The following is a 56,697-nucleotide window of genomic DNA, read 5'->3' on the forward strand; positions in this document are numbered from 1 at the left end:
TCTATTTCGACGCCAACGATCCGTATTCGCTGCCTGGCGACTTCATCCAGACCCTGCACGTGGATGCTCAAGGCCGGCTATGGGTGGGCACCAGCATCGACGGCCTGGCCCGGTATGACAAGCACAGCGAGCGTTTCGTGCGGGTGGCTGCCGGTGCGCTGTCCAGCCCGGCTGTGTATGCGATCGCCAGCGACAGGGACGGCGGCCTGTGGGTGGGCACGGCCGCCGGCCTCGATTACGTGGACGCCGCCGGCCAGGTGCGCCACCACCGGCGCGCGGACGCGGCGCCCGGCGGCCAGCGCGCCAACCAGGTCCGCGCCCTGCTGCTCGACCGCGACGGCGTGTTATGGATCGGATCCGACGCCGGCCTGGCCCGGCGCGACGCAGCCAGCGGCCGGATCGCGGACATCGCCGGCGTGGGTGACGCGGTGCTGTCGCTGAGCCAGAATCCGCAAGGCGGCGTGGTATTCGGCACCCTGCGCAGCGGCGTGGGTTTCGCCGGCGCCGACGCAGCCACCGCCGGCGCGCGCCTGCTGGCGCTGGCGGACCAGGGCCGGCGCCAGGCGATGGTGCTGTCGCTGACCGAAACCGTGCCCGGCCAGTGGTGGGCCGGCACCTATGGCGACGGCGTGATCGAATTCGATGCCGCCGGCATCCACCGCCGCATCACGCACCGGCCGGCGGTGGCGGTCAGCCTGGCCAGCGACCGGGTGGCGGCGTTGTGGCGCGACCGCAGCGGCCTGGTATGGGTCGCCAACGAGCGCGGTGTCGATACCCACGATCCGCGCAACCGCACCTTCAGCACCATCTTCGATGGCGTCGGCTTGCCGGAGATTTCCGCCTCGGCCTTCATGACCGACCAGGGCGGCCGCTTGTGGGTGGCGCTGGCCGACCAGGGCATCGACCTGATCGCGCCGGACGCCACCCGCCGCGCCGGCCTGCGGCCCGACCCGCTGCGGCCGGACACCGCCCTGCCCGGCAGCCTGATCCTGGCCATGACCGAAGCCGAACCGAACGAGGCGTGGATCGGCACCCTTGCCGGGCTGTACCACACCAGCGGCCAGGGCAGCCAGGTGCGGCGGGTACCGTTGCCGCACCACGAGCCGTTGCCGCGCATTGGCAGCATCCTGCGGCGTGGCGGCGAGTTATGGCTGGGCACGCCAAGCGGCCTGTTGCGTTACGATCCGCGCGCCGCCACGGTCCAGGCTTTCCACCAGGGGCCGGCCGCTGCCGGCGGCCTCTCTGACAGCCGCGTCACCACCCTGCTGGAAGCACCAGACGGCATGCTGTGGGTGGGCACCCGCAACGGCCTCAATCGTTTCGATCCGGCCACCGGCCGCGCCGAGCAGATCCTGGCCGAGCCGGTCCGCAGCGACGGCCTGCCGCCGGGCCTGATCAACACCCTGGCTTTCGATCGCCGCGGTCGGCTCTGGGTGGGCACCAACAGCGGCGGCATCGCCATCCTCGACGGCCAGACCGCCGACGGCAAGCCGCGCTTCCTGCGGCTTGCCGTCGGTACCGGCCTGTCGGGCAAGAACGCCAGCGGCCTGCGGCTCGACGCCAGCGGCCGCATGTGGGCAGCGGCCGGTAACGGCATTGCCGTGATCGACCCCGAGACCCTGGGTATCGAGTTGTTCGGCCGGGCCGACGGCCTGGTGTTCCAGGCCTATTTCGGCGGGGCCGGCGCCCGGACCGCCCACGGCGAGCCGGTGTTCGGCACCTCGGGCGGCTACGTGGTGGTGCGGCAGACGCCGGTGCAGCGCTGGAACTACCAGCCGCAACTGGTGGTCAGCAATGTCCAGCTCGACACACGCCAGGTGGCGCCCGCGCCCTTGCTGGCGGCAGACGGCCCCGGCCTGGAAATTCCGGCCGGCACCCGCAACGTCAATATCGAAATCGCTTCGCTCGACTATTCCGCCAGCGCCCGCAACCGCTACGCGTTCCGCCTCGAGGGCTACGACAAGGACTGGGTGGAGGCAGATGCCAGCCACCGCATCGCCACCTACGCCAACGTGGCGCCCGGCACCTACCGCCTGCACATGCGCGGCAGCAATCGCGACGGCGCCTGGAGTCCGCACGAGCTGACCATGGCGCTGCGCTTCCTGCCGGCCTGGTACCAGACCTGGTGGGCGCGCTCCGGCGCGGCGCTCGGCATACTGCTGCTGGGCTGGGGCCTGTACCGCTGGCGCATCCGGCAGCTCGAGCATGCCAAGCTGCAGTTGCAGCAGGAGGTGTACGCCCGCACCCGCCACCTGGCGCGGGTCCACGCCATCGTCAAGTCGATCAACGACCAGCTCGATTTCGATGCGCTGCTGCAGGCGATCCTGCTCGAGTCGAGCGCGATTGGCGACGTCTGCGGCGCCTGCGCGCTGATCCGCGAACCGGGCGCCGGACAACTGAAGGTGCACGCCAGCTGGCAGACCAGCGTGGTGCCGCCGTGTGCGGCCATGACGCTGGAGGAGGCCCACACCCTGCTGGTTGCTGGCGCCGAACTGATCATGCCGGAGATGTACCTCAGCCGCAACAGCGCCGGCGCCGTGCTGGCGGTGCGCATCTGCAGCGGCGAAGAAGTGCAGGGCTACCTGGTGTTCGAGCAGCAGCAGGCCTTCGCCGGCGCCGACCTGGACATGTTCAAGGCGCTCAAGGAGCCGTTCATCTCGGCCTTCCAGAAAGCCGACGCGATCCGCGCCATCCAGCAGGCGCGCGCCGACGCCGAAGCCTCCACCCGCGCCAAGAGCGACTTCCTGGCCAATATCAGCCACGAGATCCGCACGCCGATGAACGCCATCCTCGGCTTTGCCGGCCTCGGCGCGCACCTCGACCTGCCCTCGAAGCCGCGCGATTACTTCCACAAGATCGACCGCGCCGGCAAGAACCTGCTGGGCATCATCGACGACGTGCTCGATTTTTCCAAGATCGAGTCGGGCAAGCTGGCGCTGGAAAGCGTGCCGTTCGACCTGGCGGACGTGCTCGACCAGGTGGTGGACTTGTTCTCGTGGCGCGCGGCGGAAAAAGGCCTGGAGCTGGTGGCCTGGGCCGACCCGGACGTGCCGGCGCGCCTGGCCGGCGATCCGCTGCGCCTGGGCCAGGTGCTGATCAACCTGGTGGGCAATGCCCTCAAGTTCACCGCGCGCGGCGAGATCGTGGTGCAGGTAACGCGGGAAACCGGGCCGGACGGGGACCGCCTGCGGTTCGCCGTCAGCGACAGCGGCGTGGGCATCAGCGCCGAGCAGCAGCAGCGCCTGTTCCACGCCTTCAGCCAGGCCGACAGCAGCACCACGCGCCTGTACGGCGGCACCGGGCTGGGCCTGGCGATCTCGCAGCAGCTGGTGCGTGCCATGGGCGGCGTGATCGGTGTTGACAGCATGCCGGGACAAGGCAGCCGCTTCCATTTCAGCGTCGCCCTGCCCAGCCTGCCGGCGCGCCACGACGATGCGCCCGGTTTGCTGGCGCTGCTCGCTGGCACGCGGGTGCTGGTGGTGGACGACAGCGCGGTGGTGCGCACCATGTTCGCCCAGCAGCTGGGCGACGCCGGCCTGCCGGTGACCACCGCCGGGTCTGCTGATGCGGCGGCGGCGGCCGTGGACACCTACCTGGCGCCGGAGCCGGTGGACGTGGTGGTGCTGGACTGGGACATGCCGGGCGCGCACGGCGCCGACACGGTCCGGCGCCTGCGCCAGGCAGCCGCGCCCGGTGCGCCCGCGATCGTGATCATGGCCACCGAGTACGGCCGCGAGGCGGCCATGCGCGCGGCCGGCCAGCTCGGCATCCGTCATTGCCTGGCCAAGCCGGTCAACCGCGCGCGCATGCTGCTGACCATCGCGCAGGCGCTGGGCCTGGCCGCCGACGAACCGGCAGTGGCGCCGCTGTCGCCGCGCGTGCTGTCGGCGGCGGCGCAGCGCCTGGCCGGCGCCCGCGTGCTGGTGGTCGATGACAACCAGATCAACCAGCAGGTCGCGCGCGAGGTGTTGCTCGGCGGCGGCCTGCAGGTGGACCTGGCCGCCACCGGCATGGAGGCGGTGCGCATGGTCGAGGCCTGCCGTTACGACGCCGTGCTGATGGATATCCAGATGCCGGAGATGGACGGTTACGAGGCGACCGCACTGATCCGCGCGCGCCATTCGACCGCGCAGTTGCCGGTGATCGCCATGACCGCGCACGCGGTGCCGGGCTTCCGCGAAAACAGCCTGGCCATGGGCATGAACGACTACATCACCAAGCCGATCGAGCCGGAACGGCTGTTCGAGGTGCTGGCCGGCTGGATCATCGGCCGCGCCGCGCCGGCGCTGCCGGCACCGGCACCGGAGGCTGGCGTTGCTGACGGTGACGGCAGCGCTGACGGCCAGGCCGGCGAGTCCGCCATCGACGCAGGCATGGACACCGGCGCCGCGCTGGTGCGGCTGGGCGGCAACCGCCGCCTGCTCACGGTCCTGCTCGAGAAATTCGTGGAGGAATTCGCCGCCACGCCGGCGCAACTGGCGGCCGCCATCGACGCCGGCAATACCGAGCAGGCCGCGCTGCTGGTCCACAAGGTCAAGGGGGCGGCCGGCAACCTGTCGATGGGGCAGTTGCACCGCTGCAGCGACGCCCTCGAGCAGCAACTGCGCAGCGCGCCGGAGCATGCTGCGCCAGCGCTGGCGGCGTTCGACGCGGCCCTGGAAACAGTGCTCGAGGCAGCACGCGAGGCGGACCCTGGTGACGGTTAAACTCGTTGTAAATTCACCAAGTTCGGCGTAGGATGGCCTGGCAGTGCACTGTTTTTATCCACCTTGAGGGAGTACACGATGATTAAACAGACTTTCGATCAGCTCAGCGCCATGCTCGCCAAACTGGCCACCGACGATGGTTTCCGCGACCGCATGCAAAGCGACCCGGTACGCGCCCTGAGCGCACTCGGCATCGAACTCGATCCGGCCAAGGTGCCGGCCGTGCGCAGCCTGCCGTCCAAGCAGGTGAGCGCCGCCGACCATGCCACGTTCGAAAGCAAGGAAGCCGGCGAACGGACCATGGTGCTGTTCATGCTCTCGGGCGTGTCGGCATCGCGCCTGGCCACCTGATCGCCTGATCACTTGACCGGCTAACCGGCTATCCGGCCACCTGGCCGAGGCCGGTTTCGCCGTAGCGCAGTTCCACCATCTCGCGCGCGCCGGTCGCAGCCACGCCGCAGCCGCACACGGCAATCACCGCGTGGCGCAGATGGTCCAGCCCCAGCATGGTTTCGATATCGATGTCGTTGATGGCGGCGGTGATAAACGCCGGCAAGCCCGCTTCCGACGCCAGCAGATAAAACGTCTGCGACAGGTGGCCGGCATCGAGCGACATCGCGCGGTACGCCTTCTGGTGGTTGCGGTATTTCCAGAACGAGCGCTCCACCCGTCCCACCATTACCACCTGCATCGCCGCGCCGGCCAGCCAGTACTGGTCCGCCACCATTTGCAGCGCCAGCGCCGCCGCTTCGTCCTGCGTGGTTGCGCGCAGCGGCACCAGCGTGTTGTCGAGCGGATGGTAGTGGTACAAGCCCGGCGCCAGGCCGTCCACCCGTTGCACCAGCACGAACGCTTCGACCGGATGCAGGCCGCCGCCCGACGGGCTGGTCTTTTTCAGGACGTTGGCGTGCGGGCCGATGTGGCGCAGTTCCTGGGCGCCGAACGTGCGTTGCAGCAGGCGCGCCGCCACCGCCAGCGGCAGGCTGGCGCTGGTATCGTAGTTGCGGCCCGTGTAGCGGCGCAGCAGTACCTCGTCGAGCATGCCGGCGGGCGCCGGCAGCGGCACCGCCGCGCCGATGCTGGCCACCTGCTGCACCGGCGGCGGCGGATTGCCGTGGCGTTCGAGCAGTTCCTCGAAGCTGGGCGCCTCCATGCCGGTGTCGCTGCGCACGTCGTGCCAGCGCGAGAACGTGTGCGCCAGCGCCGCCAGCGGCCGCCAGTGCAGCGTGCGCAAGGTGTCGTCGCGCTCGCGCAGGGCGTCCTGCGCGGTGGCCTGCTCTGGCTGCTGGCCCCGGGCCTCGGCCAGCAGCAGGCCGTGCGCGAGCAGCCGGTCCACGACCGCCGCGCCATGGCGTTCGGCGACCTCATCGCGCGCGGTCCAGACCGATGAACCGACTGCGGCCAGTGCCGCCAGGTCGGCCGCATCGACCTCGATCTCGCGGTCCAGGTGCGGCGCCAGCGCCAGCCAGCGGGTGCTGGCCGCCAGGGTGCTGGTGCCGGCAAACAGCGCGGCCCAGTCGATGTCCAGTTCTTCGCGGGGTTCGAGGTACAACACGGCGCAGCGGCGTAGATTCATGGTCTTTATCTCTCCTGCTCAAGTTGAGAAATCGGCAATAACGAAGACCAGTCTAGCGCATCCTTCGCCAGCGGGAAAGTGGCGGCGGACGGAATTTTCAGCGGCCATTACTTGTACAATGAAAGTAAAAAGCGCGTTGCAATACCTGATGGTGGCAGTGCGGCATCGCACCATTCTGGCGCATGATGGTCTACACTAGCGGACATGATCAAAGACCTGCCATCGCTGGTGCTGCCCGGCGCCACAATCGACATCCTCAAAGCCAGCTGCGCCACGTGCAGCATGCACCAGCTGTGTTTGCCCATGGGACTGGGCAACGAAGACATGGACCGGCTCGACCAGATCATCGGCCGCCGTCGCAAGGTCGCGCGCGGCAATACCTTGTTCCGCATTGGCGATTCGTTCCAGAACCTGTACGCGATCCGCCTCGGCCACTTCAAGACCTACCAGGTCAACCGCGAAGGCGCGGAGCAGATCACCGGCTTCCAGATGGCCGGCGAGCTGCTCGGCATGGACGCCATCAGCACCGACCTGCACCATTGCACGGCGGTGGCGCTGGAAGACAGCGAGGTGTGCGAAATTCCGTTCGCCACCTTGCAGCAACTGCTGGCCGAAATGCCGACCCTGCTGCGCCACTTCCACCGCATGATGAGCCAGGAAATCACGCGCGAGCAAAGCGTGATGCTCTTGCTCGGCAATATGCAGGCCACCCAGCGCTTCGCCGCCTTCCTGGTCAACCTGTCGTCGCGCTACGAAGCGCGCGGCTACTCGCCCAACGCCTTCCAGCTGCGCATGTCGCGCGAAGAGATCGGCAACTACCTGGGCCTGACCATCGAAAGCATCAGCCGCCTGCTGTCGAAGTTCAAGAAAGAAGGACTGGTCCGGGTGAGCAACCGCGAAATCGAACTGCTCAAGCCGCTGACACTCAAGGCGATTACGGCCGGTACCGAAACCTGCGGTTAATGCGGCTAATTGGATGCCCGCCTGCGCGGGCATGACGGAGTAAAAGTTAACGGTATGAACGCATAACCATCCGGGCCGTCATTGCGCACCGGCGATAGACGCCGCCGGCGCCACATCCGCTACCAACGTCACACCGCGCTCCTTCGGCCACGTCCACGCGCCGGCCAGGCGCCAGTCGCGTTTTTCGCCTTCCACCAGCACCACCCAGCGGCTGCGTTCGAGCATGGCCAGTGGCAGTTCGAAGCGGCCGGCCGCATCGGGTTGCACGGTCGCTTCGATATCCTTGTCGGGCAAGGTCGCGTGCGCGAGGCGCAGCCGCAGCCGCTCGGTGATGCCGTCGCCGCTGGCGCGCTGCACCTGGCCCGTCAGCGCGCCGCGATTGGCGTCGTACCCGATCGTCATCGACAGGCCCATGGCGCTGGCCACGCGGTCGCGGCTCAGGTCCTGGTTGATGGCCTTGCCCTGCTTGTAGTAGTCGCCGACCACCACCGGGTCGGGCGTCGAAAACGCCAGCCAGGCGGTAAACACGCTGCCGGCCACCACGATGGCCGGGCCCAGCATCAGGAACCACGGCCAGCGCTGCTTGTACCACGGTGTGACCGTGCTGTGTAAATGGTGCATGGTGATCTCCTAGCGCGGCACGATGAAGACCGCAGTTTCTTTCACATGCAGCGCCGGATCATCCACCGATGTCAGCGCCACTTCGATCTTGTTCGAGCCCTTGTGTGCGGCGCCGTGCGCGGTGCGCAGGCGGATCGGCACGCCGCGCGTTTCGGTCGCCTCCAACTGCACGGTAGCGGGCGTGACCAGGGCCAGCGTGTCGATGCCGGACACGCTGATGCGATACGTGTGGGCGCGCTCGGTCGTGTTCATGATCTGCAGCCGATAGACGTTTTCGATCATGCCGTCTTCGACCTCGCGACCCATGGCGCCACGGTCGCGGATCACGTCCATTTTCAGTGGCACGCGCAGGTACAGGGCGGCGCCGGCGCCGGCCACGATCAGGCACAGCACGGCGGTGTAGATGCGCACCCGGGGACGCCAGGTGCGGCGGCGGATTTCGCTGGGCGTTAAATGCTCGTCGAGCGCGCGCTCGGTGGCGTAGCGGATCAGGCCGCGCGGCGCATCGATCTTGTCCATCACGCCGTTGCAGGCATCCACGCACGCGGCGCAGCCGATGCACTCGTATTGCAGGCCGTTGCGAATGTCGATGCCGGTGGGGCACACCTGCACGCACATCGAGCAGTCGATGCAGGCGCCGCCGGTGTTGGCTGTTTGCTTGTGGCGTGGAACCAGTGGACCACGCGGTTCGCCGCGCCTGGCATCGTAGGTGATGATCAGGGTGTCGCGGTCGAACATCGAGCTCTGGAAGCGGGCGTACGGGCACATGTACTTGCACACCTGCTCGCGCATCCAGCCGGCATTGCCGTAGGTGGCAAAGGCGTAGAACAGCACCCAGAACCATTCCCACGGGCCGAAGTCGAAGGTCTGCACCTCGACCATCAGCTCGCGGATCGGCGTGAAGTAGCCAACAAAGGTAAAGCCGGTCCACAGGGCCACCGCGCCCCAGGCCAGGTGCTTGGCGGTTTTTTTACCGAGCTTGCCGGCGGACCAGGGCTGGCGGTCGAGCAGCATGCGCGCGCTGCGCTTGCCTTCGATGCGGCGTTCGATCCACAGGAAAATTTCGGTATAAACAGTTTGCGGGCAGGTGAAGCCGCACCAGACGCGCCCGGCCACGGCGGTGGCCAGGAACAGCAAATACGCGCTGATGATCAGCAGTACCGCCAGGTAAATGAAATCCTGAGGCCACAAGACCATGCCGAAGATGTAGAACTTGCGCGTGGTCAGGTCGAACAGCAAGGCCTGGCGGTCGTTCCAGAGCAGCCACGGGGTGCCGTAAAACGCCAGCTGCGTCAGCCACACGAACAGCCAGCGCAGGCGGGCGTAGCGGCCCGAGGTTTCGCGCGGGTAGATTTCCTCGCGCGCCGCATACATCTTGATGACTTGTGTCTCGGGGGCACTCATTTTGCTGGTTCCGGTTCCGGATTGGCAGCCGGCGCTGGCGCCGGCTGCGTCACATCATTGGACAAGCTCCAGATGTAGGCAGCCAGCACGTGCACCTTGGCGTCGCCGAGGAAGTCGCCAAACGCCGGCATGGTGGCAGCGCGGCCGTTGCGGATGGTTTCCATGATGGTGTCGGCGCTGCCGCCGAACAGCCAGACCTTGTCGGTCAGGTTCGGTGCGCCGAGCGCGGCGTTGCCCTTGGCGTCGGCGCCGTGGCAGGCCATGCAGGCGCCGAATTTCGCTTTGCCGAACACCGCCTTGATCGGATCGGATGTCGAACCGGACAGGCTCAGCACGTAATGGGCGACGTTCTCGATATCCTTCTCGCTGCCCACGGCCGCGCCCATCGGCGGCATCACGCCGGTACGCCCGTGCAGGATGGTCTGCTTGATGATCTCGGGCGTGCCGCCGAACAGCCAGTCCTTGTCGGCCAAGTTTGGAAAGCCCTTGTTGCCGCGCGCGTCGGACCCGTGGCACTGGGCGCAATAGGTGAGGAACAGCCGCTCGCCGATGGCGCGCGCCTTCGGATCGGCCGCCACCGCTTTCAAATCCTGCTGCTGGTACTGGGCGAACAGCGGACCATATTCCGCCTCGGCCTGTTTCAGTTCGGTCTGGTAGTTGCCGGTGGAGCTCCAGCCCAGCTTGCCTGCATAACTGCCCAGGCCCGGGTACAGCACCAGGTACACCAGCGCGAAGACGATGGTGATGTAGAACAGCCACATCCACCAGCGCGGCATCGGCGTGTTCAGCTCGGTCAAATCCTGGTCCCAGATGTGGCCGGTCGTATCGACATTGATGTCGCTGCGCTTGCCCACCCGCGCCTTCGATTGCGCCCACAGCAGGATGCCGCAACCGATGATGCCGAGCAGAGTGATGGCGGCGATGTAGTAATCCCAGAAGCCGCTGGTAAAGTCAGCCATGATGCACCTCGCGCTCGCTTTTCAGCGGCTCGTCGGCAAACGGGGCAAGTGCTGCCTGGGTAAAATCGGTTTCCTTGTGGTGGATATACGCCCACCACACGATGCCGATGAACGTGACAAACGACACCACCGTCATCACGCTGCTGGCCTGGTCAAACAGGTTCTCGATAGCCATGTCAGTTCCTTGCTTTGATTAACGTGCCCAGGCCTTGCAGATAGGCGATCAGGGCGTCTTCCTCGGTCTTGTCCTTCAGTTCTTCCGGCGCGGCGGCGATCTCGGCATCGGTGTACGGGTCGCCCAGGCGCTGCAGCGCGCGCAGCTTCGGCACCACGTCCTGCGGCACCAGTTTGGTCTTGGCCAGCCACGGGTAGTTGGGCATATTCGATTCCGGCACCACGTCGCGCGGGTTGGCCAGGTGGGTGCGGTGCCATTCGTCGCTGTAGCGGCCGCCTACGCGCGCCAGATCGGGGCCGGTGCGCTTGGAGCCCCACTGGAACGGCCGGTCATAGACGAACTCGCCGGCAACGGAATAGTGGCCGTAGCGCTCGGTCTCGGCGCGCAGCGGCCGCACCATCTGCGAGTGGCAGTTGTAGCAGCCTTCGCGTACATAGATGTCGCGGCCGGTCAGCCGCAGCGGGCTGTACGGTTTAAGGCCGGCCACCGGTTCGGTGGTGGACTTCTGGAAGAACAGCGGCACGATTTCCACGGCGCCGCCTACGCTGATCACCAGGGTGACCAGGGCGATCAGCAGCCAGGGATTTTTTTCGATCCATTCATGTGAGAATTTCATGGGCACTCCGGGTTCAATGGGCCGCAGCCAGGGCAGGGATGGGGGCGATGACGGTGGCGCGGCGGCGCAAGGTCATCCAGGTGTTGTAGCCCATCACGCACATGCCGCTGAAATACATGAAGCCGCCCAGCACCCGTACCGCATAGTACGGATACGTGGCCTTCACGCCTTCGACAAAGGTGTAGGTGAGGGTGCCGTCGGGGTTGACCGCGCGCCACATCAGGCCCTGCATCACGCCGGCGATCCACATCGCGGCGATGTACAGCACCACGCCGATGGTGGCCACCCAGAAGTGCAGGTCGATCAGCTTGACGCTGTACATTTTCTGTTCGCCCACCAGGCGCGGAATCAGGTAATAGATCGAGCCCATGGTGATGAAGCCGACCCAGCCGAGCGCGCCGCCGTGCACGTGGGCCACGGTCCAGTCGGTGTAGTGGGAGAGGGCGTTGATGGTCTTGATCGACATCATCGGGCCCTCGAAGGTGGCGATGCCGTAGAACGACAGCGAGACGATCATGAATTTCAGGATCGGGTCGGTGCGCAGCTTGTGCCAGGCGCCCGATAACGTCATCATGCCGTTGATCATGCCGCCCCACGACGGCGCCAGCAGCACCAGCGAGAACACCATGCCCACCGACTGGGTCCAGTCGGGCAGCGCCGTGTAGTGCAGGTGGTGCGGGCCGGCCCACATGTACGTGAAGATCAGCGCCCAGAAGTGGACGATCGACAGCCGGTACGAGTACACGGGGCGTTCGGCCTGCTTGGGGATGAAGTAATACACCATGCCCAGGTAGCCGGCGGTGAGGATGAAGCCCACCGCGTTATGGCCGTACCACCACTGGATCATGGCGTCCTGCACGCCGGTGTAGGCGGAATAGGACTTGGTCAGGCTGGCCGGCATGCTGGCGCCCTGCACCACGTGCAGGATGGTCACGGCCAGGATGTAGGCGCCGAAGAACCAGTTGGCCACATAGATGTGCTTGACCTTGCGGGTGATGAGCGTGCCGAAGAACACGACCGCGTAGGCGATCCACACCAGCGCGATCAGGATCGTGATCGGCCATTCGAGTTCGGCGTATTCCTTGCCGCGCGTATAACCCATCGGCAGCGTGACCACTGCCAGCAGGATCACGGCCTGCCAGCCCCAGAACGTAAATGATGCCAGCTTGTCGGAAAACAGCCGTACCTGGCAGGTGCGCTGCACCACGTAGTACGACGTGGCGAACAGGCCGCAGATGCCGAATGCGAAAATCACCGCGTTGGTATGCAGTGGGCGCAGGCGGCCATAGGTCAGCCATGGAATGTCGAGGTTCAGCGCCGGCCATGCCAGTTGGGCGGCGATGATCACCCCCACCAGCATGCCGACGATGCCCCAGATCACGGTGGCGATCGCGAACTGCTTCACGACCTTGTAGTTGTAATTCGATGCTAGCTCCACACAAGCTCTCCCCGGGTAATGTCAAGTTGATAGCCCGAAGGGTAAGCGTCTGAAACTCAAAAATCCTTGATGTGAATCAAAATTGCCCGGATGAATTAAGTACAGTGGCGAGCGCGTCACACCGCGCTGGGCATGAATATTGCAAACAATTGGCGGCCCCTATTGCCGATCACTGGATGCACCATGCACACGCTCGTCGAATCGCTGAACTTGTCCAAACTGTACCAAGGCTGCGTGTTTCACTCCGATGAGAAGGTGGCCACGCACCAGCATGTGGCAAGCGCGCTGGCCGACCACGACCTGCAATGGCGGCGCGGCACCGTCAATACCGCGCTTTACCAGGCGCGCATCAACCGCCTGCAGATGATGGCGCTGCGCTACGGCGCCGAGGTGGAGGTGACGCCGCGCCCGTTCGAGGATTTCGCGCTGGTGCACACGTCGCTCAAGGGCTGTACCGAGTTCGACTGCGATGGTCACCGGGTGGCCGTACCGCAGGGACGCACCGCGATCATTGCACCGAAAAAGCACATCCGCATGGTGTGGGGCGAGGGTTCCGAGCAGCTGATCGTCAAGCTGCCGCACGCGCTGCTGCGCGAGATGCAGGGACAGGCGACGCGCGGCGCCGGTGCCCCGGGCGCGCTGCGCGGCCTGGCGCCGGGCCTGCTGCTGGCGCCAGCCCTCGGGCAGCACTGGGAAATGATGTTGCATTCGCTGCTCAGCATCCTGGCGCTGCCGGCCACCGAATCCGGCCACACGGCGTGGATCGATCACTACGAGCGCAACGTGGCGCTGTTCCTGCTGGCGCAGCAGGGGCAGGGCGCGCCGAAGGTGGCTGCCGATGCGCAGGCGGCGGCAGCGGGCCAGGGCTTGACCGACGGCAGCGCCGGCAAGCGGCTCGATGCGCTCGAGCGCTATATGCGCAGCAAGCTGTGTGCACCGGTGGCGCTGGCCGACCTGGCGCTGGCAGCGGGCATGAGCGTGCGCAGCCTCAATCAGCTGTGCCAGCGCCACCATGGCGTCTCGCCGATGGAGCTGCTGCGCAATATGCGGCTCGACGCCGCCCACGCCCATTTGCAGATGCATGCCGAAGCCGGCGTGGCCGACACCGCGCTCGCATTCGGCTTCGGCCACGCGGGCCGGTTTGCCGCGTACTACCGCGCGCGCCATGGCCATTTGCCACGTAGCCAGAAACGGATGGCGCCTGCTTCATGATTGCCAGATCCGGCTAGCAGCGCAGGGGCCTCTTCCCTAGACTCGATTCATCGAGTCCACCACACGGAGAGGTCCCATGTCCCATCTAGACGAAGCAGCTGCCGCACCGGCCACGGTGCATCCCCTGGTGCAGTTCCCGCGCACCGACGGTTCGCGCACGCCGTATAAAGTGTTCAGTTCGCAGGAAGTATACGAGCGCGAACAGGAAAAGATTTTTCGCGGTCCGGTCTGGAATTTCCTGGCGCTGGAAGCGGAAATCGAGAAGCCAGGCGATTTCAAATCGACGTTTGTCGGCGACACCCCGGTGGTGGTCACCCGCACCGACGACGGCAGCCTGGCCGCGTGGGTCAACAAATGTTCGCACCGGGGCGCCACCGTGTGCCGCGAGCAGCGCGGCAACGCCAGTTCGCACAGCTGCGCCTACCACCAGTGGAGTTTCGACCAGCGCGGCAACCTGCTCGGTGTACCGTTCCGCCGCGGCCAGAATGGCATGGCCGGCATGCCCAAGGATTTCGATCCGAAGTGCCACGGCCTGCGCCAGCTGCGCGTGGACAGCTACAAGGGCCTGGTCTTTGCCACCTTCAGCGAGACGGTGGAACCGCTGGTCGATTACCTGGGCGCCGAGATGACGCCGTGGCTCGACCGCATTTTTCATAAGCCGATCGTGTACCTCGGCTGCACCCGCCAGTACTCGAAATCGAACTGGAAGCTGTACCTGGAAAACGTCAAGGATCCGTACCACGCCAGCCTGCTGCACCTGTTCCACACGACCTTTAATATCTTCCGGGTGGGCATGAAGGCGCGGTCGATTGCCGACAAGCGCCACGGCCTGCACAGCATCATCACCGCCACCAAGAACCAGGAAGAAACCTCGGACGCCTACAAGCAGCAGGCGATCCGCTCGTTCGACGAAGGTTTTCAACTGGAAGACCCGTCGGTGCTGGGCCAGATCCAGGAATTCGAAGAGAACACCACCAACCACATCCAGCCGATCTTCCCGCAACTGGTGGTGCAGCAGATCCACAACACCCTGGTGGCGCGCCAGCTGCTGACCAAGGGCCCGGACAATTTCGAGCTGATTTTCCACTTCTTCGGCTACGCCGACGACACGCCCGAACTGCGCGCGCTGCGCATCAAGCAGGCCAACCTGGTGGGGCCGGCCGGCTATATCTCGATGGAAGACACGGAAGCGACGGAAATGGTCCAGCGCGGCACCCGGCGCGACCCGGATGCGTGCTCGGTGATCGAAATGTCGAAGGACAAGCCCGACCAGGAAGACACGCTGATCACCGAAAGCCTGATCCGCAAGTTCTGGCAGGGCTACCAGAAGCTGATGGCGTTTTAAGGAGGAATGAACATGGAACAAATGATCTTGTGGTTCGAGTTGCACCAGTTGCAGCAACAATACATCAGCGCGCTCGACAACGACCGCCTCGAGCAGTGGGCCGACTTCTTCACCGAAGAGTGTGTCTATGAAATCGTCCCGCGCGAAAACGAAGACGCCGGCCTGCCGATCGGCATCATCTACTGCGACAGCAAGCGCATGCTGCGCGACCGCGTACTGTCGCTGCGCCACGCCAATATCTACGAGGTGCACAGCTACCGCCACATGACGTCGGGCATGCAGATCCGCGTGATCGATGCCGACACCGTGGAAACCGAATCGAGCTACGTGGTGGTGCAAACCTTGCAGGACGGCGAATCGTTCGTGTACCAGGCCGGCCGCTACCTGGACGTGGTGGTGCGCACGCCGGACGGCTGGCGCTACAAAGCCAAGCGCGTGATCTACGACACCTCGCGCGTGGCCACCCTGCTGGCCACGCCGATCTGAGGCCGCCATGACGACCTGGATCGATCTCGGCGCGGCCGACGAATTTTGCGAAGACACGCCGGTGGCGAAACAGGCCGGCGGCCAGCCGCTGGCCGTGTTCCGTCTCGGCGACGACGTGTACGCGCTGCGCGACAAGTGCAGCCACGGCAATGCGCGGCTGTCCGATGGCTACGTGGAAGACGGCTGCGTCGAATGCCCGCTGCACCAGGGACTGATCGACATCCGCAGCGGCGCCGCCCGCTCGGCGCCGATTACCACAGCGGTGCGCAGCTTCCCGGTGCGGGTGGTGGCGGGCAGGGTGGAGGTCGATGTGGCCGAGCCGGCTGGTGCCGATGCCGGTGCTGCCTGCAGTAGCGCGACAGAGTTTGCTGGCGCTGGTGCCAGTACTGGTGCGGCCGCTGCTGCCGTTGGCGCCCCGGCTGCGGCCGGCGGCTGTGGCGGTGCGTATTCGGGCGCGGCTCCCGCTGCATCACCGGCAGCACCCGCAGCGCTGCTACCGGAAAGCCGCACGTTCTCGGTACGCATCGCCAGCATCGAAAAAGCCGGCGCCGATGTCGCCATACTGCGCCTGCACCAGGACAGCGGCGCGCCGCTGGACTACCTGCCCGGGCAGTACCTCGACGTGCTGCTCGATGGCGGCGTGCGCCGCAGCTATTCGATGGCAAGCATGGGCGGCGGCGACACGCTGGAACTGCACATCCGCCACCTGCCGGGTGGGCATTTTACCGATCACGTCTTCGGCGCACTACAGGCAGGCGAACGGCTGGCGCTGGAAGGCCCTGCCGGCGATTTTTATCTGCGCAGTGGCGAGGCGCCGGTGATCCTGCTGGCCAGCGGCACCGGCTTCGCACCGGTCAAAGCCATCATGCAGCAGGCGATCGCGCAAGGTAATTCGCGCAAAGTAAAGTTGTACTGGGGCGGCAGAAAGGCAGCGGACCTGTACCAGCACACGCTGTGCCTGCAATGGGCGGCCGAACTCTCATGGTTCGAGTACATCCCGGTGATTTCGGAACCGGCCGAAAGTGATTGGCAAGGCCGCACCGGCTTCGTCCACCAGGCGGTGCTCGACGACCATGCCGACCTGGCCCTACACCAGGTCTATGCCTGCGGCGCCCCGCCCATGGTAGCCGCCGCCCGCACCAGCTTCAGCCTTGAACGCAGCCTGCCGGCAACGCAATTCTTTGCCGACGCCTTCCTCTCGCTGGCCGACCTCCCGGCCAAGCGCTAAAACAACTTCGGGGTCAGTGCCGACATTCGGACACAAACTCGACCGTAGCAGCTACTACAGTTGAGCTCGTGTCTAAATGTCGGCACTGACCCCGAAGCTTACTGACCCCGAAGCTTATTTCTGTTTGATCTTGTAGCAAATCGCCAGCACCGCCACCCACGCCGGCATCATGTACACCGCGATCCGCGTATCGGGCGTCAGGTACATGATCACCACGATGCCGGCCATGAAGGCCAGGCACAGGTAGTTGGTCCACGGCTGGCCCCAGCTGCGGAAGCTGGTCCGTTCGCCGGCAGCCGCCTTGCTCTTGCTGAACTTCAAATGCGTGATGCTGATCATGGCCCAGTTGATCATCAAGGCCGCCACCACCAGCATCATCAACATGCCGAACGCCTTGCCCGGCATGACGTAGTTGACCACCACGCACAAGGCGGTGGCGGCCGCCGAGACGCCCAGCGCGTGCACCGGAATCCCGCGATTATTCACATGCGCCAGCGTCTTCGGCGCATGGCCTTGCAGCGCCAGACCGAGCAGCATGCGGCTGTTGCTGTACACGCAGCTGTTGTACACCGACAGCGCGGCCGTCAGCACCACCACGTTCAGGGCCGAGGCCACCCAGCCGTTGTCGAGCGCCTGGAAGATCAGCACGAACGGGCTGCCGCCTTGCTGGACGTCGCTCCACGGGTACAGCGACAACAGCACCGCCAGCGCGCCCACGTAAAAAATCAGGATGCGATAGACGACCTGGTTGGTGGCCTTGGGAATGGTCTTTTCCGGCGACTCCGCTTCGGCCGCCGTGATACCGACCAGTTCCAGCCCGCCGAACGAAAACATGATGATCGCCATCGCCATCACCATGCCGCCCACGCCGTGCGGGAAGAAGCCGCCCAGCGCCCACAGGTTGGTGATGCTGGCCTGCGGACCGCCGCTGCCGCTGATCAGCAGGTAGCCGCCGAAGCCGATCATGCCGATGATGGCCGCGACCTTGATGATGGCGAACCAGAACTCCATCTCGCCGAACAGTTTGACGTGCAGCAGGTTGACCGCGTTAATCAGCAGGAAGAAGCCCAGCGCCGACGCCCACATCGGCACGCCCGGCCACCAGTACTGCACGTAGATGCCGACGGCAGTCAGCTCGGCCATGCTGACCAGCACGTACAGGATCCAGTAATTCCAGCCCGAGGCGAAACCGGCAAACGAGCCCCAGTAGCGGTTGGCGAAGTGGCTGAAGGATCCGGCCACCGGCTGGTCCACTACCATTTCGCTCAGCTGGCGCATGATGAAGAAGGCCATGATGCCGGCGATCGCGTAGCCGAGGATCACCGACGGGCCAGCCAGCTTGATGGTCTGGGCCACGCCGAGGAACAAGCCGGTGCCGACGGCGCCGCCCAGCGCGATCAGCTGGATGTGGCGGTTGCTCAAGCCGCGCTTGAGCGTGTTGTCATTTTTCATGAGAATTTTGATGGGTTGACAGGGCGGTTCAACGCGTCAGACGCTTGACCAGCTGGTACAGAAATTCACGTCCATCATACAGTTCCTTCACGCCGATGCGCTCGTTTAAACCATGGGCATTGACGGTGGCCGGATCGACAAACAAGCCGGACACGCCATACATCGGTATGCCCACCGCGCGGAACAGCCGGCTGTCGGTCGTCGATACGCCCATGGTCGGCACCACCGGCACGCCGGGCCACATTTGCGCGGTCAGCGCTTCCACCGCTGCCATCACGTCCGGACGCAACGGCGACGATGGCGCCTGCTCGCTCTCGGCGCGCACCGTCACCTTGACCTTGTCGCCGCCCAGGGCTTTCAATTGCGCCTCGACAAACGCGAATTGTTCGTCGGGCAGCAGGCGGCAGTTGACGATGGCCTTGGCGCTTTGCGCCAGCGCGTTCGGCGCGTGGCCGGCGTTGACCATGGTGGCCACGCACGTGGTGCGCAGCAGGCCCACCAGGTTTGGATCCTGCGACAGCCGCGCGAACACGGCCGCATCCTGCGTGCCCTGCGCTACCGCGCGCATGTCGGCGGCCACGGCACCCTGCTGCAACGGCGCGCTGCGCTCGAAGTACATGCGCGCCGCGTCGTTCAGGCGCACCGGGAACTGGTACTGTTGCAGCCGGCCCAGTGCAGCGGTCAAGTCGTAGATCACGTTGTCCGGGGTAGGACGGGCGCTGTGGCCGCCGGGACCGCTGGTCTCGAACTCGGCCTGCACAAAGCTTTTTTCACCGATCTGCAAGATCTGCACGAACGGCTTGCCGTTTTTCAGCTCGCCCCGGCCGCCTTCGTTGATGCCGAACTCGGCGTCCACCAGGTCGCGCCGGTTTTCCAGCAGCCAGCGCCCGCCATTGCTGGGCACGCCACCGCGTTCTTCGTCGCCGGTCAGCGCCACGATGATGTCGCGCTCGGGTTTGAAGCCTTCGGTCTTCAGCTGCGCCAGGATGGAAATGAACGCGGCTGCCATGGCTTTGTCATCGACCGCACCCCGGGCCGTGAAGTAACCGTCTTTTTCCTGCAGGATGAACGGGTCGGTGGTCCAGTCGCTGCGTTTGGCTTCCACCACGTCGATGTGCGCCAGCAGCAGCAACGGTTTCTTCTTGCCCGTGCCCTTGAAACGCGCCACCAGGTTGCCCTTGCGCTCGAACGGGGCGATCACTTGCACGTCGTCGGCGTTGAAGCCGGCCGCCAGCAGCCGCTCGCGCATCGCCTGTGCTGCCTTGGTGGTATCGCCTGCGGAGTGGGTGGTGTTGATTTCCACCAGTTGCTGGTAGATGGCGCGGAAGGTTTGCTGTTGCGCGGTGAGGGAGGCGGGAGCTGCTTGGGCGGCGGTGGCCAGCAGGCCGGCCAGCAGCAAGCTGGCGACGAGTTTTTTCTTCATCAATGATTCCTGTACGCTGACATGACAAAGCGCGTCCCCGGGGGACGCGCACTGGTGCGATTAAAACTTGGCGCGCAGGCCGAGGCTGAAGCTGCGGCCCAGTACGTCATAGTAGACGCCATTGGCCGGCAGCGGCGGCGCCCGGTCGAACACATTGTTGACGGCCACGAACACCTCGGGCGAACCTTTGCCGCCGAGCTCATAGCTGCCGCGCCAGTTGAAGTAGGTTACCGACGGCACGATGTTGTTGTCGATGCTGTTGGCCAGCGTGGCGGCGTAGTTGGCATCGTCCGGGCCGATCATGGCGTTGTTGTAGTGGCCCCGGCTGATGTAGCGCAGCTGGCCGGTGGTGGACAGCGGGCCCAGCTTATAGGTGGCGCTGACGTTCCACGACCATTCCGGGATGCCGCCGGTCACGCCGGTCTGGCCGGCGCGGTTGACGCCGTTGGGCGTGGCCGGGGTCACGTCGCCCGACGACCACAGCTCGAACACCTTGGTGCCCTGCACCGCGACGTTGACGGTGCCGTTCAGCTTGTCGCTGAGGTCGCGCAATGGCTGGGCATACGCCAGTTGCAGATCGACACCGTGGGTGCGCAGCTCGCCCACGTTGGCGTTCACGCCGGACACGGCCGCGATCGAGTTGTCGGCAGCGAAGGTGATGTACTGGCAGTCGCTGGTCTTGCCGTCGCGCAGGCAGTTGTTGATCAGGGTCTGGAACGCGACCGTGGTGATCGCGCTTTTGACGTCGATCTTGTAGTAGTCGGCCGACATGCTCAGGCGTTTCAGCCTGGCCGGCTCGAACACGATGCCCAGCGTGGTGGTGTCCGATTTTTCCGGTTGCAGCGCGGTGTTGCCGCCGGTGTAGGCCGTCATCACGTAGCTGCTGTTGAAGGCGGCGCGTGGATCGAACAGCGATTGCGTCGCCGAGTTGCGCGAGCTGAACAGTTCGGACAGGTTCGGTGCGCGGATATCGCGCGAGCGGGCGCCGCGCAGGCGGAAGTCGGCGGTCGGCGAATAGCTGAGGCCAGCCTTCCAGGTCGTGACGTCGCCGGACGTGGAATAACTAGTGCGGCGCACGGCGCCGTTGAAGTCGAGTGCGTGGATGCCGGGCAGTTTTGCCGCCAGCGGCACCAGCGTCTCCAGGTACACCTCTTTCACGCTGAGGTCGCCATTGATCGGCTGGACGTTGTTGATGTTGAAGGCGCCGGCGGACGACAGCGCATCGGCCGACGACGACAGTTTTTCCTTGCGATATTCAAAACCGCCGGCAATCGACACCGGACCGGCCCAGGTGGAAAACGGTTCGCCCTGGATATTAGCCGACGCCTCTTCCAGTTCCGATACCTGCTTGAAGCGCGCCTGGCCTAGGATGTAGGCGGCCGCTGCCGCTGATGGGGTGCTGCTGCCCAGCAGGTTGACCGGTGCGCAGCCATTGGTGGGCGCGGTGAGCGTGGAACGGCAGGCGATCGAACCGAGCGCCAGGCCCGACGTGCCGACGTTGGCGGCGGTCACCGTCACGGCATCGATGGCGCGCAGCATATTGGCGTTGATCACCACGTTGGACGTGGTTTTTTCAAAATTGCTGCGCGCCTTTTGCAGGTTGACGTCCCACTTCCAGGTGTCGCCAAACGATCCCTGCAAGCCGGTGGCCAGGCGCGCCGCTTCGTTGAGGTTTTCCAGTTGCGGCGCGCCGAGATTGTTGCCCGAGTAACCCACGCGCAGCGCCGTGCTGCCCATTTGCGCCGCCACCGCAGCGGGCAGGTAGGCGTTGTCGCGCGCGATCGAGACTGCGGGATTGAAATAGATCTGGCTGGTGCCGCCGCCCTTGCTGCGCGCATACGACGGTTCGACATAGAAGGTGATGTCGGGCGTGATGTCGTACGACAGCTTGCTCATGAACGATGCGCGCTCGACCGGCGTGCGCAGTGCGAACGGGCCGTAGATGCTGTTGCCGTAAGCGCCGCCGCCGATCATGGTGGTGCCGGTCGCGTACTGGCCGTAGGCGAACGGAGCAATGCCCACGGTGCCATCGGCGTTGGTGACGAACTGCTGGCCGCGCAGGGCGGCCGGGTTGGTGGCCACGTTCTGGATCAGGCCGCCGGAAGTCATGTTACCGATGCGCACGCCGCTGGCAATCAGGTTGGCCGGCACGCCCGCTGCACGGGTGCCGGGCACGGCAAAGGCGGACACTTCCTCGCGGCCCCAGTCGCGCTCGTAGTAATTGCGCACGCCGCTGTTGTCGTTGTACTCGCCGCCGGCAATGATGCGGCCGCGGCCGTCGGCAAACGTGGTGCCACCGGCCAGGCTGACGGTCTTGTCGCGGGCATCGCCCTGGCCGGTCTGGCCGTACTGGACCGAGCCCTGCACGCCGTCGATGCGATCCTTCAGGCGGATATTGACCACGCCTGCGACCGCGTCGGAGCCGTAGGCGGCGGAGGCGCCGCCGGTCACCACGTCCACGCTCTGGATCAGCGACGTCGGCACCATGTTCAGGTCCACCCCGGCGGCGCCGGCGATGTTGCCGTTGTAGGTCAGCGGCAGGCGGTTGCGGCCCAGCAGCACCAGGGTGCGGTTGGAGCCGAGGCCGCGCAGGTCGGTAAAGCTGACGCCGGTGCTGGTGGTGCCGCTGGTGGCGGAATTGGTGGCGCGGAACGCCGGCACTTCATTGAGCACATCGGCCACGTTGACCGCCGCGCGCTGGGCGATGGCCGCCCCGCCGATCACGGTGGTGGGGGTAGGGGCCTTGAAGCCGGCACGGTCGATGCGCGAGGCGCTCACCACCACGCTGGCGCCGGTGTCGATCACGGCGTCCACCGCGGCAGGTTCTGCCGTGGTCGCTGCTTCTGCCGCTGCCGCAGTGGTGGCGGGCACAGCCTGCGGCGCAGCCGCCTGGGCATAGCCGTAACCGCTGCCGGACAGCAGCAGCAGGCCGGTGGCCACGCGCAGGGAGCCGGACAGCTTCCTGGGCAGCGGTGCGGCTGGTGGCGTGGAGCGCGGTCGTGGCGCCTTGCGTTTTCCTGATTTGCTCATGAGGTTCCCCCGGTTAGTAACGTCTTTGATGCGAACGTGTGGTTTATTTCCGGATGGCACCTGGTCGTTGTGGCGATCGTTGTCCCTCACCCCGGGGCCCGCTGGTGGCGGATCGGGCGGATCGTTTGTTGCGGCTCGCGATATGGAAATACATGATATCGATATGCAAGCAATTTTTATTCTTTTAAGCCGGGAAAAATCAGAAATTTTGGAATATTGTTCTGATTTAGTTGTATATTTGGATCATCATCCCGTGCCGCATCAATGGCACAGGAAGCCTGCTTGTTTTTCAACATTTTGGAGAACCCTTGGACAAATACGACCTGGCCATCCTGGCTTCCCTTGAACGCGATGGAAGGCAATCGTTCGTTGACCTGGCCGAGGAGGTGGGCCTGTCGAAAACCCCGTGCTGGACCCGCGTGCAGGCGCTGGAAAAGAATGGCACCATCCGCGGCTACCACGCCGACATCGCACCCCAGCTGCTGCAACTGAAACTGACTGCCTATATCCAGGTGATGATCGATTTCGGCCGCCGCGCCGAGTTCGAAGCGGCCGCACTGGCCAACCCGGCCGTGATCGAGTGCCTGTCGATGGCGGGCGAGGCCGACTACCTGCTCAAGGTCGTGTGCGAGGGCGTCGATACGCTGGACGACCTGTTGCGCTACAACCTGTCGCTGCTGCCCGGCTTGCAGCGCTCCACCACCATGATCTGCCTCAAGACCATCAAGTCGCGTTCGTCACTGACGGCGGCGGCTCACTGGCGCGCCAAAGCGGTCTGACAGGTATAACTGTTCTGTCAACCGCGACGGATTCGGACCAATGTTCCGAATCTGCGCGCTTCGTCGGAAAAATAAGAACACTATTTTTCTGCTAGCCAAGTAAAATTTCTTACACCAGCGGAAGTCATCGCGTCGTGCAGCGTAAGCCGCCGTCACGCCGAAGCCGTCAACCGCAGAATTGTCATCCTTGCGCACGCGGGGATCCATAGACCGCGTGATCTGAGGCTCAGTATGGATCCCCGCTTTCGCGAGGATGACGGATTGTCGGCTAACGGCTGCGGTTGCAATCGGTACTTCCGCTACCAGGTTTTTCCAGTTCTTCCACTTAAGGACCCACCGATGAAATCGAAGTCGCTCCCTCTTACCGCCCTTGCTGCTGCCCTGTTGTGCTGGTCTTGCGCCGCTGCCGCGAAGGACGTGGTCATCCACGCCGGCCACCTGATCGACGCCGTCTCCGGCAAGGTGGCCGACAAGATGTCCATCCTGGTCACCGATGACCGCATCACCGCCGTGCAGAGCGGCTTCGTCACCCCGGCCGGCGCCGAGATCGTCGATCTGTCGCAGGCGACCGTGCTGCCGGGGCTGATCGACTGCCATGTGCACATGAGCTTTGGCGTGATCGGCGAAGGCGGCGGACTGGCGCAGCGCTTCACCACCACGTCCAGCGACACCGCGTTCCGCACTGCGGCGGCCGCGACGCGCATGCTGGACCTGGGCTTCACGTCGTTGCGCGACCTGGGCACGGAAACCGAGGTGATCGTGGGCCTCAAGCGCGCCATCAACAGCGGCGTGATCCCGGGACCACGGATGTATGTGTCCGGCATGTACCTTGGCCCCACGGGTGGGCACAGCGACAAGCGCAACGGCCTCGATCCCGAGCTCGACCATGCGCATTGGGACGCGTCGGTGATCGACGGCCCGGACGAGGCGGTCAAGGCCGTGCGCCGCCTGCACCGCGAAGGCGCCGACCTGGTCAAGATCATGCCCAGCGGCGGCGTACTCAGCATTAACGACGATCCCAAGCGCACCACCATGACCGACGCCGAAGTGTCCGCCGTGGTGACCACCGCGCATGCGCTGGGCATGAAGGTGGCCGCGCACGCGCACGGCAAGGGCGCCATCGATCAGGCCAGCCGGCTCGGCGCCGATTCGGTCGAGCATGTCACCTTTGGCGAGCCCGACAGCTACCAGTTGATGAAGAAAAACGGTACCTATTTCGTGCCGACCCTGCTGGTGGCAAATCGCGGCCTGAAGTTGGCGATCGAGCATCCGGAACGGCTGCCGCCGTCGTCAGCCGCCAAGGCGAAGATCGTGGCACCGGGCACCATCAAGAACGCGGGAGTGGCCTACCGGGCCGGCGTGAAAATGGCATTCGGCACCGACCAGACCGGCGGCAACGGCGAGGAATTCGCGCTACTGGTACAGGCCGGTATCACGCCGATGGATGCGATCCTGATGGCCACCCGTAACGCCGCCGATTTGATCGGCGCAGCACAGGACATCGGCAGCATCGCACCGGGCCGCTATGCCGACATCATTGCCGTCAAGGGCGACCCGATCGCCAACATCCGCACGCTGGAAAAAGTCTCGTTCGTGATGAAGGGCGGCAAGGTGGTCAAGCCGCTGGCCGACTAACGGTCGTCCTGCTGCAGCAGGCTGGTGCCCAGCACGCCCGATTCGCCGAGATTGCGCAGCACCATGTGCGAGCGGATGTCGAGCACGCCGGGTACCTTGTAGAGCTTGTTCATCACGAAGTCGGAATAGTGTTTCAAATTGCGCGCGCGTACCCGCAGCATGTAGTTGGCTTCGCCGGTTACCACGAACGAGCCCACCACCTCTTCCCACTGCGGCAGGGCGGCGACGAACTGCTCGTGCCACTGGTCGGTGTCGCGCCGCATGGTGATGATGACGAACGCTTCCACGTCCAGTCCCAGCAGTTCGGCGTCGAGGCGGGCGGTGTAGCCCTGGATGATGCCGGCTTCCTCGAGCAGGCCGACGCGGCGCAGGCAGGCCGACGGCGACAGGAACACCAGCTCGGCCAGCCGGGCGTTGCTGATGCGGCCGTCCTGCTGCAGGGCCCGTAATATGTTTATATCGACAAGGTCCAGTTTCATTGAAATATTTTGCGGTTTTTAAGTAGATAAATCGAATAATAGATCAATATCGGCGTTTTTTGCGCCGATCTTTGCAGAAAAAAAAGTTCTTTCGTGCTCTAGAATATATCTGTCGCAGCCCTTCACCACCACGCTCTCATGACCACTACGCACCGCATCTGGGACATCAGTCCCACGCTGTCACCGGCCATTCCCGTCTGGCCCGGCGACAGCCCGTTCAGCGCCCGCACCACCTGGCAGATGGACGAGCAATGCCCGGTGCAGGTGAGCCAGATTACGCTGTCCACCCACACCGGCGCCCATTGCGACGCGCCGTCGCACTACGACAGCGCTGGCGCGGCCATCGACGCCGTGGCGCTCGACCCTTACCTGGGGCCGTGCCGCGTGATCGATTGCAGCATGCTGGGTATCGCTGCCGGCGGCGTGGTGGAAGCGCGCCACATTGCTTCCATGCTGCATAACACGCCGGCGCGGGTGCTGCTCAAGACCACGGCTACCGCGCCGCAGTTGGCGTGGGACGCGCAGTTCATTGCCGTCGCCGCTGGCGCCATCGACCTGATGGCCTGGCACGGCGTGCGCCTGGTGGGCATCGATACGCCGTCGATCGATCCGCAAACCTCGAAGACCATGGCCAGCCACAACGCCGTGCGGCGCCACGCCATGGCCATCCTGGAAGGCGTGGTGCTCGACGAGATTGCGGCCGGCGATTACGAACTGATCGCGCTGCCGCTCAAATTGCGCGGGCTCGACGCCAGCCCGGTGCGCGCGGTGTTGCGTGCGCTGCCCGGTGACGTATCGCCCCCATCCTTTGCCTTTACCCGATAACTTCAACCACGAGACTTCCATGACCACCGAACAAGATTGCCTGGCGCTCGACGCCGCCGACCCGCTGGCCGCCCAGCGCGCCCAGTTTGCACTGCCTGACGGCGTGATTTACCTCGACGGCAATTCGCTGGGCGCGCGGCCCAAGGCCTCCCTGCAACGCGCGCAGCAGGTGATTGCTGCCGAGTGGGGCGACGACCTGATCCGCAGCTGGAACACGGCCGGCTGGTACGACCTGCCGCGTCGCCTTGGCTCACTGTTGGCGCCGCTGGTGGGCGCTGCCGAGGACGAGGTGGTGGTCACCGATTCGACGTCGGTCAACCTGTTCAAGGCGCTGGCCGCCGCCATCAAGATGCAGGCGGCCGATCCAGTCCGTGCCAGTCGGCGCGTGATCATCACCGAGCGCGACAATTTTCCCAGCGATATCTACATGGCCGAAGGCCTGCTGGGCTGGCTCGAACGCGGCTATGAACTGAAACTGCTCGACTCGTGGGCCGACCTGCCGGCCGCGCTCGGCGGCGACGCCGGCGCGCAAGTGGCGGTGGTCATGCTCACCCACGTCAACTACCGCACCGGCCGCATGTTCGACATGGCTGCCACCACGGCGCAGATCCATGCCGCCGGCGCGCTGGCGATCTGGGACCTGGCCCATTCTGCCGGCGCGGTGCCGGTGGAACTGAACGCCGCCAACGCCGACTTCGCGGTCGGTTGCACCTACAAGTACCTCAACGGCGGCCCCGGTTCGCCGGCGTTCATCTGGGTGCCCAAGCGCCACCATGAACAGTTCTCGCAGCCGCTCACCGGCTGGTGGACCCATCGCCAGCCGTTTGCCATGCAGCCGTCGTATGCGCCGGTGGCCGGCATCGGCCGCGCGCTGTGCGGTACCCAGCCGGTGGTGTCGCTGGCGCTGGTGGAATGCGGCCTGGAGATTTTCCACCAGGTGCCGATGGCGGCGCTGCGCGCCAAGTCGCTGGCGCTGTCCGACCTGTTTATCGCGCTGCTCGAAGAACATTGCGCCGACCATCCTTTGGCGCTGATCACGCCGCGCACCCACGCCGAGCGTGGCAGCCAGGTGAGCGTGATGCATCCGCACGGTTACGCGGTGATGCAGGCCCTGATCGCGCGCGGCGTGATCGGCGACTACCGCGAACCGCAGGTGATGCGCTTCGGTTTCACGCCGCTGTACACCACGTACCAGGACGTGTGGCGTGCGGTGATGGTATTGAAGGATATCCTCGACCGCCGCGATTACCAGGTCGATGCCAAGCGCGATGCGGTAACCTGATTTTTACGACATACGAAAGCACACCATGAAATGTCCGGTATCCCACGGCGCCGCAACGCCAGCCCCGAGCCAGCCAGCCGATTACCACGGCGCCCAGCTCGATTTTTCAAAAGACATGAGTTACGGCGACTACCTGTCGCTCGACACCATCCTGTCGGCCCAGCACCCGCTCTCGCCCGAGCACAACGAGCTTCTGTTCATCATCCAGCACCAGACCAGCGAGCTGTGGATGAAGCTCATGCTGCATGAGCTGCACGGCGCGCGCGACAATATCGCGGCAGGCCAGCTGCCGGCCGCGATGAAAATGCTGGCGCGCGTGGCGGCCATCATGAACCAGCTGGTGCATGCATGGGATGTGCTGTCCACCATGACGCCGCCCGAGTACACGGCGATCCGCCCGTACCTGGGCGCGTCGTCGGGCTTCCAGTCGCACCAGTACCGCGAAATCGAATTCCTGCTCGGAAACAAGAACGCCACCCACCTGCAAGTGCACCAGCACAAGCCGGAAGCGTACGCGGTGCTCAAGCGCGCGCTCGAGGCGCCGTCGATCTACGACCAGGCCATCATGGTGATGGCCAACAGCGGCCTGGCCGTCGATGCCGCGCGCCTGGCGGGGCCGTGGGACCAGCCGGTCAAATCCGACAACTCGGTGAAGGCTGCGTGGACCACCGTGTATCAAAACACGGGTGAGTACTGGCCGCTGTACGAGCTGGCCGAAAAGCTGGTGGACCTGGAGACCGCGTTCCGGCTGTGGCGCTTCCGCCATGTCACCACGGTGCAGCGCGTGATCGGCTTCAAGATGGGCACCGGCGGCACCGATGGCGTCAACTACTTGCGCAAGATGCTCGACGTGGTGTTGTTTCCAGAACTGTTCGAGTTACGTACAGAACTTTGATCTTCCGGGGCGGCTTGGTGCGGGCGGTCGTCATCCTGCAGCACCCGCAGGCCGGGCCCCACCAGGTCGTCGAACTGGCCGTCGTCGGACGCGCGGAAAAAAATCCACAGGGCGACGAACACCAGCAGCACGCTCAGGGGAATCAACAGCAGCAGCGCCTCCATCACGACGCCTTGCCGGCGCGGCGCAGCCGCAGCGCGTTGGCCACCACCACCGCCGAACTGGCGGCCATGCCCACGCCCGACAGCCACGGATTGAGTAACCCCAGCGCCGCCGCCGGAATCGCGGTCACGTTGTACACACTGGCCCAGGCCAGGTTCTGGCGGATCACGCGCATGGTGCGCGCAGCCACGCGGGCGCTGTCGGCCACGGCGCCGAGCCGGCCGCCCAGCAGCACCGCGTCGGCATGGGCTTGCGCCAGCGCGGCGCCTTCGCCCATCGCAAACGACACGTCGGCCGCGCTCAGCACGGCGGCGTCGTTGATGCCGTCGCCCACCATCGCCACCACCGCACCCTTCATCTGCAGCTGTTTTACAAACGCCAGCTTTTCTTCGGGCAGGTAGCCGCCCACGGTGGTGCCGATGCCGAGCCGGTCGCCGACGCGGCGCGCCAGCACGTCATGGTCACCGCTGAGCAGCACCACCGTCTTGCCGGTACGGCGGAAATAATCGACCGTGGCCTGGGCGTCGGGCCGCAGGCCGTCGTGCAGTTGCAGGCAGGCGAGCCATTGGCCCTCCGCACCGAGGTACACGGGCGTGGCGCCGTCCGCTACCTGGTGGGCGGGCGCCAGGCCGGTGCCAGGCTGGCCGGAGTATCCCGGCATGTCCGCAAGTTCGGCGCTTGCCGTCATTGCGGTTGGGCCGACAGCCGCCGCAATCCCCGTGCCGTCCACTGCGGACACTCCGGGCGGTCCTGCCGTACCCGCTGTTCCGGTGCTGGCGACCGTTGTGGTGGTTCCCGCCATGCCCGCGATCCCTGCCACGAAAGCAGCGCTGCCCAGCCGGTAGCGCCGGTTGTGCAGCACGGCCTCGATGCCGCAGCCGGGCACTTCGCGTACCGTGTTCGGGTGCCAGTCCTCGCGCCGTCCGCCGCCGGCCGTGACGGCTGCCGCGACGATGGCGCGTGCCAGCGGGTGGGCGCTGCCGGCGTCGAGCGCGGCAGCCACTTGCAGGCAGAAGCCGGCGCGCATGGCGCCCAGCGGCACGGTCGCTTGCAGTACCGGGCGGCCGTGGGTGAGGGTGCCGGTCTTGTCGAACACGATGTGGGTGGCGCGGTGCAGGGTTTCGAGGGTTTGGGCGCCGGTCACCAGCACGCCGCCGCGCAGCAGGCGGTCGGTGGCGGCGGCCAGCGCGGTGGGCGTGGCCAGCGACAGCGCGCATGGACACGACACCACCAATACTGCAATCGCGATCGGCCAGGCGCGCAGCAGGTTGCCGTCGTGCCAGCTCCAGAAGCCGAAAGCGCAGATGGCAAACAGCAGCAGCCCTGCCACGAACCACGCCGCCACGCGGTCGGCCCACAGCGCGATGCGCGGCTTGCCCTGTCCCGCGCGGTCGATCAGCTTTACCAGGCTCGACATGGTGCTGTCCTGGGCCCGCCGCGTTACCCGCGCCAGCACCACGGCGCCGGCGTTGATGGCGCCGCCGGGCAGCGCTGCGCCGGTGTCTTTTGCCACGGGCGCGCTTTCGCCCGACAGCAGCGAGAGGTCGAGCGACGTGTTGCCATCGACCACCACGCAGTCGGCCGCCACCGCCTCACCGGGCTTGATCATGATGACGTCGCCGATTTGCAGCGCGGCCGCGCGCACCAGCGTGGCGCCCCGGCTGTCGGGATACTGGGCCAGCAAGGTGGCCGATGCCGGCAGCGCGTGGTGCAGCCGTTCGAGCGCGGCGCCGGCGCGACGCCGCGCGCGCAGCTCGTACCAGCGGCTGCACAGCAGCAGGAAGATGAACATGGTGACCGAATCGAACCACACTTCGCCGGTGCCGCGCACGGTGGCGATCACGCTCGCGCCGAAGGCGGCGGCGATACCCAGCGCCACCGGCACGTCCATGCCCAGGGTGCGCGCGCGCAGGCTGGCCAGGGCGCCGCGCCAGAACGGCAGCGCGGCATAACTGACTGCGGGTATCGTGAGCAGCAGGCTGGCCCACTGCATCAGCGACGCCATGGCCGGATCGAGCGTGCCGTCGCCATTGGACATATAGGCCGGCGCCACGTACATCATCACCTGCATCATCGCCAGGCCGGCCACGAACAGCTGGCGGCCCAATGTGCGCGCGGCCTGGCGCTGCTGCACCTGGTGGCGGCCGGCATCGTACGGATACGCGGTGTAGCCGATCGCGTGCAGCGCGGCCAGGATGTCGCCGGGGCGGCAGTCGGCCCGGCGCCAGCGCACGTACAGGCGCTCGGTGGCAACGTTGAGCTGGGCCGCTTCCACGCCGGGCAGGCGCGCCAGCCGGTGTTCGATCAGCCACACGCAGGCGGCGCAGCGGATGCCTTCGACCGCGAACGTGGTCTCGCGCGTGTTGTCGTCGCGGGCGAAGCGCGGGTCGGCGTTGTCATACAGTTGCAGCTCGGGCGGTACCAGGTGGGCAGTGCCGGCGCTGGCGGCAAATGAAGAACGGTCGCGGTAGTACGACGCCTGCCCGAGGTCGACGATGGTCTGCGCCACTGCCGCGCAGCCGGGGCAGCACATGGTGTGGATAACGCCGTCGATGTCCACCGGCCAGTTGGCGGAGGAGGGCACCGGTTCGCCGCAGTGGTAGCAGCCAGCGTGCGCGCTGGCCGCGCGTTGTGTCAGTGGGGTGTCAGGCATAAGATAGTGATCCATTCCGGCGTAATGCCGTCACCGCCGCCGGCGCGCAGCAGTCCCAGCAAACCAAATCCCAGCACCGCCACGCCGCAGGCGATGCGCACCAGCGGCCGGCGCATGGCGCGCTGCACGCGCGCGCCGATCAACCCCAGGCCGACCAGCATCGGCAAGGTGCCGAGGCCAAAGGCCAGCATCACGGTGGCGCCGTCGAAGGCGTCGCCGCTGAGCATGGCGGTGAGCAGCACGCTGTACACCATGCCACATGGCAGCCAGCCCCACAGTGCGCCGAGCGCCAGCGCCTGCTGCGGCTTCTGCACCGGCAGCAGGGTTGTCATCCACGGCGCGATGACGGGCTGCGCGCGCTGCCACAGCAGGCGGCCGCCCTGTTCCAGCCACGCCAGGCCGCGCCAGGCGTTCATCAGGTGTAATCCGAGGGCGACCAGCATCAGGTTGGCCAGCCAGTAAAAGCCCAACTGCACGCCGGCCAGACCGGCCAGGCTTTGCGCGCCGCCGGCCAGGCCGCCCGCGATGGCGCCGGCCAGCATGTAGCTGGCAATGCGGCCGGTGTTATAGGCCAGTACCCGCGTCAGCGCTGCGGCAGTGCCGTTACTGGCAGCAGCACCAGCGGTGGAAGCACCGGCAGGACCGGCAGTGGCACTGGCGCCGGGGGCCGCTATCGGAATCATCGTTCTTACCGGCGCGCGCGCGGCGCCCGTGCTGGCGCTGGCCGACAACGCGCCGACAATGCCGCCACACATGCCCACGCAATGAATGCTGCCGGCCAGGCCGACCAGGAACACGGGAAGCAGCTGGACGGCCATGGCGGTCAGATGGTTTTCGAGTAGCGCAGCGGTTGCGCGCTATCGAGTCTTGCCGTGGCCAGGTAGCGGTCGAACACCATGCAGATATTGCGTATCAACAGCCGGCCCTTGGGCGTGACGCTGATCCACTCGTGGTCGACCGTGAGCAGGCCGTCCTGCGCAAACGCCTCCAGTTGTTCCAGTTCGGCGGCAAAATAATGGCGGAACGTGATCGGGAACGATTGCTCGAGCGAGGCCAGCGACAGTTCGAAATTGCACATCAGCTTCTGGATCACGATGCGGCGCAGCAGGTCGTCGTTGTCGAGCTTGACGCCACGCGTGATCGGCAGCACGCCGGCGTCGAGCTTTTCGTAGTAGGCGTCGAGCGTCTTTTCGTTCTGGCTGTAGGTGGCGCCAATCGCGCTGATGGCCGAGACGCCGCACGAGATCAGGTCCGCTTCGGCGCGGGTGGAATAACCCTGGAAATTGCGCTGCAGGCGGCCCTGGCGCTGGGCCACGGCCAGCTCGTCGTCGGGCTTGGCGAAATGGTCCATGCCGATGTACACGTAGCCGGCCGCGCACAGGCGGCGGATGCACAGCGCCAGCAGGTCGAGCTTGACGGCGGCGGTGGGCAGGTCGGCGTCCGCAATCCGGCGCTGCGGCTTGAACAAATGCGGCAGGTGGGCGTAGTTGTACAGGGCGATGCGGTCGGGGCTGGCGTCGATCACCTTGTCGAGCGTGCGCTCCATGGTGGCCATGGTCTGCCTGGGCAGGCCGTAAATCAGGTCGATGCTGATCGAGCGGAAGCCGGCGTCGCGCGCGGCCGCCATCACGGCCCGGGTTTCCGCTTCGGGCTGGATGCGGTTGACCGCCTGCTGCACCTCGGGATCGAAATCCTGCACGCCCAGGCTGACGCGATTGAAACCTTGCGCGCGCAGCGAGTGGATGCGTTCCGGTGTCACGGTGCGCGGGTCGATCTCGATCGAGTATTCGCCCAGCGCATCGGGTGCGAAGTCGAAGTTCTCGCGCAAGTAGGCCATCAGGTCGCCCATCTGGCGGTCGCTCAGGTAGGTGGGCGTGCCGCCGCCGAAGTGCAGCTGCTCGATCTGGCCGATGCCGGCGAACAGCCGGCCCTGCATGTCGAGTTCCTGCTTGAGGTAGCCGAGGTAGGTAGCGGCCTTGCCGTGATCCTTGGTGACGATCTTGTTGCAGCCGCAGTAGTAGCAGATGGTGTCGCAGAACGGCACGTGGATGTACAGCGACAGCGGGCGCTGGCTGCGGCGCAGGCGCAGGCCCGCCACCGCTTCCAGGAACTGGCCATAGCCGAAGTCCGGGACGAAGCGGTCGGCGGTCGGGTACGAGGTGTAGCGCGGACCGGACTGGCTCAGTTTGCTGATGATGGCGGCGTCGAATTCGACCGCATCGATGGCCGACGCGGTAATGCTGGAGGTAGACATGATGGTGGCTCTCAGGCTGCCAGGCGGCGGGGTTCCGTCTTGGCGGCCGGGCGGGCCGCCTTGTTGCCACCGCTGCTGGCCCTGGCCCGCGATGGTGCGCGGCCGAACTTGAACAGGCTGACCGCCTGCGTCAGGCCGCCCGCTTCCACGGCCAGGCTGGCGGTGGCCGCTGCCGCTTCTTCGACCAGCGCGGCGTTCTGCTGCGTGACCTGGTCCATGTGGGCGATGGCCGAATTGACCTGGTCGACGCCGATGCTCTGCTCGTGCGAGGCGACCGAGATTTCGCGCATGATGGCGGTGACCTGCTGTACCGACGACACCACCTGCTTCATGGTGGCGCCGGCGCGGTCCACCTGCACCATGCCGGCGCTGACCTTGCCGACCGAGACGTCGATCAGGTTCTTGATGTCCTTGGCGGCGGTGGCGCTGCGCTGCGCCAGGTTGCGCACTTCGCCGGCCACGACCGCAAAGCCGCGACCCTGTTCGCCGGCACGGGCTGCTTCCACGGCCGCGTTGAGCGCCAGGATATTGGTCTGGAAAGCAATGCCTTCGATCAGGCCGATGATGTCGACGATCTTGCGCGACGAGGCGTTGATTTCGTCCATGGTGGCAATGACGTCGGCGACAATTTCGCCGCCCTGCACGGCAACATGCGAGGCGCTCACGGCCAGGTCGTTGGCTTGAGCCGAGTTGTCGGCATTCTGCTTGACGGTGGCCGAGAACTGTTCGACCGACGATGCCGTCTCTTCCAGGCTGGCGGCCTGCGCCTCGGTGCGGCCCGACAGGTCGGCGTTGCCGGCGGCGATCTGGCGCGTGGCCACGGCCATGGTTTCCACGTTGATGCGCACGTCGCGGATGGTGGCGATCAGGTTGCTGTTCATCTGCTGCAGCGCGCGCAGCAGCTGGCCCACCTCGTCGGTGGCATGGGTGTCGAACGATGCGGTCAGGTCGCCGGCGGCGATCGACCGGGCGCCCTCGAGCGCCTGCCTGAGCGGCGCCAGCATCGAGACCCGCAAGGTGTACCACAGGAAGATGTTGATCAACAGGCCGAGGAAGGTGGCGCCGAAGATGGCGTAGCGGTGACCTTCGTTGCCCATCAGCGCGGCCACGCACACGCCCAGTTGCAGCACGTTGACCACGCTGGTGGCGAGCCAGATGCGCATGCCCAGCGAGACGTGGGACAGGCGCGCCAGCAGCCGCAATGTTCCGGGACGGATCAACTGGCCGTTCTTGATGCGGATGCCGTGGCCGTCGCCGGCGCGGATGGCCTTGTATGCTTCTTCGGCTTCGGCCACCTGGTGGCGTTCGGCCTTGACCCGCACCGACATGTAGCCGATGGTCTTGCCATGTTCGCGGATCGGGGTGATGTTGGCGCGCACCCAGTAGTGGTCGCCGTTCTTGCAACGGTTCTTGACGATGCCGGTCCACGGCGTGCCGCCCTTGATCGATTCCCACAGGTCGGCAAACGCTTCGGCCGGCATGTCGGGATGGCGCACAATGTTCTGCGGTGCGCCGATCAGTTCTTCTTCCGTAAAACCGCTGATCTGGGTGAAATACGGGTTCACATAGACGATGTTGCCATTCATATCGGTCTTGGAAACAATCGCCTGGTCGTCCAGGACTTCCACTTCGCGGTTGCTGACGGGTTGGTTGTTGCGCATCGCACTCTCCGGCTGTTGTTGCTTTATCACAATAGGTGTGACCAGTGTACGGAGTCCGTCAGGCAATTTTATTGATGTAGATCAAAATTTCCGGGATTGTGGCAGGTGGCGTTATCTGTATTGCATCAACTTTGCAGGGGCTGCAATGTGCCTACCGCGTAGCCCTGGGCGTAGTCGAGCCCGAGCTGGCGCACCACGGCCAGCGTGGTGTCGTCTTCCACGTATTCGGCCACGGTGCGCAGGCCCATCACGTGACCCACCTCGTTGATGGCCTTGACCATGGCGCGGTTGATGGAATTGGTGGCGATGTCGCGGATGAACACGCCGTCGATCTTGAGAAAATCGACCGGCAGCGCTTTGAGATAGGCAAACGACGACAGGCCGCTGCCGAAGTCGTCGAGCGAGAAGCGGCAGCCGAGCGCCTTCAGTTTGGCCATGAATTCCTGCGCCCGGATCAGGTTGGCGATCACGGCCGTTTCGGTGATCTCGAAGCAGATGTGCTGCGGCGCCACGTTGAATTCGCGGAACTGCTCGACGATGTAGTCGTGCAGGCTGTCGTCGCCGAGCGAGGTGCCGGAGAGGTTGATCGAATACTCGATGGGAGCGATCGGGGCAATGGCGGCGGTAGGCGCTCCGGCCGGGGCCGCCGCAGCGGCAGCAGCAGCAGCAGCAGCAGCAGCAGCGCCGGCATGGCGGCACACGGCGCGGATCACCCAGCGGTCGATGGCGGTCATCAGGTCGTAACGTTCGGCGGCGGGAATGAAGGCGCCGGGCAGGATCAGGTCGCCCTTGGCGGGCTGGATGCGGATCAGCACCTCGAGGTGTTCGCTGCCGGTCTGGCCCAGGCCGACGATGGGTTGCGTATACAGGCGGAAGTATTGCTGCTCGAACGCTTCGTTCAGGCGCGATACCCATTGCATCTCGCCGAGCCGGCGCGCCAGCCGCTGGTCGGCGTCGCGGTACACGTGCACGCGGTTGCGGCCGCGCTCCTTGGCCAGGTAGCAGGCCTGGTCGGCCGCCATCAAGAGCTCGGTCATCGACTTGCTGTGGCGCGTGACCTCGACCATGCCGATGGAGACGCCGAGTTCGAAGGTGCGCTCCTGCCAGACGAAGCGGAAATTGCGGATCGACTGCCGCAAGCTCTCGGCGATCAGGCGCGCCTGGTCGGTGGGGCAGCGCGGCAGCAGCACGCCGAGCTCGTCGCCGCCAAGGCGCGCCAGCACGTCGGAGTCGCGCATCTGGGTTTGCAGCATGCGTGCCAGCAGCTGTAGCAGCTGGTCGCCGGCAGCGTGGCCGCAGGTGTCGTTGACGATCTTGAACTGGTCGAGGTCCATGTACAGCATGGCGTGCACATGGCCTTCTTCCTTGGCGCTGTGCAGGGCCTCGGCGATGCGTACTTCGAATTCGCGCCGGTTGATCAGGCCGGTGAGGGTGTCGTGGGTGGCGTTCCACGACAATTGCCGGGTAAGCTTGCGCTCGTGGCTCACGTCACGGAATACCACCACCACGCCCAGCAGGGCACCGTTGTCGGACCAGATCGGCGAGGCCGATTCCTCGACCGCGATGTGACGCCCTTCGCGCGTAACGAGCTGGTTGTCGGACGCCGGCGCTACTGTTTGCCGCAGGCGCAGGCATTGCAATGCCACGTGTTCGGCAATGGGCTCGCCGGCCTCGTTGGTCAGCCGCAGGATGCTGGCGATATCCTGGCCGCGCGCCTTGTCGCTGCGCCAGCCGGTCAGTTGCTCGGCGGTGTGGTTCAGGTACTCGGTCTTACCGTGCGGGTCGATGGTGATCACGCCCTCGCCGATGGCGCGCAGCGTCACCGCGGCCATCTCGCGGTCGCGCGCCGTAGCCTGTTCGTTCAGCTTGCGTTCGGTGATGTCCCAGATGATGCCCAGGGTGCCGGTAGGGGCGCCGTGGGCGTTGCACAGCATGTGGGCCTTGGCGGCCAGCCAGTGCAGGCTGGCGTCGTCCCACACCACGCGGTACTCGACCTCGTAGCCGGTGCACATGTCCACGGCCTCCTGCATGGTATGGACCAGGGCGTCGCGGTCGTCCACATGGACATAGCTGAGAAAGTCGGTAAACGGTTGCGCCAGCTGGCCCGGTGGCAGGCCGAGCAGGCGCTGGCCGCCGCCCTGCCAGTTGACGGTGCTGCTTGCCACCGTGCCGTCGTGAATGAAAGTGTCCCAGATCGTCATGCGCGCCGCGTCCAGCGCCATCCTTAAATGCCGAAAATCCATGTGCCGCTCCAAAAGCCGATTATTTTGGTCTTGGAGTGGCTAGCAGCCGGGAAGTTCCGCAGGAAGTCCGATTTTTTAAGACTTCTTGGTTGTGCGCCAGAGCTTGCCAACCACGGTCACCACCGCCAGCGCCAGCGCGCCCGCCACCAGGCCGGTGACGGCGCCGATCACGCTTTCGGTGATAAAGGACAGCACCGGGCCGAGCGTCGGCACGCCGGCCATGACTTCTTGCGCGTGGTGCACCACGTCGTGGCTGCCGGGAATGCCGTGCACCAGGATGCCGCCGCCGACCATGAACATGGCGGCCGTGCCCACCACCGACAGGAATTTCATCAGCACCGGCGCCGCGGCCAGCAGGAAGCGGCCAAACCCGCGCACGATGGCGTTGCCCAGCTTGCTCAAGTACAGGCCGGCATCGTCCATCTTGACGATGCCGGCCACCAGGCCATAGACCCCCACCGTCATCACCAGCGCGATCAGGATGACCACCAGCGCCTGTTCCATGAACGGCTTGCCTTCCACGCTGCCGAGCGAGATGACGATGATCTCGGCCGACAGGATGAAGTCGGTGCGCACGGCGCCCTTGATCTTTTCCTTTTCCAGCGCCACCAGGTCGGCGTCGGGATCGGCCACGGCAGCCACCAGTTCCTGCTTGCGCTGGGCTTTTTCTTCCTTGTGCAGCACGCTGTGGGCGATTTTCTCGAAGCCCTCGAAGCACAGGTACAGGCCGCCGATCATCAGGAGCGGCGTGATGGCCTGCGGCAGGAAGGCGCTGATCGCCAGCGCTGCCGGCACCAGGATCGCCTTGTTCTTGAGCGAACCGACCGCCACCGCCCACACCACGGGAATTTCGCGCGCGGCGCGCACGCCGGATACCTGCTGCGCATTGAGCGCCAGGTCGTCGCCGAGCACGCCGGCGGTTTTCTTGGCCGCGACCTTGGTCATCACGGTGACGTCGTCGAGGATGGTCGCGATATCGTCGATCAGCGCCAACAGGCTGGTGCCGGCCATTAGCGGCTCCCTCGGGTGGTGAAAGTGGTCATGGTGGTCCTTATTATAGAAGCAGCAAGTTTAACCCAAGCTGAGCCGGCGGCGATATGGCGACGCGGCTACAATGTGCGTTACCGCGCAGCATTTCGCTGACGCCGGAGTCAACCATGGGATGTACATCATGAGCTTTGCCGTCTGGCTGGGATTTTTCGTCGCCGCCTGCATTATTGCCGTTTCGCCCGGTTCGGGCGCGGTGCTGTCGATGTCGCATGGCTTGTCCTATGGCGTGCGGCGCGCCAGCGCCACCATCCTCGGTCTGCAAACGGGCCTGCTGCTGATCTTTTTCATCGCCGGCGCTGGCGTCGGCTCGCTGCTGCTGGCGTCCGAGCTGGCGTTCAACGTGGTCAAGACCGTTGGCGCGCTGTACCTGATTTACCTGGGCCTGTCGCAGTGGCGCGCCAGGGTGGCCATTGGCGCGCAGCACGCGCAGCTGGAAGTGGTGGTGCCGTCAGCGCGCAAGCGCTACCTGACCGGCTTTTTGACCAATGCCACCAATCCCAAGGGCATCATTTTCATGGTGGCCGTGCTGCCGCAGTTCATTACGCAAGGTTCGCCGCTGCTGCCGCAACTGCTGATCCTGGCCGCCACCATGTGCGCCATCGACCTGGTGGTGATGCATGGCTATGCCTTGCTGGCCTCGTCGATGCAGCGCTTCTTCCGCGACCCGCGCGCGGTCAAGCAGCAGAACCGCGTGTTTGGCGGGTTGCTGATGGGCGTGGGGGCGGCGCTCTTTTTCGTCAAACGTGGCTCGGCAACTTGAAATTATTTGTAACCCGTGTAGGCGAACCGTCTGTTGCCGCGTTAAATCCCCATTACTAACGGAGACGCCATGAACATCATCCCCACCGTCCTGCTGGCCGCCCTGGCCGGTTTGAGCACCCTGGCCCAGGCCCAATCCGACCTGCCGGCGGCAGTGGGGCGCATTTCAGCGGTGCAGGGCCAGGTTACCCTGAGCGGGGACGATGAACCGGTGGCCGCCAGCCTCAACTGGCCGGTGACGGCCAACAGCCACCTGGTCACTGCCAGCGGCGCCCGCACCGAGTTTCGCATCGGCTCCACGGCGGTACGGCTCGATGGCGACTCCGATCTCGAAATCACCGAGCTCGATGACGACCTGCTGCGCCTGCGCCTCAACTACGGCAGCGCCAGCATCCGGGTGCGCAGTGCCGACCTGCTGCGCGACTTCGAACTGACCACGCCGCAGGCGCGCATCACCATGATCGAGCCGGGCCTGCTGCGGGTGGACGTGGAACGGGTGCCCGACACCAGCCAGATCAGCGTGCTGGCCGGCACCGCGCGCGTCGATGGCGCCGGTTCGTCGGTGACGGTCAATCCGGGCCGCCAGGTGGACGTCACCACCGAGGACGTGCGCACGACGGTGGCGCGGCGCGACGGTTTCGATGTCTGGGCCGACGAGCGCGACCGCCTGGCCGACGTCGTGGTCACCACCCAATATGTGTCCACCGGCATGACCGGCTACGAAGAACTGGACCGTCACGGCAGCTGGACCGAGAACGTCGAGTACGGCCCCTTGTGGGCGCCGCGCAATGTGGCCGCCGACTGGGCGCCGTACCGCGACGGCCGCTGGACCTGGCTGGCGCCGTGGGGCTGGACCTGGGTCGATAACGCTCCCTGGGGTTACGCGCCATCGCACTACGGCCGCTGGGTGACGGTGCGCCAGCGCTGGCACTGGGCGCCGGGCCGCCCGGCCGGCCGTCCCGTGTGGGCGCCGGCGCTGGTGGGCTGGGTGGGCGGCGTCAACCGTCCGAACCAGGGGCCCGGCCTTGGCTGGTACCCGCTGACGCCGCGCGATCGCTTCGTGCCCGGCTACCGGGTGTCGTCCAGCTACGAACAGCGCCTGAGCTGGAGCTACAAGGGCAAGTCGTTTGCGCCCCGTGGCGATCATGACGTTGGGCGAAACGGCGGTCGCGACGGCCTGACCGTGCTGCCGCGCGCGCAGTTCGAGGGACGCAACATTATCCGCGTCAATCGCGGCGACCATTTCGTGCCGCGTCCGCAGCAGGGCAACCTGGTCACGCCGGCAACGCCGCCGCGTCCGGCCGGCGGCCCGGGCCGCATCGAGACCAACCGCAACTGGCAGGACCGCGACGGCAACGGTCGCCCGGACCGCTTCGACAACAATCCGCGCAGCGGCAGCAACCCGCGCGCTGACAATAATCTACGCAACGATAACCCACGCACGGTCAATAATCCGCGCAACGGTAACAATCCACGCGCGGACAATAATCCGCGCAATGACAATAATCCGCGTGGTGACAGTAATCCGCGTAACGATAACAACCCGCGCTTTGGTAACAACCCGCGCATCGATAACAATCCACGCAACGACAACAACCCGAATAATCCGCGCAACGATGACAATCCGCGCGCTGGCACCAACCCGCGCAATGATTTGCCGCGTAACGACAGCCGGCCGCAAACCATCAGTACCTTGCCGCCGAACCAGATCGGTACGCCGGACGCACCGGCGCAGACCATCAATCCGCGCGACGGGGGCGTCGAGATCCATACGCGTCCCTATGGCGGCCGTGCCGGCAATGGCGCGCTGATGCCGGCGCCGGTACTGCAGATCGGTAACACTCGCGACCGTTTCCAGCGCGACGACAATGATCGTCGCCAGCGCGACGAGGACGAGCGGCGCCAGCGTGAGCGAGACAGGCAATCGCAACAGCAGCCGCAGGCTCAACAGCCGTCGCAGCAGCCACGGCCACAGCAGCCACAGTCGCAACTGCAACCTCAGCAGTCTGAGCAACCACGTTTCCAGCCACAGCAGGAGCGGCCACAGCAGGTTGAACGTCCACGCTTCCAGCCGCAGCAGGAACGCCCGCAGCAGCAGGAGCGGCCACAGCAAGCTGAACGCCCTCGCTTCCAGCCCCAGCAGGAACGCCCGCAACAGCAAGAGCGGCCCCGTTTCCAGCCGCAGCAGGAGCGTCCACAACAACAGGAGCGGCCCCAGCAAGAACGTCCGCAGCCCCAGGCACAGCCGGCGCCGCGACCTGCGCCGGCGGCCCAGCCGCAGCAACGGCCCGATCCGGGCCAGAGCCGCCAGCACCGCGACCGGCCTGCCCACGATCAAAACTAGCCAGGAGGCACGCAAGAGGGGGAGGGCCTGTTCCGTCAACGGCAGGTTCGGTCCCGCTCCTGCGCATTTCAGCTCCCTTAAACTGCAGTCCGTCACATTCGCGTGGCTTCCGGGTAAGCCTTTGCTTACAGTTGCCACATTGCAGATACGGGTGGTAGCGTCAGAGCAGCGGACCAATCCGCACCGCGCAACGCCATCCAGACCCCACCACTTTGCCCCAACTATTTTCGATATTCCCGAGAGAATAGTTTTTGCCAGCCTACCAGGCTGGCTTTTTTTTGGGCGTGGCGACCCCATATTGGTCTCTGGCCTCGTATCCGGCAACTTTGGCTACAATGCAGGCTGGCGGCGTCACGTCGATGTCCGCCGGTTTTTCTTAATAGATTGGAATGATTATGCAAGCGATCCCACCGACCGAGTCCCTCATCGAATACCCGAGCGACTTTCCGATCAAGGTGATGGGGCCGACTCATATCGACTTCGCACCGACCATCGTGCTGGTCGTGCAAAAACACGACCAGGATTTCCACGAAGGCAAAATGGAAGTGCGTCCTTCGTCCAAGGGCAACTTCACCGGCCTGACCGTGACCGTGCGCGCCACCAGCCGCGAACAGCTCGACGCGCTCTACTCCGAGCTGTCGGCGCACCCGATGGTCAAGATCGTCATGTAAGAACCTAGCTCGGCAGGGATGCGGCGCAAGCAGCGCCTCATTCCCTGCCGGGATAGGTTCCAGACTGCTGGCGCTGGAAGGCGGCGATCTCGTCGTGCAACCAGCGCCGCAGCGCCGCCACCTGCGGCCGCTCCGCCATTCCCGGCGGCGACACCAGGTAATACGCCTCCGCGCACGCCTGCTCCGCACCGGGCCGCCGCACCAGGCGTCCGGCGGCAATCTCGGGCGCTGCCACCACATGGTGCAATAGCGCTTCGCCTGCGCCCGCCAGCACGGCGCGCAACAACTCCCCCCCTTGCAATTCCGAGGAAAGCAGCACCGGATCGTGCGCACCAGAGCTATAGTGGGCGCTCACTACGAGATAGCATTTCTCATCCATCAACCGCTCCACCACCATGCCTGGATGACGTCCCAGGTCGAACACGATTGCTGCGTCCACGCCCGCGCGTGCCAGGTCCGCCGGCGGCGTCCGCGTGTGCAGCACCAGGTCGATGCCGGGATGCAGTTCGATGAATCCGCCCAGGCGGGGCGTGAGCCAGCGCGCGGCAAACCACGCTGGTGCGGCGAGGATCAATGGCGCGGTGGCAGCGGCGGCCGGGCGCAGGGCGTCGGCAGCGGTGCCGATGGCATCGAAAGTTTTGCCCAGGAACTGCGCGAACTGTTGCGCCTCGTGAGTTATTTTCACTTGCCGGCCATGGCGCACGAACAGCGGCCGGCCCAGGTCCTCTTCCAGCGCCCGCACCTGGTGGCTGATTGCCCCGTGCGTCAGGCGCAACTCTTCCGCCGCGCGCGAGAAATTCTCGTGGCGGGCCGCCGCCTCGAAGGCGCGCAGGGCGGAAAAATTCGGCAGGCGGCGGCTCGCGCTCATCTGGGTCTGTGGATAACTTTGTGAATAAAACTGGCAAGAAAAGCGGAATATACCGCACCTACAGGCGATACGGCAATGTTTACCATGTGAATAAAACTAACCAATAACCGACATCGACCCGGTGCCACCCAAGCCGGAGCCGGTTGCCGCCACGCCGGCTGATTTATAATGGCGCCATGACGTCCCCCACCACTCCCGAGATCCGCCACCTCGGCGTTGCCGATTACGACAGCACGTTTGCCGCCATGCGCGCGTTCACCGACGCCCGCACGCCCGACACGCGCGACCAGCTATGGATCGTCGAGCACGCACCGGTATTCACGCTGGGCCTGGCCGCCGACCGTGGCCACCTGCTGGCCGGCGCCACCGCCATCCCCGTGGTGCAGACCGACCGCGGCGGCGAAGTGACCTATCACGGCCCCGGCCAGGTGGTGATTTACCTGCTGATGGACCTGCGCCGCAACAAGCCGGGCGGCAAGCTGTATGCGCGCCAGTTTGTGCATAAAATCGAGCAGGCGATCATCAATGTATTAGGGGCGTATAATCTCGTCGGTGAGCGGATTGACGGCGCGCCCGGCATTTATATGGCGGACGGCCCCAAGCGCGGCGCCAAGATTGCCGCGCTGGGCTTGAAAGTGCGCGGCAACGGCTGCACGTATCACGGCCTGTCGCTCAATGTCGCAATGGACCTGGCGCCGTTTTCCTGGATCAACCCGTGCGGTTACGCCGGCCTCGAAACCGTCGACATGCGCACTGTCGGCGCCCAGGCGCAGTTGGCCGATGTGCAGCAGCAACTGGCCGAGGAATTGATACGGGTGCTTGCTGCGTCGGCAGACGCGCCGGTTCCCGTTCCGCAACCAGCCGTACAACCTGAATAACCAAACCAGCCCGCGAGGGCATGCAGCCAAATGACCACTGAGATCACCTCCAGCACTCCCGCTTACAACCCGAGCGAAAAGCAAAAAGGCGCCAGCAAGACGTCGCGCATCCCGATCAAGATCGTGCCGGTCGAGCAGGTGGAGCGGCTGAAAAAGCCGGAGTGGATCCGCGTCAAGGGCGCTTCGGCATCGAGCCGCTTCTACGAAATCAAGGACATCCTGCGCGAGAACAAGCTGGTCACCGTGTGCGAAGAAGCGAGCTGCCCGAACATCGGCGAATGCTTCGGCAAGGGCACGGCCACCTTCATGATCATGGGCGACAAGTGCACGCGCCGCTGCCCGTTCTGCGACGTGGGCCATGGCCGTCCCGATCCGCTCGACGTCAACGAACCGATGAACCTGGCCAACACCATCGCCAAGCTGCGCCTGAACTACGTGGTGATCACCTCGGTGGACCGTGACGACCTGCGCGACGGCGGCGCCGGCCACTTCGTCGAGTGCATCACCAAGACCAAGGACCTGTCGCCCCTGACGCAAATCGAAGTGCTGGTGCCCGACTTCCGTGGTCGCCTCGACAAAGCCCTGGCGATCTTCGCCGACGGCCTGCCCGACGTGATGAACCACAACATGGAAACCGTGCCGCGCCTGTACAAGGAGGCGCGCCCGGGCGCCGACTACATGCACTCGCTCAAGCTGCTCAAGGACTTCAAGGCCCTGTACCCGAACGTCAAGACCAAGTCCGGCCTGATGGTCGGCCTGGGCGAAACCGACGAGGAAATCCTGCAAGTGATGCGCGACATGCGCGAGCACGACATCGACATGCTGACCATCGGCCAATACCTGGCGCCATCGAACAGCCACCTGCCGGTACGCCGCTACGTGCACCCGGACGTGTTCAAGATGTTCGAAGAAGAAGCTTACAAGATGGGCTTCGGCCACGCCGCCGTCGGCGCCATGGTGCGCAGCTCGTACCATGCGGATGAGCAGGCGCATAACGTGCTGGCTGCGGTGAACGGCTGATACCGACGGCGAAAGGCTTTCCATGACCGTCCGCATCGAACCCTCATGGAAAGCCCACCTGCAAGACCAGTTTGAACAACCATACTGGCAAAGCCTCACCGCCTTTGTGAAGGAAGAATACGCTGCCGGTCCCTGCTGCCCGGCCGGCAAGGATATCTTCCGGGCTTTCGACCTGACGCCGTTCGATGCCGTCAAGGTCGTCATCCTCGGCCAGGATCCGTACCACACGCCTGGCGCGGCCATGGGCTTTTGCTTCTCGGTGCCGGACGGCAATCGTCCGCAGCCCAGCCTGCAAAACATCTTCCAGGAATTGCGCGACGATACCGGCGTCGAACGGCGCCAGACCGACCTCACCGACTGGGCCGAGCAGGGCGTGTTTTTGCTCAATAGCGTGCTGACCGTGCGTGCACGGCAGGCCGGGTCGCATGCGAACAAGGGGTGGGAAACTTTTACCGACAGCGCCATCGCGCGGTTGTCCGGCCAGCGCGACGGCCTGGTGTTCATCCTGTGGGGCAGTTACGCGATTGCCAAGTGCGCATTGATCGATACCAGCAAGCACCTGGTGATTACTTCTCCGCATCCGTCGCCGTTCTCGGCCCACAAGGGATTTTTCGGCAGCAAGCCGTTTTCGCGGACCAACGATTACCTGGCCGCCCACGGCAAGGCGCCGATCCGCTGGGCCTGATACCTGCCACACAGACATCGGTGGCGTGTTCAGCAAGCCACAACTGGCAATCCGAAAGCGTTGATTCAAAGCAAACAAATGGCCGATCGACCGGCGTAAGCTGATAAATTGTCGGAGGGATATCCCCTTCTTTCCCTGCCGAGGAACCGACATGAAACTACTTTCGCGCGTGGCCGCCGTCATGACAGGCTTGCTGCTGGCGTCCTCGCTGGCCGTGGCGCAAACGCCTTATACCGACGACATCGTTTACCAGGGCCTCGGTGGCAAGCAAGGCATCAAGAAAATCGTCGATACCTTCATCCCGCTGGTGCTGGCCGATCCGCGCATCAAGGACAACTTTGCCGACTTCGACATGGACCAGCTGAACGTGCGCCTGCAGGAGCAGATCTGCGAGTTCGCGGGCGGGCCGTGCAAGTACACCGGCAAATACCGCGACAAGACCATGGACGGCGTGGGCACCGTGCGCGACATGACCACCGTGCACCAGGATCTGAAAATCACCAACGCCATGTTCAACGCGCTGACCGAGGACCTGCAAATCGCCATGGAACGCCACAACGTCCCCAACAGCGTCGCCAACAAGCTGGTGGCCAAGCTCGCGCCCATGCAGCGCGCCATCGTCACCAAGTAAGCAGCCGCCAGGAGCATCACCATGACATTTCCGATCACCAGGCTCACGCTCGCAATCCTGATGGCGTCAAGCGCTGGCAGCGCCGCTGCCCAATCCCAGGCCTCGCCCGACATGGGCAAGCTGCTGGCCACCGGCGGCGTCAGCCAGGTGGAAGGCGCCGGTGGTGGCGGCATCGTGCCGTGGGCCCTGATCACCGGCTACGGCACTCGCGACAGCTGGGGCGCCAACGCCCATTACACGTATATCAGCACCCAGGACTACAAGCTCGACACCTATGGCGTGGCGATCGGCCTGGCCGACCGCGTGGAATTGTCGGTGGCCAGCCAGTCCTTCAAGGGCAGCCTGGCGCCGCTCGACAACCTCATCCTCAAGCAGGACATCCTCGGCATCAAGGTCAAGCTGACCGGCGACGCCGTGTACGAACAGGACAGCTGGCTGCCGCAAATTGCGGTGGGGGCCATGTACAAGGACAACAAGGGCGTCAAGGGACTCGGCGCGCTGGGCGTCACCAGCGTTACCCAGCTCGGTGCGAAGGACGACAGCGGCTACGACTATTACGTGGCGGCCACCAAGATCCTGCTCGAGCAGAGTCTGCTACTGAACCTGACCCTGCGCGCCACCAAGGCCAACCAGATGGGTTTATTGGGCTTCGGCGGCGACCTGGGCGACAGCCGCAAGGTGATGCCGGAAGTGTCGGCCGCATACCTGATCAACCGCCACCTGGCGGTGGGCGCGGAGTACCGGCGCAAGCCGCACAACCTCGGCGTCGATCCGGAAAAGGCGTATTACGATGCGTTCGTGGCGTGGTTCCCGAGCAAGCATGTGTCGGTGACGGCAGCGTATGCGAATCTGGGCAAGATCACGGTCTTCAATCCGAAGACCCAGCGCGGCCTTTACCTCTCGGTACAGGCCGGCTTTTAAGAATTAGCCCTTGAGCGAGGTGGAGAGCAACTGGTGCAGCGCGGGAAAATCGGGCTGCCCCACGTATTTCTTGAGGATTTTGCCATCCTTGGCGATGACGAAGGTGGTGGGCGTCATCGAGACGTCGCCGTAGGCCTTGGCGGCCGAGCCGTCGGTGTCGAGCGCCACCTTGAACGGCAGCTTACGCGTATCGGCGTAGTTGACCACGTAGTTGGGCGGGTCGTAGCTCATGGCCACGGCCACGAATTCCAGGCCGTCGTCCTTGAACTTGTTGTAGGTTTCGACCATCTGCGGCATTTCGGCCACGCAGGTGGTGCACGAGGTGGCCCAGAAATTAACCATCACCACCTTGCCTTGCAGGCTTTCGGGCGTGATCTTTTCGCCCTTGATGGTGACGAACGTGACCTCGGGCGCCACCGGGCGCTTGCTGAGCGTGACGTAGGCTACCGCGCCGATCACGGCCAGCGCCACGGCAGCGATCAGCGGCTTGAGCCAGGCGCGCGAGGATTCCGGCGATGCGGCGGCGGATGCGGTCGTGCTCATGGCATCATTGCGCCGAACCGCTAGGCTTCGGCTGGTACGATTTCCATTCGTCTTCAGAGATATATTCGAAGACCTTGACCACCTTGCTCACGCCCGAGACGCCGCGTGCGATATCGGCGCCGATCTGGCCTTCGCGCTGGGTCACGCGGCCCATCAGGAAGACCACGCCGCGCTCGGTCACCACCTGGTAGGAGTTGGCCGAGATATCCTTGGCGTCCACCAGGCTGGCCTTGACCTTGCCGGTGATAATGGTGTCGTTCGAGCGCGAGGTGTAGCTGGCGGGGCCGGCCACTTCCAGCTCGTTGATCACCGACAGCACGCCTTCTACCGAAGCCATTTCGCGCTCGGCAGTGGCCTTGGCGGCATCGTCGGGCACTTCGCCGGACAGCAGCACGCGGCGGTTGAAGCTGTTGATGTTGACGTGGGCATCGCTGCCGAGCACATTGCGCAGCTTGTTCGCACCCTTGAACTGGATCGACGTATCCTCGGTTTGCGCACCAAACGTGCGGCGGTCGGAGGCGGCCAGCGTGCCGGTGATGGCGCCGCCGGCAACCAGCGCCACACAACCGGACAGGGTAGCGGCGGTGGCCAGGCACAGCACGCTCATGGCAAGCGGGCGTTTCAGCGTGGTCCAGATGGTGCGGGAATTACTCATTCACATCTCCTCCGAATAGGGCGACGTCGATGCCGTCGCAAATGCTGTGGATGCAGACCAGGTGCACTTCCTGGATGCGGGCGGTACGGTCGGCCGGAACGCAGATATGGACGTCGGCGTCGGTCAGCATCTTGCCGATCTCGCCGCCGCCCTTGCCGGTCAGCGCCACGATGCGCATTTCGCGCTCGAGCGCCGCTTCGATGGCAGCCACCACGTTGCCCGAATTGCCGGACGTGGAAAACGCCAGCAGGATGTCGCCGGACTGGCCAAACGCCTGCACCTGCTTGGAAAAGATTTCGCGGTAGCTGTAGTCATTGGCCACTGCCGTCAGGATCGACGTGTCGGTGGTGAGCGCAATGGCGGGCAGCGGGAAGCGTTCGCGTTCGAAGCGCCCCACCAGTTCGGCAGCGAAATGCTGGGCGTCTGCAGCCGAGCCGCCGTTGCCGCACACCAAAATCTTATTGCCGTTAGACAATGCCGCAAACATCATGTCGATGGCTTGGGCGATATGGGGCGCCAGCACGGTGGCCGATTGGATTTTCAGTTCGGCACTTTCGTGGAAGTGCGCCAGGATGCGTTGATTTGTCATAGTGTGCTGATTATAGTGCAGTCATCCGAAACCCCGGACAAGACCTGTTAAAAATGCTTACATCTGCGCTGAAGAAGCGCTTAAAGCGTAATGATATTGCGCAGCCACTCCAGCTGATCGCCATCAAGGGCGACCAGGTCGAAGCGGCACGGTGGCGGAGTGCGGTGGCGTAGCAGGTAGTACTGGGCGGCGTGGACCAGCCGCTGCTGCTTGTGATGGGTGACGCTGGCCGCCGCGCCGCCAAAGCTACTCGGGGCCCGGCGCCGCACTTCGACGAACACCAGGTGGGCGCCGTGGCGCATGATCAGGTCGATCTCGCCGGCCTTGCAGCGAAAATTGCGTTCGACCGGCACCAGGCCCTGCGCCACCAGGTAGGCCAGCGCGCGGTCTTCACCTTGCTGGCCCAGTTGCTGTTGCGCGGTGCGCCGTCCGCTCGGCGCGCGGGGCGGCGCCATGGCTGGTTACTGCTGGACGGCTTGCGGCACGCCGTGCTGGAACACGGCCGGCTGCTCCACCCGTTCAAAGCGGGCCGGGCCCTGGCCGAAGTCCACCGTCAGGCGTCCGGTGACACCGTCGATGCTGAAGCGGCCGGCCGGCTTGCGGCTGACTTCGCGCGCCACGCGGTAGGCATCGATGCCCAGCGCAAACAGGCGTTCCATGTCGGCCGTGCCGGCTTGTACCGGGTGCGGATAGACCATCACCGCCGGATGGTCGCGCTGCACCTGCCATGGCAGGTCGAGCAGGCGCACGCCGTCGAGTTCGTTGGTGGGCGAATTCATGCCGCCGCCAGCGTTCAGCGCCGAGGTGCCGTACAGCGGCAGGGCGGCAAAGCCGGTGGGGGCGACCGGTGCGGCAGGACTGGCCGGCAAGCCGTCGGCGGTGCTGATCACCGGCTCGTCCGCTTCATGCACCAGGCCGCTGTTCAGCGCGCCGCGCAGTTGGCGCGTCTGGTCGGCGCCCATGGCCGAGAACAGCAAGCCCGGCGGGTCCTGTTGCAGGCGCGCGCGCAATTGCACCAGCTCCGGGTCGCTCAGGTAGTTGTTTGGCGCGCTCAGTTCCACCATGCGCACCTGCTGGCCCAGCTGCTGCCAGTGGGCGGCAAACGCTGCCGCGATGCGGCGCTGCCATGGTGTGCTGGTGGTAATGATCATGGCGCTGGCGCCGGGCTGTTCGGCGGCCGCCCATTGCGCCACCTGGCGCGCTTCTTCCTCGATCGACAGGCCCATGGCCAGCATTTGCTGTGGTAACGGGGTGGCGTTGGCCGTGCCGAAACCTTCCGGGTGATTGAGGGCGATGGTGGGCTTGGTCACCAGCGGGCTGGTCGCCACCGCAGTGACCGCCGAGCGCGCCAGCGGGCCGACCACGAGGTCCACCGCTTCCAGGGTCTGGGCGTAGCTCGATAAAATATCTTGCGCGACGTCGCCGGTTTCCACCACGGTGATGGTGATGTTGTCGCGGTCGCGTTCCCAGGCCGCCATGAAGCCGGCGCGCAGCGCTTCGGCGGCGGCGCCCAGGGTCTCCGAGCGCAGCGGCAGGATCAAGCCCATGCGCACCGGCGCGCCGGACGGGCTGGTGGCGTCGTCCGCTGGCCGGTAGCCGGTGGCATTCTCGGTGCGCAGCTGGTCGGTATCCGGTGCGCGGGTGGGTTGGGCGGCCGCCCCCGGCATCGCGATGGCGAACACTTCCGCTGCCGGCGGTGGTGGTTCCGGCGGTGGCGGCGGCAGCGGCACGGGAGCGGGCGCCGGTGGCGGGCTTATAATGATGGGCACGGACGAGCCGCACCCGCTCACCAATGCCAGCGCCGCCCATGCGGCAACTGCCGCGCACAACCTCATTTTTTTCATGCTGCCCCCTCATTCCATTTACTGACCACGATATGTCTGAACCTACTACCCGCGCCATTTCCGCCCTTCCTGTCTTGGAAGAAACAGCGCACCAGACCTATCCTAGCGCAACCTTGTACGTCGTGGCGACCCCCATCGGCAATGTCGCTGACATCAGTGTGCGCGCATTGCACGTTTTAAGCCTGGTCGATGCGGTCGCGTGCGAGGACACCCGCAACACCGCGCAACTGATGACGCGCTTCGGCCTGCACCGTCCGCTGATCGCCGCCCACCAGCACAACGAGCGCGAAGTGGCCGAGACCCTGATCGCACGCCTGCAGGCTGGCGAGCGTATCGCGCTGGTCTCCGACGCCGGCACGCCGGCCGTCTCCGATCCCGGTGCGCGCATTGTCGAGGCCGTGCGCGCGGCCGGCTTGCGCGTGCTGCCGCTGCCTGGCGCCTCGGCGGCGGTGACGGCGCTGTCGGCCAGCGGCCTGGTCAACGACCAGTTTTATTTTGTCGGCTTTTTACCTGCCAAGGCCAGGCAGCGCGAGAATTTTCTCGCCACCTTGCGCACGGTGACCGCCACCATGGTGTTCTACGAGGCGCCGCACCGCATCCTCGACTGCGCCACCGCGCTGGCAGCCGCGTTCGAGCCGGAGCGCGAAGTGGTGTTCGCGCGCGAGCTGACCAAGATGTTCGAGGAAATCCACCGCTGCCCGCTGTCCGAGGCCGAAGCCTGGATCCGGGCCGACGCCCACCGCGAAAAAGGCGAGTTCGTCGTGCTGCTGGCCGGCGCGCCTGCGCAGGACGAGGCAGGCAATGCCGATGCGGAAAGGATACTCAAGGTCTTGCTGACCGAGCTGTCGGTCAAGCAGGCGGCCGGGCTGGCCGCGCAGATCACGGGCAAGAAGAAAAATGCATTGTACGAACTGGCGCTGACATTCAAGCAGGAACAGTAAGCGGCAGGCAGTACTGCAGCAGCTCAGAGCTTGCAGCCATGGTCTTTCTTGTCGAGCAGCCAGAATAACGGCGTCAGCAGATTGCCGCCGCCCTTCAGGCAGTCGGGCCGGCCGGCCCGCGCCATGTCTTTCTCCAGCTTGTTGCGGTCATCTTCCGGATAGAGCGGATGCGCTTGCAACTGGGCGGCCAGGGTGCCGGGCGCCGGCTTTTCCACCGCCACCTTGCGCGCGGCCTTGCGTGCCGCCTCGATATCGAACGGTTTCGGTTCCGCCGGTGCGCGCAGCGGATCGTCATCGGCGCCGGCCGGCTTGGCGGTGTCGGCTGCCACGGTGGTGTCGAGCGGGGCGGGCGCCGGCGTGATGGCGGCAATAGCTGCTGGCGTGCGGTCACGGTCGGCAGTGTCGTGCGGTCGCTGGCGGTCCTGGTGCCGCGCGCCTTGCTCGCGCGCCTTGCGCTCGCGGGCGATGGCTGCCTGCGCTGCCAGTTGGGGTGCCGCTTCTGGAATAGCAGGCGTAACAGGAACAAAAGCAGGCGCGGGAGCGGGCCTGGGCACCAGCCACACCGTCATGGTCCGGTTGGGCGGCAACTCCGGCGGCGGCACGGGGGCGCCCAGGCGGTAGCCGAAGATCAGCGCCGCATGCAGCACCAGCGAGACCAGGATGCCCGGCACGATGCGGTGACGCATCGGTTCTGTCGACAGCGCTGCGTTCATGGCCGGTCCAGTAGTTTGGGTGCATGCATTTTATGTAAGTTCCACCGTCTTGCACCAGTAAATGACATAAATATTTATGACGCCCTTGACGGAGGGGGCGGCAGCTTGTATTATCTTGCTTCTTCGGAGTGTAGCGCAGCCCGGTAGCGCACCTGGTTTGGGACCAGGGGGTCCAAGGTTCGAATCCTTGTACTCCGACCAAAATTTAAAATCCCGCCTGACGGCAACGTCAGGCGGGATTTTTCCATTGCGGCGACGGTTCTGTGTTGGACCGTATTCATCGGCTCAAACCGGCCATCCATCGCACGGGCCGCAGCCGCGCCTGGCGCCGGCGTAGAATTCCGCCATGACGCCATCTTTCACCACTGCGATTCCCATCATCGTTCACGATCCGCGCCTGGTATGGCGCTATCACCTGCAAACCTTGTTGCGCCTGCTGCCCGCGTTCGCGCCGGCAATGGTGATATTGCCGGTCCTGTTCGGGCCCTGGCTGTGGCTGGACTGCTTGCTGGTAGTACTGGTCAGCACCAGCACTAGCTGGCGCTACCTGCATGAGTTGCGCGATGCCGGGATCGCGCTCACGCCGCAGATGATATCGGCCCGTCCGCGCCTGGCGATCAAGTCGCCGCTCGACCCGCTCACCACCTTCGACGCCTGCGCCGAAACCTTGTCCGGCCTGGCCCTGGGGCGCGCGCTCGGCTACCCCGGTCCCGCCGCGTTTTCGTACCGGCCGTTCAAAGGGCGCATCATGCTGGCACCGCCGCGTTCAATGTTCCTGTGGCGGCGCACCGAGGTGGTTGTCAGCGGCGAGCCAGGACAAGTGATCGACATCGAGATTCGTGGCCGCTTCGGTCTCGACTTCTTTCACGTGCAGCGCGGTGAAGCATGGCAAGTGGTGCAGGTCGTGGCCGACCACCTGCGTATCGAACTCAAACGCCGCCACGATATCGCGCAACTGCGCAAGCGCGAACGCGATCTGGAGCGCGCCGCGCTGCACGCCAAGCTGGCCGCCCTGCAGGCGCAGGTGGAGCCGCACTTCCTGTTCAATACCCTGGCCAACCTCAAGTACCTGGTGCGCACAGATAGCGCGCTGGCGCAGCAGATGCTCGACCACCTGGTCGGCTACCTGCACAACGCCATGCCCGACATGCGCCGCGTATCGTCCACGCTGGGGCGCGAGCTGGCGCTGGCCGGCGATTATCTCGCCATCATGCGCATCCGCATGGGCGAGCGGCTCAGTTTTCGCATCGAGGCCGACGACGCGGCGCGCGTGCTGCCGTTCCCGCCAGCGATGCTGATCTCGCTGGTGGAAAACGCCATCAAGCACGGCCTCGAAAGCGCCACCCGCCCGGGTGAACTCGTCATTCGCGCCACGCTCGACGATGGTGCCTTGCGGGTGACGGTGGCCGACAACGGCGCCGGCCTGTGCGACGAGCCGGGACAGGGCGTGGGCCTGGCCAACATCCACGAGCGCCTGCAACTGCTGTATGGCGCGCGCGCTTCGCTGACGGTGCTCGCGCCGCAAGCGGGCGGCGTGCAGGCGACGCTGGTGGTGCCGGTGGTGCCGCAGGAGGCGGCATGATGCGCGCCCTGATCGTCGAAGACGAGCCGCTGTTGCGCGCCGAACTGGCCGACCAGCTGGCGGCGCTGTGGCCGGAGCTCGAGATTGCCGGCATGGCGGAAAACGGCATCGAAGCGGTGGCGCTGCTCGAATCGCTGCGGCCCGACATTGTCTTCCTCGACATCCAGATTCCGGGCCTGACCGGCATCGAGGTGGCGCGCCATGTGCCGCCGTCGGCGCAGATCGTGTTCGTCACCGCGTATGCGGAACACGCGCTGCATGCGTTCGAGGCCGGCGCGTGCGACTACCTGGTCAAGCCGTTCGACGCCGCGCGCCTGCTGCATACCATCAAGCGATTGAAATCGCGCGGCGACGGCGTGCAGGCGATCGCGCCCGAGGTGTGGCGGCATGCCATGCCGGCGCCGGCCCCGGTATTCCTCAAATGGATCAAGGCGTCGTCGGGAGCGTCGGTGCGGCTGTTGCCGGTGGGGGAGGTGCTGTACTTCCAGGCCGAGGACAAGTACACGCGCGTAGTCACCGCCAATGGCGAGGCGCTGATACGGGCGCCGCTCAAGAACCTGGCCGTGCAACTGGACCCGGCGCAGTTCACCCAGATCCACCGCGCCGCCATCGTCAACCTGCAGGCAGTGGACCGCATCGAACGCCAGGGCGCGGCGCTGGAAATCCACCTGCGCGGTCGGCGCGAAACGCTGGCCGTGAGCGAGGCCTATGCGCGCCAATTCAGGCAGATGTAGCGGGAGCCTCGACAAATCTGCTGCGGTCCGTTATCGCCGCTCCGTTGCTCAGCGTACCTCCGTACGTTTCCGCTACTCCCGACGATAATGAACCGCTCGCTGCGGTTTTTCGAGGTTCCCTAACTGGAACTAATGGGCTCAGCCGGCGCGCTTCGCTGCCAGTGCATTGCCCGCGCGGCTGGCGCTTTTGCGGCCCAGGAATTGCGAGATGAACTGGCCCGCGTCCACCACGATATCGAGGTCGATGCCGGTCTCGATGCCGAGGCCTTCCATCATATACAGCACGTCCTCGGTGGCGATGTTGCCCGTGGCGCCCTTGGCGTAGGGGCAGCCGCCCAGTCCTGCCACCGACGAATGGTAGATCGAGATGCCCACTTCCAGGCTGGCGTAGATATTGGCCAGGGCCTGGCCGTAGGTGTCGTGGAAGTGACCGGCCAGCGCGTCGATGGAAAACTCGCGCGCGGCGCGTTCCATCACGGTTTGGGTCTGGCGCGCGGTGGCCACGCCGATGGTGTCGGCGATGTCGATTTCGTCGCAACCGAGGTCGCGCATGCGGCGCACCACGTCGGCCACCGACTCGGGCGAGACCTCGCCCTGGTACGGGCAGCCGAACGCGCAGCTGATGCTGCCGCGCAGGCGCAGGCCGTGCTGCTTGGCGGCCTGCGCCACGCTGTCGAAGCGGGCGATCGATTCGGCGATCGAGCAGTTGATGTTCTTTTGCGAGAAGGCCTCGGAGGCCGAACCGAAGATCACCACCTCGTCCGCGCGCGCCGCCAATGCCGCGTCAAAACCCTGCATATTGGGCGTGAGGGCGGAATAGATGGTGCCGGGGCGGCGGTCGATGGCGGCCATCACGTCGGCGCTGGTGGCCATTTGCGGCACCCACTTGGGCGAGACAAAGGCGGCGGCTTCGATGTTGCGGAAACCGGCGCCGGACAGGCGGTTGACCAGCGCCGTCTTGACGGCGGCCGGTACGCTTTCCTTTTCGTTTTGCAGGCCGTCGCGCGGTCCCACTTCGACGATTTTCACTTGTTTTGGCAAGATGGCCATATCAGTATCCCAGGTTGCGGTCGACGATGTCGGCGACCGGTTGTCCGCTTTCGAAACTGCGGATTTTGTCGGCGATCTGCTGGACGCTTTCGCGCCGCAGCGTGAGCGCCGAAATATGCGGCGTGATGGTGATGCGCGGCTCCTGCCAGAACGGGTGCTGCGCGGGCAGCGGCTCGTTGCGGAACACGTCGAGCGTGGCAGCGGCGATGTGGCCCGACTTGATCAACGACAGCAATTCCGGCTCGGCGATGTGGGCGCCGCGCGCCACGTTGATCACGTACGCCCCAGCGGGCAGCTTGCCCAGGTTGGAGCGGTCGATCAGGTTATTGGTTTCGGGCGTCAACGGCAGCATGCACACCAGTACCCGGCTGCCGCGCAGGAAGGTGTCGAGGCCATCGAGGCCCTGGTAGCACTGCACGCCGTCGATGCGCTTCTCGGTGCGGCTCCAGCCGCGCAGCGGGAAGCCGAACGGCGCCAGCGCTTCGATCACGCGCATGCCCAGCGCACCGAGTCCCAGCACGCCGATGGCGAAGTCTTCGCGGTTGTACGGCGGCAGCGCGGCCCAGATGCCGGCGCGCGCCTGCCGCTCGTAGTCATCGAAGCGGCGGAAGTACCGCAGCACCGCGTGCGTGACGTATTCCGCCATCTGCAGGCCCATGCCGGCGTCGCCCAGGCGGATGATGGGGATCTCGCGCGGGATCGCGTCGCCAAAGCGCA

Annotated in this window: 50 protein-coding genes and 1 tRNA gene (2 of these 51 running past the window's edge); 24 read left to right on the forward strand and 27 right to left on the reverse strand. The window is 65.4% G+C overall.

The window, feature by feature from the left end; all coding sequences use genetic code 11:
• Both SR858_RS26420 and SR858_RS26425 read left to right on the forward strand, forming a co-directional pair.
• Positions 1–4,706, forward strand: partial view of a hybrid sensor histidine kinase/response regulator gene (locus tag SR858_RS26420; RefSeq protein WP_154820081.1) — the 3' portion only. It extends 250 nt beyond the left edge of the window; the window shows 4,706 of its 4,956 coding nt (coding positions 251–4,956); the start codon falls outside the window, past its left edge; the stop codon is at positions 4,704–4,706.
• 78 nt (positions 4,707–4,784) lie between these two features.
• On the forward strand, positions 4,785–5,057 hold the full coding sequence (locus SR858_RS26425; protein WP_019924224.1) for an NHLP-related RiPP peptide: 273 nt from the start codon (positions 4,785–4,787) through the stop codon (positions 5,055–5,057).
• Between the two features lie 28 nt (positions 5,058–5,085).
• Here SR858_RS26425 and SR858_RS26430 read toward each other — a convergent pair whose 3' ends face one another.
• Positions 5,086–6,282 carry a putative peptide maturation dehydrogenase gene (locus SR858_RS26430; protein WP_019924223.1) on the reverse strand — a complete coding sequence of 399 codons (1,197 nt, stop codon included), beginning with the start codon at positions 6,280–6,282 and terminating at the stop codon, positions 5,086–5,088.
• Positions 6,283–6,486: 204 nt separating this feature from the next.
• On the opposite strand from SR858_RS26430, the gene fnr reads away from it, so the two are divergent.
• The gene (fnr, locus tag SR858_RS26435; protein ID WP_019924222.1) at positions 6,487–7,245 is read left to right on the forward strand and encodes a fumarate/nitrate reduction transcriptional regulator Fnr; all 759 of its coding nucleotides are present in this window, start codon (positions 6,487–6,489) and stop codon (positions 7,243–7,245) included.
• Positions 7,246–7,323: 78 nt separating this feature from the next.
• Here the strand turns inward: fnr and SR858_RS26440 are convergent, their stop codons facing one another.
• Genes SR858_RS26440 through ccoN form a run of 6 tightly spaced genes read right to left on the reverse strand, consistent with a single transcriptional unit; the run spans position 7,324 to position 12,458 of the window.
• A complete protein-coding gene (locus tag SR858_RS26440) occupies positions 7,324–7,866 on the reverse strand; it encodes a FixH family protein (protein WP_019924221.1) in 543 nt (180 codons plus the stop codon).
• Between the two features lie 9 nt (positions 7,867–7,875).
• Positions 7,876–9,270 carry a cytochrome c oxidase accessory protein CcoG gene (gene ccoG / locus SR858_RS26445; protein WP_026637718.1) on the reverse strand — a complete coding sequence of 465 codons (1,395 nt, stop codon included), beginning with the start codon at positions 9,268–9,270 and terminating at the stop codon, positions 7,876–7,878.
• Positions 9,267–10,229 (reverse strand): cytochrome-c oxidase, cbb3-type subunit III, encoded by a 963-nt coding sequence (gene ccoP, locus SR858_RS26450; protein ID WP_019924219.1) that lies wholly within the window; start codon positions 10,227–10,229, stop codon positions 9,267–9,269. The genes ccoG and ccoP overlap by 4 nt, the downstream gene beginning before the upstream one ends.
• Positions 10,222–10,404 (reverse strand): cbb3-type cytochrome oxidase subunit 3, encoded by a 183-nt coding sequence (locus tag SR858_RS26455; RefSeq protein ID WP_019924218.1) that lies wholly within the window; start codon positions 10,402–10,404, stop codon positions 10,222–10,224. Before SR858_RS26455 ends, ccoP begins: the two co-directional genes overlap by 8 nt.
• Before the next feature lies 1 nt (position 10,405).
• Positions 10,406–11,020 (reverse strand): cytochrome-c oxidase, cbb3-type subunit II, encoded by a 615-nt coding sequence (gene ccoO, locus SR858_RS26460; RefSeq protein ID WP_019924217.1) that lies wholly within the window; start codon positions 11,018–11,020, stop codon positions 10,406–10,408.
• A 13-nt stretch (positions 11,021–11,033) separates the two neighbouring features.
• Positions 11,034–12,458 carry a cytochrome-c oxidase, cbb3-type subunit I gene (gene ccoN / locus SR858_RS26465; protein WP_019924216.1) on the reverse strand — a complete coding sequence of 475 codons (1,425 nt, stop codon included), beginning with the start codon at positions 12,456–12,458 and terminating at the stop codon, positions 11,034–11,036.
• A 183-nt stretch (positions 12,459–12,641) separates the two neighbouring features.
• Here ccoN and SR858_RS26470 point away from each other — a divergent pair, with 183 nt between their 5' ends.
• From SR858_RS26470 to andAb, 4 genes are all read left to right on the forward strand, one after another.
• Positions 12,642–13,670, forward strand: a complete 1,029-nt coding sequence (locus SR858_RS26470; protein WP_019924215.1) for an AraC family transcriptional regulator — start codon at positions 12,642–12,644, stop codon at positions 13,668–13,670.
• 76 nt (positions 13,671–13,746) lie between these two features.
• Positions 13,747–15,015 (forward strand): anthranilate 1,2-dioxygenase large subunit AndAc, encoded by a 1,269-nt coding sequence (gene andAc, locus SR858_RS26475; protein WP_019924214.1) that lies wholly within the window; start codon positions 13,747–13,749, stop codon positions 15,013–15,015.
• A gap of 12 nt (positions 15,016–15,027) precedes the next feature.
• Positions 15,028–15,501, forward strand: coding sequence for an anthranilate 1,2-dioxygenase small subunit AndAd (gene andAd, locus SR858_RS26480; RefSeq protein ID WP_019924213.1), 474 nt, complete (start codon positions 15,028–15,030; stop codon positions 15,499–15,501).
• Positions 15,502–15,508: 7 nt separating this feature from the next.
• Entirely contained in the window at positions 15,509–16,729 is a 1,221-nt protein-coding gene (gene andAb / locus SR858_RS26485) for an anthranilate 1,2-dioxygenase ferredoxin subunit AndAb (protein WP_019924212.1), read from the forward strand.
• 114 nt (positions 16,730–16,843) lie between these two features.
• Here the strand turns inward: andAb and SR858_RS26490 are convergent, their stop codons facing one another.
• Genes SR858_RS26490 through SR858_RS26500 form a run of 3 tightly spaced genes read right to left on the reverse strand, consistent with a single transcriptional unit; the run spans position 16,844 to position 22,634 of the window.
• The gene (locus SR858_RS26490) at positions 16,844–18,181 is read right to left on the reverse strand and encodes an amino acid permease (protein WP_019924211.1); all 1,338 of its coding nucleotides are present in this window, start codon (positions 18,179–18,181) and stop codon (positions 16,844–16,846) included.
• A gap of 28 nt (positions 18,182–18,209) precedes the next feature.
• A complete protein-coding gene (locus tag SR858_RS26495; RefSeq protein WP_019924210.1) occupies positions 18,210–19,604 on the reverse strand; it encodes a M20/M25/M40 family metallo-hydrolase in 1,395 nt (464 codons plus the stop codon).
• A 60-nt stretch (positions 19,605–19,664) separates the two neighbouring features.
• Positions 19,665–22,634, reverse strand: a complete 2,970-nt coding sequence (locus SR858_RS26500; RefSeq protein WP_084670149.1) for a TonB-dependent receptor domain-containing protein — start codon at positions 22,632–22,634, stop codon at positions 19,665–19,667.
• 308 nt (positions 22,635–22,942) lie between these two features.
• Here SR858_RS26500 and SR858_RS26505 point away from each other — a divergent pair, with 308 nt between their 5' ends.
• Both SR858_RS26505 and SR858_RS26510 read left to right on the forward strand, forming a co-directional pair.
• Entirely contained in the window at positions 22,943–23,413 is a 471-nt protein-coding gene (locus SR858_RS26505; RefSeq protein ID WP_019924208.1) for an Lrp/AsnC family transcriptional regulator, read from the forward strand.
• Positions 23,414–23,752: 339 nt separating this feature from the next.
• Positions 23,753–25,048, forward strand: coding sequence for an amidohydrolase family protein (locus SR858_RS26510; RefSeq protein WP_026637717.1), 1,296 nt, complete (start codon positions 23,753–23,755; stop codon positions 25,046–25,048).
• Here SR858_RS26510 and SR858_RS26515 read toward each other — a convergent pair.
• A complete protein-coding gene (locus SR858_RS26515) occupies positions 25,045–25,527 on the reverse strand; it encodes an Lrp/AsnC family transcriptional regulator (protein ID WP_019924206.1) in 483 nt (160 codons plus the stop codon). The genes SR858_RS26510 and SR858_RS26515 overlap by 4 nt on opposite strands.
• Before the next feature lie 138 nt (positions 25,528–25,665).
• Here SR858_RS26515 and kynB point away from each other — a divergent pair, with 138 nt between their 5' ends.
• Genes kynB through kynA form a run of 3 tightly spaced genes read left to right on the forward strand, consistent with a single transcriptional unit; the run spans position 25,666 to position 28,529 of the window.
• Positions 25,666–26,352, forward strand: coding sequence for an arylformamidase (gene kynB, locus SR858_RS26520; protein WP_019924205.1), 687 nt, complete (start codon positions 25,666–25,668; stop codon positions 26,350–26,352).
• Between the two features lie 19 nt (positions 26,353–26,371).
• Positions 26,372–27,634: a kynureninase gene (kynU, locus tag SR858_RS26525; RefSeq protein WP_019924204.1), complete on the forward strand. Its 1,263-nt coding sequence runs from the start codon at positions 26,372–26,374 to the stop codon at positions 27,632–27,634.
• A gap of 25 nt (positions 27,635–27,659) precedes the next feature.
• Positions 27,660–28,529 carry a tryptophan 2,3-dioxygenase gene (gene kynA, locus SR858_RS26530; protein WP_026637716.1) on the forward strand — a complete coding sequence of 290 codons (870 nt, stop codon included), beginning with the start codon at positions 27,660–27,662 and terminating at the stop codon, positions 28,527–28,529.
• Here the strand turns inward: kynA and ccoS are convergent.
• The 7 genes from ccoS to SR858_RS26565 form a co-directional block, all read right to left on the reverse strand.
• Positions 28,463–28,693, reverse strand: coding sequence for a cbb3-type cytochrome oxidase assembly protein CcoS (gene ccoS / locus SR858_RS26535; protein WP_026637715.1), 231 nt, complete (start codon positions 28,691–28,693; stop codon positions 28,463–28,465). The genes kynA and ccoS overlap by 67 nt on opposite strands.
• On the reverse strand, positions 28,693–31,344 hold the full coding sequence (locus SR858_RS26540; RefSeq protein WP_019924202.1) for a heavy metal translocating P-type ATPase: 2,652 nt from the start codon (positions 31,342–31,344) through the stop codon (positions 28,693–28,695). The genes ccoS and SR858_RS26540 overlap by 1 nt, the downstream gene beginning before the upstream one ends.
• On the reverse strand, positions 31,326–32,162 hold the full coding sequence (locus SR858_RS26545; protein WP_019924201.1) for a sulfite exporter TauE/SafE family protein: 837 nt from the start codon (positions 32,160–32,162) through the stop codon (positions 31,326–31,328). The genes SR858_RS26540 and SR858_RS26545 overlap by 19 nt, the downstream gene beginning before the upstream one ends.
• A gap of 5 nt (positions 32,163–32,167) precedes the next feature.
• Positions 32,168–33,598, reverse strand: coding sequence for an oxygen-independent coproporphyrinogen III oxidase (gene hemN, locus SR858_RS26550; protein WP_019924200.1), 1,431 nt, complete (start codon positions 33,596–33,598; stop codon positions 32,168–32,170).
• An 11-nt stretch (positions 33,599–33,609) separates the two neighbouring features.
• Positions 33,610–35,259 (reverse strand): methyl-accepting chemotaxis protein, encoded by a 1,650-nt coding sequence (locus tag SR858_RS26555; protein ID WP_019924199.1) that lies wholly within the window; start codon positions 35,257–35,259, stop codon positions 33,610–33,612.
• A gap of 125 nt (positions 35,260–35,384) precedes the next feature.
• On the reverse strand, positions 35,385–37,502 hold the full coding sequence (locus SR858_RS26560) for an EAL domain-containing protein (RefSeq protein ID WP_154820080.1): 2,118 nt from the start codon (positions 37,500–37,502) through the stop codon (positions 35,385–35,387).
• A 75-nt stretch (positions 37,503–37,577) separates the two neighbouring features.
• Positions 37,578–38,513 carry a DUF808 domain-containing protein gene (locus SR858_RS26565; protein WP_019924197.1) on the reverse strand — a complete coding sequence of 312 codons (936 nt, stop codon included), beginning with the start codon at positions 38,511–38,513 and terminating at the stop codon, positions 37,578–37,580.
• Between the two features lie 160 nt (positions 38,514–38,673).
• Between SR858_RS26565 and SR858_RS26570 the strand changes: the two genes are divergently transcribed.
• The 3 genes from SR858_RS26570 (at position 38,674) to SR858_RS26580 (ending at position 42,326) form a co-directional block, all read left to right on the forward strand.
• Positions 38,674–39,312 carry a LysE family transporter gene (locus tag SR858_RS26570; RefSeq protein WP_026637714.1) on the forward strand — a complete coding sequence of 213 codons (639 nt, stop codon included), beginning with the start codon at positions 38,674–38,676 and terminating at the stop codon, positions 39,310–39,312.
• A gap of 69 nt (positions 39,313–39,381) precedes the next feature.
• Complete coding sequence (locus SR858_RS26575; RefSeq protein ID WP_019924195.1) at positions 39,382–41,655, forward strand: DUF6600 domain-containing protein; 2,274 nt, start codon at positions 39,382–39,384, stop codon at positions 41,653–41,655.
• A gap of 395 nt (positions 41,656–42,050) precedes the next feature.
• Positions 42,051–42,326: a DUF493 family protein gene (locus SR858_RS26580; protein ID WP_019924194.1), complete on the forward strand. Its 276-nt coding sequence runs from the start codon at positions 42,051–42,053 to the stop codon at positions 42,324–42,326.
• 37 nt (positions 42,327–42,363) lie between these two features.
• Here the strand turns inward: SR858_RS26580 and SR858_RS26585 are convergent, their stop codons facing one another.
• Complete coding sequence (locus SR858_RS26585; RefSeq protein WP_019924193.1) at positions 42,364–43,194, reverse strand: LysR substrate-binding domain-containing protein; 831 nt, start codon at positions 43,192–43,194, stop codon at positions 42,364–42,366.
• Between the two features lie 176 nt (positions 43,195–43,370).
• Between SR858_RS26585 and lipB the strand changes: the two genes are divergently transcribed.
• The 5 genes from lipB to SR858_RS26610 all read left to right on the forward strand — a co-directional run bounded on the left by lipB (position 43,371) and on the right by SR858_RS26610 (position 47,329).
• Positions 43,371–44,072 carry a lipoyl(octanoyl) transferase LipB gene (lipB, locus tag SR858_RS26590; RefSeq protein ID WP_051120392.1) on the forward strand — a complete coding sequence of 234 codons (702 nt, stop codon included), beginning with the start codon at positions 43,371–43,373 and terminating at the stop codon, positions 44,070–44,072.
• Positions 44,073–44,102: 30 nt separating this feature from the next.
• Entirely contained in the window at positions 44,103–45,092 is a 990-nt protein-coding gene (lipA, locus tag SR858_RS26595) for a lipoyl synthase (protein ID WP_019924191.1), read from the forward strand.
• Positions 45,093–45,114: 22 nt separating this feature from the next.
• Positions 45,115–45,777, forward strand: a complete 663-nt coding sequence (locus SR858_RS26600) for a uracil-DNA glycosylase (protein ID WP_019924190.1) — start codon at positions 45,115–45,117, stop codon at positions 45,775–45,777.
• A gap of 151 nt (positions 45,778–45,928) precedes the next feature.
• Entirely contained in the window at positions 45,929–46,408 is a 480-nt protein-coding gene (locus tag SR858_RS26605; protein WP_019924189.1) for a group I truncated hemoglobin, read from the forward strand.
• Positions 46,409–46,429: 21 nt separating this feature from the next.
• Entirely contained in the window at positions 46,430–47,329 is a 900-nt protein-coding gene (locus tag SR858_RS26610; RefSeq protein ID WP_019924188.1) for a DUF3034 family protein, read from the forward strand.
• Between the two features lie 3 nt (positions 47,330–47,332).
• Here SR858_RS26610 and SR858_RS26615 read toward each other — a convergent pair whose 3' ends face one another.
• The 5 genes from SR858_RS26615 to SR858_RS26635 all read right to left on the reverse strand — a co-directional run bounded on the left by SR858_RS26615 (position 47,333) and on the right by SR858_RS26635 (position 50,885).
• The gene (locus tag SR858_RS26615) at positions 47,333–47,872 is read right to left on the reverse strand and encodes a peroxiredoxin family protein (RefSeq protein WP_019924187.1); all 540 of its coding nucleotides are present in this window, start codon (positions 47,870–47,872) and stop codon (positions 47,333–47,335) included.
• A 4-nt stretch (positions 47,873–47,876) separates the two neighbouring features.
• Positions 47,877–48,527 carry a BON domain-containing protein gene (locus SR858_RS26620; protein ID WP_019924186.1) on the reverse strand — a complete coding sequence of 217 codons (651 nt, stop codon included), beginning with the start codon at positions 48,525–48,527 and terminating at the stop codon, positions 47,877–47,879.
• The gene (locus SR858_RS26625; RefSeq protein WP_019924185.1) at positions 48,520–49,116 is read right to left on the reverse strand and encodes a phosphoheptose isomerase; all 597 of its coding nucleotides are present in this window, start codon (positions 49,114–49,116) and stop codon (positions 48,520–48,522) included. Before SR858_RS26625 ends, SR858_RS26620 begins: the two co-directional genes overlap by 8 nt.
• An 80-nt stretch (positions 49,117–49,196) precedes the next feature.
• Positions 49,197–49,571, reverse strand: coding sequence for a YraN family protein (locus SR858_RS26630; RefSeq protein ID WP_019924184.1), 375 nt, complete (start codon positions 49,569–49,571; stop codon positions 49,197–49,199).
• A gap of 6 nt (positions 49,572–49,577) precedes the next feature.
• Entirely contained in the window at positions 49,578–50,885 is a 1,308-nt protein-coding gene (locus SR858_RS26635; RefSeq protein WP_322534176.1) for a penicillin-binding protein activator, read from the reverse strand.
• Between the two features lie 107 nt (positions 50,886–50,992).
• On the opposite strand from SR858_RS26635, the gene rsmI reads away from it, so the two are divergent.
• Positions 50,993–51,901 (forward strand): 16S rRNA (cytidine(1402)-2'-O)-methyltransferase, encoded by a 909-nt coding sequence (gene rsmI, locus SR858_RS26640; RefSeq protein ID WP_026637711.1) that lies wholly within the window; start codon positions 50,993–50,995, stop codon positions 51,899–51,901.
• A gap of 23 nt (positions 51,902–51,924) precedes the next feature.
• On the opposite strand, the gene SR858_RS26645 is transcribed toward rsmI, so the two are convergent.
• Positions 51,925–52,614 carry a hypothetical protein gene (locus SR858_RS26645; protein WP_026637710.1) on the reverse strand — a complete coding sequence of 230 codons (690 nt, stop codon included), beginning with the start codon at positions 52,612–52,614 and terminating at the stop codon, positions 51,925–51,927.
• 124 nt (positions 52,615–52,738) lie between these two features.
• Between SR858_RS26645 and SR858_RS26650 the strand changes: the two genes are divergently transcribed.
• The 3 genes from SR858_RS26650 (at position 52,739) to SR858_RS26660 (ending at position 54,930) form a co-directional block, all read left to right on the forward strand.
• Positions 52,739–52,815 (forward strand) — tRNA-Pro (locus SR858_RS26650).
• 145 nt (positions 52,816–52,960) lie between these two features.
• Positions 52,961–54,196, forward strand: coding sequence for a sensor histidine kinase (locus tag SR858_RS26655; RefSeq protein WP_019924180.1), 1,236 nt, complete (start codon positions 52,961–52,963; stop codon positions 54,194–54,196).
• Positions 54,193–54,930 (forward strand): LytR/AlgR family response regulator transcription factor, encoded by a 738-nt coding sequence (locus SR858_RS26660; RefSeq protein WP_019924179.1) that lies wholly within the window; start codon positions 54,193–54,195, stop codon positions 54,928–54,930. The genes SR858_RS26655 and SR858_RS26660 overlap by 4 nt, the downstream gene beginning before the upstream one ends.
• 138 nt (positions 54,931–55,068) lie before the next feature.
• Here the strand turns inward: SR858_RS26660 and SR858_RS26665 are convergent, their stop codons facing one another.
• Both SR858_RS26665 and SR858_RS26670 read right to left on the reverse strand, forming a co-directional pair.
• Positions 55,069–55,980 (reverse strand): hydroxymethylglutaryl-CoA lyase, encoded by a 912-nt coding sequence (locus SR858_RS26665; RefSeq protein WP_019924178.1) that lies wholly within the window; start codon positions 55,978–55,980, stop codon positions 55,069–55,071.
• Between the two features lies 1 nt (position 55,981).
• Positions 55,982–56,697 carry the 3' portion of a 2-hydroxyacid dehydrogenase gene (locus SR858_RS26670; RefSeq protein ID WP_019924177.1) on the reverse strand. 217 nt of this gene lie beyond the right edge of the window, so 716 of the gene's 933 nt are visible here — the last part of the coding sequence; its start codon lies beyond the right edge, outside the window; its stop codon occupies positions 55,982–55,984.

It is taken from the genome of Duganella zoogloeoides (assembly GCF_034479515.1).
Lineage (GTDB): Bacteria > Pseudomonadota > Gammaproteobacteria > Burkholderiales > Burkholderiaceae_D > Rugamonas > Rugamonas zoogloeoides.

Coding starts and splice junctions, on each gene's coding strand:
- SR858_RS26500 (WP_084670149.1), bottom strand. CDS start 22,634: ATGAGCAAATCAGGAAAACGCAAGGCGCCACGACCGCGCTCCACGCCA.
- SR858_RS26585 (WP_019924193.1), bottom strand. CDS start 43,194: ATGAGCGCGAGCCGCCGCCTGCCGAATTTTTCCGCCCTGCGCGCCTTC.
- ccoG (WP_026637718.1), bottom strand. CDS start 9,270: ATGAGTGCCCCCGAGACACAAGTCATCAAGATGTATGCGGCGCGCGAG.
- SR858_RS26565 (WP_019924197.1), bottom strand. CDS start 38,513: ATGGCCGGCACCAGCCTGTTGGCGCTGATCGACGATATCGCGACCATC.
- kynB (WP_019924205.1), top strand. CDS start 25,666: ATGACCACTACGCACCGCATCTGGGACATCAGTCCCACGCTGTCACCG.
- rsmI (WP_026637711.1), top strand. CDS start 50,993: ATGTCTGAACCTACTACCCGCGCCATTTCCGCCCTTCCTGTCTTGGAA.
- SR858_RS26455 (WP_019924218.1), bottom strand. CDS start 10,404: ATGGCTATCGAGAACCTGTTTGACCAGGCCAGCAGCGTGATGACGGTG.
- SR858_RS26665 (WP_019924178.1), bottom strand. CDS start 55,980: ATGGCCATCTTGCCAAAACAAGTGAAAATCGTCGAAGTGGGACCGCGC.
- SR858_RS26660 (WP_019924179.1), top strand. CDS start 54,193: ATGATGCGCGCCCTGATCGTCGAAGACGAGCCGCTGTTGCGCGCCGAA.
- ccoS (WP_026637715.1), bottom strand. CDS start 28,693: ATGGAGGCGCTGCTGCTGTTGATTCCCCTGAGCGTGCTGCTGGTGTTC.
- SR858_RS26605 (WP_019924189.1), top strand. CDS start 45,929: ATGAAACTACTTTCGCGCGTGGCCGCCGTCATGACAGGCTTGCTGCTG.
- SR858_RS26580 (WP_019924194.1), top strand. CDS start 42,051: ATGCAAGCGATCCCACCGACCGAGTCCCTCATCGAATACCCGAGCGAC.
- SR858_RS26620 (WP_019924186.1), bottom strand. CDS start 48,527: ATGAGTAATTCCCGCACCATCTGGACCACGCTGAAACGCCCGCTTGCC.
- SR858_RS26540 (WP_019924202.1), bottom strand. CDS start 31,344: ATGCCTGACACCCCACTGACACAACGCGCGGCCAGCGCGCACGCTGGC.
- SR858_RS26470 (WP_019924215.1), top strand. CDS start 12,642: ATGCACACGCTCGTCGAATCGCTGAACTTGTCCAAACTGTACCAAGGC.
- SR858_RS26545 (WP_019924201.1), bottom strand. CDS start 32,162: ATGGCCGTCCAGCTGCTTCCCGTGTTCCTGGTCGGCCTGGCCGGCAGC.
- lipB (WP_051120392.1), top strand. CDS start 43,371: ATGACGTCCCCCACCACTCCCGAGATCCGCCACCTCGGCGTTGCCGAT.
- SR858_RS26515 (WP_019924206.1), bottom strand. CDS start 25,527: ATGAAACTGGACCTTGTCGATATAAACATATTACGGGCCCTGCAGCAG.
- andAd (WP_019924213.1), top strand. CDS start 15,028: ATGGAACAAATGATCTTGTGGTTCGAGTTGCACCAGTTGCAGCAACAA.
- ccoP (WP_019924219.1), bottom strand. CDS start 10,229: ATGGCTGACTTTACCAGCGGCTTCTGGGATTACTACATCGCCGCCATC.
- SR858_RS26625 (WP_019924185.1), bottom strand. CDS start 49,116: ATGACAAATCAACGCATCCTGGCGCACTTCCACGAAAGTGCCGAACTG.
- SR858_RS26655 (WP_019924180.1), top strand. CDS start 52,961: ATGACGCCATCTTTCACCACTGCGATTCCCATCATCGTTCACGATCCG.
- SR858_RS26630 (WP_019924184.1), bottom strand. CDS start 49,571: ATGGCGCCGCCCCGCGCGCCGAGCGGACGGCGCACCGCGCAACAGCAA.
- SR858_RS26575 (WP_019924195.1), top strand. CDS start 39,382: ATGAACATCATCCCCACCGTCCTGCTGGCCGCCCTGGCCGGTTTGAGC.
- SR858_RS26610 (WP_019924188.1), top strand. CDS start 46,430: ATGACATTTCCGATCACCAGGCTCACGCTCGCAATCCTGATGGCGTCA.
- fnr (WP_019924222.1), top strand. CDS start 6,487: ATGATCAAAGACCTGCCATCGCTGGTGCTGCCCGGCGCCACAATCGAC.
- ccoO (WP_019924217.1), bottom strand. CDS start 11,020: ATGAAATTCTCACATGAATGGATCGAAAAAAATCCCTGGCTGCTGATC.
- kynA (WP_026637716.1), top strand. CDS start 27,660: ATGAAATGTCCGGTATCCCACGGCGCCGCAACGCCAGCCCCGAGCCAG.
- SR858_RS26560 (WP_154820080.1), bottom strand. CDS start 37,502: ATGGATTTTCGGCATTTAAGGATGGCGCTGGACGCGGCGCGCATGACG.
- SR858_RS26570 (WP_026637714.1), top strand. CDS start 38,674: ATGAGCTTTGCCGTCTGGCTGGGATTTTTCGTCGCCGCCTGCATTATT.
- SR858_RS26555 (WP_019924199.1), bottom strand. CDS start 35,259: ATGCGCAACAACCAACCCGTCAGCAACCGCGAAGTGGAAGTCCTGGAC.
- SR858_RS26490 (WP_019924211.1), bottom strand. CDS start 18,181: ATGAAAAATGACAACACGCTCAAGCGCGGCTTGAGCAACCGCCACATC.
- lipA (WP_019924191.1), top strand. CDS start 44,103: ATGACCACTGAGATCACCTCCAGCACTCCCGCTTACAACCCGAGCGAA.
- SR858_RS26425 (WP_019924224.1), top strand. CDS start 4,785: ATGATTAAACAGACTTTCGATCAGCTCAGCGCCATGCTCGCCAAACTG.
- SR858_RS26510 (WP_026637717.1), top strand. CDS start 23,753: ATGAAATCGAAGTCGCTCCCTCTTACCGCCCTTGCTGCTGCCCTGTTG.
- kynU (WP_019924204.1), top strand. CDS start 26,372: ATGACCACCGAACAAGATTGCCTGGCGCTCGACGCCGCCGACCCGCTG.
- SR858_RS26645 (WP_026637710.1), bottom strand. CDS start 52,614: ATGAACGCAGCGCTGTCGACAGAACCGATGCGTCACCGCATCGTGCCG.
- SR858_RS26430 (WP_019924223.1), bottom strand. CDS start 6,282: ATGAATCTACGCCGCTGCGCCGTGTTGTACCTCGAACCCCGCGAAGAA.
- hemN (WP_019924200.1), bottom strand. CDS start 33,598: ATGTCTACCTCCAGCATTACCGCGTCGGCCATCGATGCGGTCGAATTC.
- andAb (WP_019924212.1), top strand. CDS start 15,509: ATGACGACCTGGATCGATCTCGGCGCGGCCGACGAATTTTGCGAAGAC.
- SR858_RS26615 (WP_019924187.1), bottom strand. CDS start 47,872: ATGAGCACGACCGCATCCGCCGCCGCATCGCCGGAATCCTCGCGCGCC.
- SR858_RS26495 (WP_019924210.1), bottom strand. CDS start 19,604: ATGAAGAAAAAACTCGTCGCCAGCTTGCTGCTGGCCGGCCTGCTGGCC.
- SR858_RS26600 (WP_019924190.1), top strand. CDS start 45,115: ATGACCGTCCGCATCGAACCCTCATGGAAAGCCCACCTGCAAGACCAG.
- SR858_RS26440 (WP_019924221.1), bottom strand. CDS start 7,866: ATGCACCATTTACACAGCACGGTCACACCGTGGTACAAGCAGCGCTGG.
- andAc (WP_019924214.1), top strand. CDS start 13,747: ATGTCCCATCTAGACGAAGCAGCTGCCGCACCGGCCACGGTGCATCCC.